Below are 54,751 nucleotides of genomic sequence, written 5' to 3' on the forward strand. Positions count from 1 at the left end.
CTTCGCCAGCACCTTGCGCGTCGCCGGCACCGGCGCGTTCAGCATCAGCGTCGGCGAGTCCCCCATGTTGGCCATCGCGACCACGCGGGCGCGCGGCTTGAGACCATGCGCCTTGGCGTAAGTCGGCGAGGCCAGCAGGATCGCGGCGGCGCCATCGACCACGCCGGACGAGTTACCGGCGTGGTGCATGAAGTCGATATCGAGATCAGGATATTTCTGCAGGATCAGGCCGCGATAGGTCGTGCCCCTGTCGTCGAGCGCATAGTCGGCGATCGCGGGGAATGCGGGCTTCAGGCTGCTGAGCCCTTCCATCGTGGTCTGCGGCCGCGGATATTCTTCATGGTCGAGCGCGAGGCTGCCGTCCTCGCGGTGAACGGGCACGAGGCTCTTGTTGAAATGGCCGCCGGCAATCGCCTGTGCCGCCCGCTTCTGGCTTTCCAGCCCGAGCGCGTCGACGTCCCGGCGCGTGATGCCTTCCAGCGTCGCGATCGCATCGGCGCAGACGCCCTGATGCGACTGCGGGTGCCGTGCACGCAGGCGCAGATTGCCGTTATCCATCATCATCGGACCGCCGCCGCGACGTCCCTCCATTGACATCATCTCGCATCCGCCGGCGATGACGAGATCTTCCGCGCCAGCCATGATCGAGGAGGCCGCCATGTTGACGCTGGTGATGCCGGAGCCACAAAACCGATCGAGCGTCACCGCGCTCGCGCGCACGTCGTAGCCGGCATCGAGTGCCGACATCCGCCCGAGATCGCCGCCTTGGGTTGCGACCTGCGCGCTGCAGCCCCAGACGATATCGTCGACATCGGCGGTGTTGATGCCGGTGCGGTCGGCGAGCGCGCGCAGCACCGTTGCGCCAAGCTGCTGCGGATGAATGCCGGAAAGCGCTCCCTTGCCGGCCTTGCCGACGCCGCGCGGGGTGCGGCAGGCATCGATGATCAGCGCGTCGGTCATGGGCGTTGTCCTCTTGTTATGAGTGTTGAGGCGGTTTTGAATCAGAGGGAGAGCGGAGTCAATGTGCGAGGCTTACGCCCCTCGCCCGGATTTTCCGCTGCGCGTAAAATCCGGGATCACGCCCCCGCTGCGTTGTTCGCGACCACGCTGCGATAGAAGCTCGCGCTCAGTTTCGGCGTACGTACCTGGGTGTCGAAATTGACGTGGTACAGCCCAAAGCGCTTGTTGAGCCCGAACACCCATTCAAAATTGTCCATCAGGCTCCAGAGGAAATAGCCGCGCACCGGGACACCCTCGGTGGTGGCGCGCTGGAGCTGGGCGAGATAATTGCGCAGATACATGATGCGGTCGGTGTCGTAAATCTTGCCGTCCGGAGTCACCTGGTCGTCCCCGGATGTGCCGTTCTCGCTGATATAGATCGCAGTGGTCTTCCAGATTTTTGCAGCGAGCTTCGGCACCCAGTACATCGTCTCGGGTCCGACGCGCAGCCAATCCGAATTCATATGGGGAAAGGCCTTTGGAATCGGCAGCGGCATGAAGCCCGCGCCCTGGTCTGACGCGACGATGTAGTGCTGCGGTGCGTAGATGTTGAGGCCGAGGAAATCCACCGGCGAGGAGATGATCTTCAGTTCGGCGTCGGTGTATTTCGGCGCGTCGGCGCCGGCATATTTCAGAAACGCATCCGTGTACTGGCCGGTCATGATGACGTTGAGATAGCCCGCGTTCAGCTCGCGCAGCGCGATCTCGGTGGCGCGGACGTTCTCGGGCGTATCGATCGCGGGAATGCAGGCATCGATGTTCTCGGCGGGCCCGACGCGCGTGCCGCGGCGGCCATGGGCGCGCACCGCCTGCACGGCGAGCCCGTGCGCCAGCGCGCTGTTGTGCCGGATCTGGTTCACTTCGGCCTGCCGCAGGGTCAAGCCCGGCGCATCGATGCCGATGCCGTAACCGAAATAGACGAAGCGGCCGCTCTCGTTCAGCGTGAAAACGTTCTTGACGCGATCGGTCAGGTGTTCGGCGACATAGGCCGCATAATCGCCGAAGATCTTGCAGGTCTCGGTCGAGCGCCAGCCACCAAAACGGTCCTGCAGCGATTGCGGCAAATCCCAGTGATAGAGCGTCAGCCACGGCTCGATGCCGTTCTTCAGGAGTTCGTCGACCAGGCGATTGTAGAAATCGAGCCCTTTCGGGTTCGGCTTGCCGTCTCCATCCGGGAACACCCGCGGCCAGGCCACCGAAAAGCGATAGGCCTTGCAGCCGAGTTGCTTGATGAGCGCGATATCGTCCTTGTAGCGATGATAGTGCTCGTTGGCGCGGTCGCCGGTGGTGCCGTCCTCGATCTTGCCGGGGATGCGGACGAACTTGTCCCAGATCGAGGCCCCTCGCCCGTCCTCGTCGACCGCGCCCTCGACCTGATAGGACGAGGTCGCCGTGCCCCAGAGGAAATTCTGCGGAAAGCCCCGCGCGCTCCGTGACGCCGCTGCCGGCATGGCGTCGGCGAGATCCAGCGGGGCCGTCATTCCGGCCGCAGACAACCCCGCGATTTTCGCGAATTGGCGACGCGAGACCTTGTCCGACATTGATGCTGCCCCGAGATGATTGATGCGGCGGCACAATGACGGGGCGCAGGCGGTTTGAAAAGCGCCGGCACCGGAGTTTGAGGATGCAGAATGGCGCGCCCCCCGGGGGGCGCGACATGTCGATGCAGGCGAAGCGACGGGCCGGCGATGGCCTCTGCGATCAGCGCGAGCGTTTCGGCAGCTTTGGAAGCTTGTCGGGATTGAACGCCGGGACCTGTCCGGTGACCTGCCCGGTTCGTTCAGGTGCCGCCGCCGGCTGTTCCGTCAGAATGAGCGTACCCTGGAGGACGATTCCCCCCGCCTGTCCGGCCGTCGCCGTGTAGGTCGCGATCTTGCCGGGGCACGTGCCCTCGATGTCCAGCGTCAGTTCATCATAGACGCCGAACACGGTGATGCGTCCCTCGGTATGACGCTTCGTCGACACGGTCGCGGTGAAACGATCGCCATCGACCTCCAGGGAGCCGTGATACGTCATCAGGCTGTCGCGGCCCCAAATCTGGCCGTCCGCGACATGGACGATGCCGGTGCCCTGGTCGAGTGGCGTTTTGTACCAGGCCGCGTAGGTCCCGTCCTTCAGCATGGGGAGCAGTCTCCCTTGGTCTTTTCGCGGCAATCATCCGCACAGTTGGCACTAAGGAACGGTTAATCACGCGGCCCGTGTGAATCCGGCCCCACAAGGCGCGGACACTGGGCGGTGGCCACACCACCACCTCGCTTCAGAACGTCACCCGCATCCCCGCATAGAACGCGCGCGGACGCGCCGGGCTGAGTGAACGCGGATCGGTGAAGCTGTTTCCACCGTTGGTAAAGTTCGGCAACGCGCCGGTGTCGAAGAACTGCCCGTAGGTCGCGTAGCGGTTGTCGAAGATATTGTCGACCTTGCCGTAGAGCTGAACGGTCTTGGTCACCTGATAGGAGGCGTACAGGTTGAAGACCGTGTAGGACGGCAGCTTCGCATATTGGTTGGATTCGTCGCCGACCAGATACTGGCTGGAGACGAACAGTGCGTTGCCGCCAACCTTCCACTCGTCAGTGACGGCGTAATCGACACCGACCTTGACGCGGTGGCGCGGGATCGCGGGAATCTGGTCGCCGGGCAAGACCTGGATATTGCCGTCGGCATCGGCGAAGGGGCTGTTCGAGCCGAGCGTCAATGCGTCGAGGAAGCGGGCATCGACGAAGGTATAGCTCGCCTGGAACTGAAGCGTCGATGATTTGATGTTGACCTCGGCCTCCAGCCCCTGCCGCCGCGTCCTGCCGACGTTGGTGAAGTAGCCAAAGCCGGTCCGGCCGGGAACGGGGACGGCCAGGATGTCATCATAATTGGTGGCGCGGAAGCCGCCGATCTTCCACCCGAGCGTGCCGATGTTCAGCTCCTTGGTGCCGCGCAGGCCCGCTTCCACGGTCTTGGAGACGACCTGTTTCAACGGCGGGTCGGAGACCAGAAACGCCGCGATGAGGCAGGGATTGTTCGGATCGGCACAGCCGAGTTCGAGCGGTGTCGGCGCGCGGTTAGCCTCGGAATAGCCGGCATAGGCGGTCAGCTCCGGCGTGACCTTGTAGGTCCCGCCGATCACCGGGTTGAACCGGGTAAAGGTGTAGTCGCCGTTGAGGGCGGTGCCGAGCTGATCCTCCAGCGAGATGCGCGCCACGTTGAAGCGGCCTCCGCCGGTGATCGCGAAGGCATCCGTGACGTTAAACGTATCCATCGCGTACAGGCCGTTATATTGATTGACGGTTCGCAGCGAGACGGGACCGGCGAAGCCGGTATCGATCGTGCCGGACGGCCCCAGGAAGAGACCGCTGCCGCTCACGACATAGTTCTCGCCTATCGAACCGATCTCGGCGGTGGCATCGTAGCGCGTGACGCTGGCGTCATAGCTTGTGCCGATCACGAAGCGGTTGTCGTGTCCGAGTAGCTGGTCGGTGTTGGTGGCCTGCCCCGATACGCCAAAGGTGGTCGAGCGTATCGAGCTCCGGTCGATCTCGCCGAGGATCGTTCCCGGCGCAAAAGGATTGCCAAGCTGAAGGCCGTTCGCGCCATTCGCGGGCGTCGCACCGTCGCCGAAGCACAGCAGCGCCGCGTCTGCCGTGCACTCGCCGACGTCGGTCGGATTGCCGTCGACCATCTTCTGCTCGTACCTGCGCACATGCGCGGTGCCTTCGAGCGTCCAGGTCGGCGTCGCATCGGCCTTGGCGGTCAGGTTGAGATAACCGACGCGGTTGGAGCTGGTCTGCGGTGTGGTGTATGTGGCGCCCCAATAATTATTGAGGAGCTCGGCGGGAACGGTGGCGTTGGCGCCGAAATCGTTCTTGGCCACTCCCATATTGACGTGAAATTCGCTGTCGCCGGCCTTGTAGCCGACATCGCTGTAGAAGCGCCGCACGTCCGATTGGGAGAAGTTGCGGAAGCCGTTGTCGTGCAGACCTTCGAGCGCGGCATAGATGCCGTAGTTCTGGTCAACCTGCTTGCCCCATTGCGCCGAGCCCTGGATGCGACCGAACGAGCCGCCCATGACGTCAAGCTCTGCGCCTTGATAGGTGAAGCCATCCTTCATTTGCAGATTGATCGCGCCACCCAGCGCGTTGAGGCCGAACGCGGGATTGTTGGTCACCAGCGTCACAGACCTGATCGCGGCGGTCGGGATCAGGTCCCAATTGACGGCATCCGAGAAGGCTTCGTTGATGCGCACGCCGTTCTGATAAACCGTGAGTCCTTGCGGCGTGCCGGTCACGGGCGAGGCGACAAAACCGCGAAATTCGACGTTCGGCTGGAACGGGTTGCCGGTGACCTCGCTGATGCTGACGCCTGCGATGTTGTCGCGTAGCGCATCCGTGACGTTAAGCGAGCCGGTACGCTTGATCTGGTTGGCGTCAACGGCGTTGATCGCCGACGGAACCTTGTCGGCCTCGAGACCCCTGCCGGTGCCGGGTGAAGTTGGATAAACGTAGATCCTGCCAGCCGTGGGCTTGCCGACGCTTGCGGCCGTCCGCGCGACCGGCCGCGACGGCGCGCGCCGTGCAGTTGGCTGCGGCGCCACCACCTCGATCGCCGGCAGGTTCTGTACGTTGGTCTCTTCGTCCTGCGCCGCGCGGGCATTGGTCCCGAAACAGAGTCCGGACACCGGCCCGGCCAAGACCGAGGCCATCAGCAAACGTCGCGTGTGTCCCGGCCTGCGCATTCCCGTTGTCCCACCCGTAACCTTCGGCTGTTTTGGTTTTCGCCGTTCGGTTGAGACGAGTGTATTCGGCGGCGGATCATGCACCAGCCACAAAAGGTCTGGCACTCTCCGTACCCGTTTTCCCGACGAAATCGGGAATTTTTCCCGATCGCGAATTTTCTCCGATCGAACCGGGCGCGATCAGGCCGCCGCGGTCGGAACCAGCGCCTCCACGGTGACGCCGCCTTCGCCGGACGCCACGATGAGCGTGCCGCCCAGCGCCAGAATGCGCTCGCGCATGCCGACGAGGCCGAAGCCGAGTTTTTGGTCCGGCTCCATGCCGCGACCGTTATCGCTGACCCGTACACGGGCACAGAAGCGACCGTCGCGGCCCGGCTGCTCCGCCGGCTCGATCACGACATTGATCGCGGTCGCGTCGGCGTGGCGGAACGCGTTGGTGAGCGCCTCCTGCACGACGCGATAGATGGTGAGGTCGGCGGTCTCGCCGGTAACGCCCAGCGCCGGCGAGATCGTGGTCTCGATCGTCACGTCGGGGTGCGATTCCCGCCACAGCCGCGACAGCGATTCCAGCGCCTTGCCGAGGCCAAGCTCGGCAAGGCCGACGGGCCTCAAGCGCTCCAGCACGCGACGGGTGAACTGCTGCAGCGCGTTGATCTGTTCGAGAAGCGCACCGCCGTGTTTTCGCACGGCATCTGCACTCGGCGCACGTCCGTCGGCCAGCTTCGCCAGCGCGCTGGCATGCGCGCGCAGCGAGAACAGATACGGTCCGAATTCGTCGTGCAGCTCGCGCGCGATCTCCTTGCGCTCGACGTCCTGGAGCGACACCGCGCGCTCGGCAAGCCGCCGCTTGTCCTCGACCGCCTCGCCGAGCGTCGCCGCGAGATGATTGAGCTTGGTGCAGATCGCAGCGAGCTCGGGCGCGCCGCCGGGCGCCGCACGCGCGTCATAACGGCCGTCCTCGAGCTCGCCCATCGTCCGTGTCAGCGACTTGAGCGGCGCGAGCGCCCGGCCGACGACATTCATCATCACCAGGAACAGCACCAGAGCGATCACTGACCCGACCTCAAGCTGCGTGACGATGGCGTCCCAGATTTCGGCGATCTCGTCATTGGGATGCGAGGTGATCACCAGCGAGCCGGGCTTGCCATGCACCGAGACCGGCACGCTGACGGCGGTCTGCTCGGGGTGAACCAGGCTGACGAACCAGGCGGGCGGCCCGGGCGTGTCGTCATCGGTATCGGGCCGCGGCGGCGTCAGCGGGTTCCCGCCGGCGTCCCGGAGCGCAATGCTGACATGGCGGAGCCGATTGAGGTCGCGCGCGATCTGGTTCAGCCTCGCATCGGGATCCGGCGCCTCGTTGAGATCGGCAACGATCATCTCGATGAATTCGCGCGCCAGCCGGATCACGCTCTGGTCCTCGGCCTGCACGCGGGGACCGGCCTCCGCGACCTGGCGGGCGATGTTGACGGCGAGCCCGAGCGCAAGCAGCAGCGCCAACAGGAGGTTGATGCGCCCGCGCAAGGATAGATTTTGCCACATTGCTCTCGCCCGCCTCACGAAGGATCGCTCGCACCCGTCCGACAGCGTTGACAGGGACGAAGCGCCCGATATCTAATCGCAAGCGTACAGCAATCCCGGCCGGGTTGCATGACCCGACATGAGACGCGCGTCTCTCCTCGTTCGGCATCATGCAGCGCGAAAACAGGCAAATTCCAACAGGGGGGGCTCGCTGTCGCGGGGAACGCCTATGCGCATTCTGATCGTCGACGATCATCCCATTGTCGCCTCCGGCTGCCGCGCCGTGCTGGCCGACGAAGGCGAGATCGAGATTTTGGAGGCCGCCGACGCCGAGGACGGCGAATGCGTCTTCATCGTCGAACGCCCCGACCTCTGCGTGATCGACATCAACCTGCCAACCGTCTCCGGCTTCGAGCTTGCGCGCCGCATCCTCGAGCGCGCGGCGGATGCCCGCATCATCATGTTCAGCATGAACGACGACCCGGCCTTCGCCGCGCGTGCGATCGAATGCGGTGCCAAGGGCTACGTCTCCAAGACAGGCGACCCCGATGATCTCGTCGAGGCGATCCGCACTGTCGGCGGCGGCGGCACTTATCTTCCCAGCGCGATCGCACGCAGCATAGCCTTCGCAGGCCCCACGCTGGCGCAAAGCCCGCTGTCGAAGCTGAATCCGCGCGAGATGGAGATCTTGCGGCTGCTCAGCGCGGGAAAAAGCCTGTCCGAGATCGCCTGGCTTGTGCAATCGTCCTACAAGACGGTCGCCAACACCTCCTCGATCATGCGCCAGAAACTCGGGGTGAAGACCTCGGTCGAACTGGTGCGGCTGGCGATCGACAGCGGCGTAGCCTGAAAGCGCGCCACAAATTTCGGTCGTACAAGCATTGCAATCTTGATGTGGTGAGATGCCACGGAGCAAAACGGCATGACGATCCAGACTGTCTCGACCAATACCTCCTTTGGCGGCGTGCAAGGCGTGTATCGCCATGCGAGCCAGGTGACCGGCACCGACATGGTGTTCTCGGTCTATGTTCCGCCGCATGCCGAGGGCGCCAGGCTGCCCGTGGTCTGGTATCTCTCCGGCCTCACCTGCACCCATGCCAACGTCACCGAGAAGGGCGAATTCCGCAAAGCATGCGCCGAACTCGGCCTGATCTTCGTCGCCCCCGACACCAGCCCGCGCGGGCCCGACGTACCCGGCGATGCCAACAACGCCTATGATTTCGGCTTAGGGGCCGGTTTCTACGTCGATGCGACCGAAGCGCCGTTCGCGCGCAATTATCGCATGTGGAGCTATGTCACCGACGAGCTGCCCAAACTCGTGGCGGGAAATTTTCCCGTCGACGCCAAGCGGCAATCGGTGATGGGCCATTCCATGGGCGGCCATGGCGCCCTGACCGTGGCGCTGCGCAACCCGCACCGCTATCGTGCGGCGAGCGCCTTTGCCCCGATCGTGGCGCCGTCGCAGGTGCCCTGGGGCATCAAGGCGCTGACCGGATATCTCGGTCCGAACAAGGATGCCTGGCGTAGCCATGACACGGTTGCGCTGATCGAGGACGGCGCGAAATATTCAGGCTTCCTGGTCGACGTCGGCGAGGCCGACAATTTCCTCAAAGAGCAGCTCAAGCCGGAGCTGTTGCAAGCCGCCTGCACCAAGGCCAACATCCCGCTGACGCTGCGGCGTCAGCCGGGCTACGACCACAGCTATTATTTCATCTCGACATTCATGAGCGACCATCTGCACTGGCATGCGGAGCGGCTGAAGGGGTGAGCTTCCTTACACTTCCCTACTCCGGCTTGCCGTAGTTCGGCGCGAGCAGGCGGTTGCGGATCAGGTAGCTCATCGTGCGCGACCAAGATTCGTCGGTGTTGCCGCGCATGTCGGCGCTCGCCGCCGCGATCATGGTGCCGGTCTTCACGTCGCGCAGATAGATGTTCAGATTGATGATCAGGTTCGAGACCTTCTGCACCATGCCGGTGATCTCGAGGTCCGCTCCCAACTGTCCGGCAAGCTTGAGGTCGCAACCGCCGCAGGCCTGCAGATTGGCGTGACGGGCGGCATCCCTCACCGGCGCGATATCGAGCAGCTGGAACCGGCCTGAATCAGCCAGTTCCTTGCGCAGCTGGTCGCTGATATGCGCGAGCCGCGCCTCTTCCGGCCTGGAGCCATAGAACTCGCCGGGCAGACTGGTGTCGATCAACTCGAAATCGAACACGGCGAGCTTTGGCGGATCGGCGAACGCCTGCGATCCCATCAGCAGCAAAGTCGCGAAACATATCATCGCTCGCATGATCGTGATTCCGCCTGTCGTATCGCGACGACCAAATGCGGGGTTGCAAGCCCGGTCAAATCGGTCATGTTTCAAGAGAGACAATTCTTCACCGGCGGTCAAGCCGGGGAGGACGTCAGGAGGAAGCATGATCCGATGGTTGCTCGGCCCGATCGGCCTGTGTCTGGCAGCGGCGCAAGCGCTCGCGACCGACCCGGTCACGATTGGCGTCGGCTATCTCGGCGTCGCCGGCACCCGATCGACGCTGTCGCTGGTCGAGCAGCCCGCGGACAATGACGGCGTTGCCGGCGCGAAGCTCGCGATCGAGGACAACAACACCACCGGAAAATTCCTCAACCAGCGCTTCACGCTGGAAGAGCGTCGTATCAAGGAAGGCGAGGACGTGGTCCAGGCCGCGACCGCGCTCGCCGAGCACAACGGCTTCATCGTCACCGACCTGCCCGCCGATGCGCTGTTGAAGGTTGCCGACGCCTTGCGCGACCGCGGTACGCTGCTGTTCAACGCCGGCGCGATCGACGAGCGGCTGCGCGAAGCCGATTGCCGCGCCAATGTGATCCACAGCGCGCCGACGCGGTCGATGCTGGCAGATGCGCTCGGCCAGTATCTGGTGTGGAAGCGATGGCCGCGCTGGCTGCTGGTGGTCGGCTCGCACGACGAGGACAAGCTCTATGCCGATGCGCTCCGTCGCGCCGCCACGCGGTTCGGCGCCAAGATCGTGCAGGAGCGCACCTTTGAAGACACCGGCGGCGCGCGCCGCACGGACTCCGGCGTGACGCTGATCCAGCGGCAGATGCCGGTGTTCACGCAACAGGCGCCGGCCTACGACGTGCTGGTCGCCGCCGACGAGAGCGAGGTGTTCGCGGCCTATCTGCCCTACCGCACCTGGGATCCCCGCCCCGTCGCGGGCTCGGCCGGCCTGGTCCCGCGCAGCTGGGACGCCGCGCAGGACCAGTGGGGCGCGACGCAGATGCAGAACCGCTTCATGAAGCTGAATTCGCGACGCATGACCGCGCTCGACATGCAGGCCTGGACGGCAGTGCGCATGATTGGCGAGGCTACCTCGCGCACCAATTCCGGCGACGTCAAGAAGGTCTCGGACTTCATCAAGGGCCCCGATTTCTCCGTCGCCGCCTTCAAGGGCACCAAGCTGACGCTGCGCGACTGGAATCTCCAGCTCCGTCAACCGATCCTGCTGGTCGACGGCCGCATGGTTGTGTCCGTCTCGCCGCAGGAAGGATTTCTGCACCAGGTCTCCGAGCTCGACACGCTCGGCTATGATCGTCCGGAGAGCAAATGCAAGCTGAAATGAGGGCACAGATGTTGCGTGTGGGGTTGCTGTCCGGATTGGTGCTGGTCACAGCACCCGCCCATGCCTTCGTAGCCTATGTCTCGAACGAAAAGAGCAACACGGTGTCGGTGATCGACACCGACAGCTGGACCGTGACCAAGACCATCAAGGTCGGCCAGCGCCCGCGCGGCATCGAGTTCACCCGCGATGGAAAATTCGTGATGGTCGCGGTCGGCGACGACGACACCATCCAGGTGATCGATGCCAAGACGCAAGCAATTGTCGACACCCTGCCCTCCGGTCCCGACCCTGAATTGTTCACGCAGGATGCCGCCGGCAAGACCCTTTATGTCGCCAATGAGAACGACAACACGGTGACCGTGATCGATCTGGAGAAGCGCGCACGCCTCGGCGACATCCAGGTCGGGGTCGAACCCGAGGGCATGACCATCAGCCCGGACGGAAAGATCCTGATCAACACGTCCGAGACGACCAACATGGCGCATTTCATCGACACCGCGTCGCGCCAGATCGTCGCCAACGTGCTGGTCGATGCGCGCCCGCGCTTTGCCGAATTCAAGCACGACGCCTCCGAATTGTGGGTGTCCTCCGAGATCGGCGGGACCGTGTCGATCGTCGACCCCGGGAAGCACGAGGTCATCGGCAAGGTCAATTTCGAGATTCCCGGCTTGAGGAAAGAGGCGGTCCAGCCGGTCGGCATCGGCATGACCAAGGACGATAAAACAGCGTTCGTCGCGCTCGGCCCCGCCAATCGCGTTGCCGTGGTCGATGTCGCAACGCGCAAGGTGACGAAATATCTGCTGGTCGGCCAGCGCGTCTGGCACATGGCGTTCACGCCGGACGAAAAATATCTGCTTACCACCAATGGCGTGTCGAACGACGTTTCCGTCATCGACGTTGCCGCGCAAAAGGTGATCAAGACCATTCAGGTGGGCGAATTGCCCTGGGGCATCACGATCGCGCCATGACCAGCCCTGCTCCCATCGCCGAACCTCGCGAGACGCCACGGTCCGATCCCGCCGCGGTGCAGGCGCTGTCGATCGACGGCGTCAGCCATTCTTACGGCCCGCGCCGGGCGCTGATCGATGTCTCCTTCAACGTTCGGCCCGCGAGCTTCACCGCGCTGCTCGGCCTCAACGGCGCGGGCAAGAGCACGCTGTTCTCGCTGATCACGCGACTGTTCGGCATCCAGACCGGCCGCGTCGGCATTTTCGGCCATGATGTCAGCCGAACGCCCGGCGAGGCGCTGCGGCTGCTCGGCGTCGTGTTTCAGCCGCGCACGCTCGATCTCGATCTGTCGTTGACGCAGAACCTGCTCTATCACGCCGCGCTCCACGGCATCAGTCGCCGCGAGGCCGCTGCGCGCAGCGCCGAGCTGCTCGCGCGCATTGGCCTCTCCGACCGCGCCGCCAGCAAGGTGCGCGATCTCTCCGGCGGCCAGATGCGGCGGCTGGAGATCGCCCGTGCGCTGCTGCACCGACCGCGGCTGTTGCTGCTGGACGAGCCGACCGTCGGGCTCGACGTCAAGGCGCGCGCCGATATCATCAGCCATGTTCGCCAGCTCGTGACCGAGCAAGGCATCGGCGTGCTCTGGGCCACGCACCTGTTCGACGAGATCATGGCCGGCGACGACCTCGTGGTGCTGCACCAGGGCAAGGTCCTGGCGCAGGGGCCGATGAGCAGCGTCATCACTGAAGCCGGCGCACAGGACGTCAACACCGCCTTCATGCGACTCACCGGTGCGCAAACCATCCCGGGAGGCGGCGCATGAGCAGCATCACCACGCGCGACGCCCCGCGCGGCTTCTCGGCGTCCGAGTACATGACCTGCCTGACCGGCATCGTCTGGCGCGAGGGCTTGCGCTTCCTGCATCAGCGCGAGCGCTTCGTCTCGGCGCTGGTGCGACCACTGGTCTGGCTGTTCATCTTCGCCGCCGGCTTCCGTCAGGTGCTCGGCATCTCCATCATCCCGCCTTACGAGACCTACATCCTCTACGAGGTCTTCATCGCGCCGGGGCTGATGGCGATGATCCAGCTCTTCAACGGCATGCAATCCTCGCTCTCGATGGTCTATGACCGCGAGATGGGCAATATGCGCACGCTGCTGGTGAGCCCGTTGCCACGCGGCTTCCTGCTGTTCTGCAAGCTTCTTGCAGGCACCGCGGTGTCGCTGCTCCAGGTCTATGCGTTCCTGATCATCGCCTGGTTCTGGGACATCACGCCTCCGCCGATCGGCTATCTCACGGTGCTGCCGGCGCTGATCCTGTCCGGGCTGATGCTCGGCTCGCTCGGCATGCTGATCTCCTCCGGCATCAAGCAGCTCGAGAACTTTGCCGGTGTCATGAACTTCGTGATCTTCCCGATGTTCTTTGCCTCCTCCGCGCTCTACCCGCTCTGGCGGGTGCAGGAGGGCAGTCCTTATCTCTATTATGTCTGCCAGGCCAATCCGTTCACCCATGCGGTCGAGCTGATCCGTTTTGCGCTGTACGGACAGATCAACTGGGTCTCGCTGGCCGTGGTCGGAGCTTGCACAATCGTCTTCATGATCGCCGCGATCTATGCCTATGATCCCTCGCGCGGGCTGGCACGGCGCGGGCCTGCGGGAGGCGAAGGATGATGGTTCGGACACTTGCTCGGACATTTGCCATGGCAGCCCTTGCGTTCGCCGTCTCGACCGCCACCGCACGCGCAGCCGATCCGCGCTATCCCGACTGGCCCTGTTCGCAGGCCAAGGTTCCCGACATCTCGCTCGCCGCAGTTTGGGCCGGTCCCGCGCTCGACGACGCCGCGAGCAAGTGGAAGGACGACAGCAAGGTCAGCGCACTTGTCTCGAAGCTGGCCGCGCGCAAGACGCCGCTGGACGAGGCTGAAAAGTCGGTGAAGGAATTTTTGAGCGGTTCCTCGGCCGACAAGACCACCAATGCAAAGCTGCTGTTCGCCGGCCTGTTCGACACACTGAATGCCCAGCGCGCACAGGTCATGAGCGGGTTAGAGCGCGTCAGCCGCAAGCAGCGCGAGGCGGCCGACAAGATCCGCGAGGAGACCATCCAGCTCCAGGCGCTGCAGGACGCAACACCGCGCGACGACACCAAGGTCGAAGCCATGAGCAACCAGCTGATCTGGGAGACCCGCATCTTCGAGGATCGCCGCAAGGTGGTGCGCTTCGTCTGCGAGGTTCCGACCACGATCGACCAGCGCCTGTTCGCGCTCAGCCGCGTCATCCAGCAGGAAATGGAATAGCGTCAGTCCTTCTGACAGCTTTCATAAAAGTTCCCGCGATATCAACGCGATCATTCATGTTTGCCGCGCTATCTGCCGGAACCAAATCGATCTAGGATGGCTTGTCCTGTGAATCTCCAAATGCCGGGAGGCCCTCGATGGGAACAGCAAAATTCATCCGCGCAGGCGCTGCAGCCATCACCATGCTCGCATCCCCCGCCTTTGCTGACGACATGACCGGGATGGTCACCAGCATCAATCGGCTCAACAACACGATCTCGATCCAGCAGACGCAGAAGGGCACAGTCGGCGGCAGCGCCGGCGGTGCTGGTGCACTCCAGCAGTACAGGGCCAAGGACGCCGCGATGCTGGATGCCGTCCATGCCGGCGATCGCGTGACATACTCCGCGACCGACGCGGATGGCACGGGCACACTGACCAAGCTGCAGAAGCAGTAGGGCTCGATCGCCGCGCTTTGATCCCGTCGACGTCTGCGATGCTGCTTCCACGCCATCATTGCGAGGAGCCCTTGCGACGAAGCAATCCAGAGTCCCTCCGCGGGGAGATTCTGGATTGCTTCGCTGCGCTCGCAATGACGAGAGGAGGCAGCGAGATTCCAATCGAGGCACCTACTGCTCGGGCCGCGGCTCCGGCTGCGCTTCTTCCGTCGGCAACTTCGCGTGCTCCCAGCCGTCGGTGCCCTCGGGATACCAGGCGACGTTGGAATAGCCATAAGCGAGCGCGCGCTTGGCGGCGTTCCAGGACATCCAGCAATCGGCAAGGCAATAAAACACGAGCAGCGCGGCCTTGTCGCCGTGCGACGCTTGCATGAGACCGCGCTGAAGATAATCGTCCATCCCCGATGGCAGCGCGCCGTAGCCGGTGTCCGGCAGCCAGATGCTGCCGGGAATGTCTTTCCGGGGCGCATCTCGCCACACCGTGCCTGCGGGAAGGTTCTTGGGCTTCGGGGCGCGCGGCAGCACGTCGATGAAAGCACCGCTCTTCGCGCGCCAGATCGCCTCGGTCTCCGCGGTCGTCAGCACGCGCGCGCCTTCCAGCGTCGCCGGCACCGGCGCGCGGTAATTATCTGTGCGATAGCCCTCAGGTTCGAATGGCTCCTGCTGCTGCGCCAAAGCCGGCACCGCCAGCACGGCGGCGACGAGCGCAGCGGCAAGAGGCCGCCTCATGGCGCCTTCTTGGCCGTCTCCGCGCCGAGCGGCCGATCGTTTTCATCCAGCAACGGCACACCGAAATCGAGCAGGATCTTGTTGATCTCGCCCTGGTTCTCCTGAATCAGCTTGTTGAGCTGCCGCTTCCAGTTCTGGTCGGCGGCGCGCACGCCCATGCCGATGCGATAGACCAGTTTTGGACCAGTGGCTTCCTTCACCAGCGGCGTCACATGCAGCGAGCCGGCCTTCTTGGCGTAGTATCCCGCCATCGGTCCCCACAGCACACCGGCGTCGATCTTGCCGGCAGCGAGGTCGTCGATCATGGCCTGCGCCGAATTGTCGTAGCGGGTATCGATCATCAGGGGATAAGGCTTTGCATCGCCCATCAGCCCTGCGATTGCCATGTTGGTCGCCGGTGGCGTGCCGGCGACGATGCCGACATGCTTGCCTTTCAACTTCGGGTCTTCGAGCGTGTCGACGTCCTCCAGCCCGCTGCCCGCCTTCGCAACCAGCGCGTACGACGTGCGATAATACGGATTGGTGCCTTGCACGAGGTCGTCGCCTTGCGGGAACCCCATGATGACGTCGCAGCGATGCGCACCCAGCGTCATGCGCACGAAGCCCGTGGCCTGCGGGAAGAAGACGTAGTCGAGCTTCTTCTGCAGCTTGTCCGCGAACAGCTCGGCGAGCTTGTTCTCGATCCCCTCGCCCTTCTCGTTGGAGAACGGCAGATTGCGCGGGTCGGCGCAGACGCGCAGCACCTTCGGGTCGACCAGCTCGAACGAGAGGTCACCATTATCGGTCGTCTGCGCGCCGGCGACGTCGCCGATCGCGCAAGAGGCCGCTACCACACACAGTGAAAACAACCAGCGACGATGCCGTCCCGCCTCCATCCCGCTTCCTCCTCATTTCATTCGAATGCTATCCATGCAACGCAGGACGCACCATGTTTGCCAAACTTTGCGTTGGCTTGTCGTGCTGCGGTGCAATGCCGCAAGCCCTGAACTGAGGCGGAAAAGTGTCGCATCTCACGTCAAAGATTGCAGCCCTGTCCCTGCTGGGGCTCGCGACGCTAGCACGCGCCGGGGCGGCCGAATTGCCTGTGAGCGAAGTCGCACCGGGAATCTTCGTGCACTCCGGGACCATCGCCCTGATGACCCGCGAGAATGAGGGCGACATTGCCAATGTCGGCTTCATCGTCGGCGAGGACGCGGTGGCGGTGATCGATACCGGCGGAAGCGTTCGTGAAGGCGAGGCCCTGCTGGCCGCGGTGCGGGCCCGCACCAGCAAGCCGATCCGCTACGTCATCAACACCCACGGCCATCCCGACCATGTTTTCGGCAATGCGGCCTTTGTCGCGGACGGAACCAGCTTCGTCGGCCACAGCAAGCTGCCCCCGGCGCTGACCACGCGCGGGCCGTATTATCTCGATAATTTTCGGCGCCTCATGGGCGGCGAACTGATCGATCCCGTGAAGATCGTGCCACCCACTGTGCTGGTTAAGGACACGATGACGCTCGATCTCGGATCTCGCCGGCTGACCTTGCGGGCATGGCCGGCCGCGCACAGCGACAATGATCTGACGGTGTTCGACGAGACGACCAAGACGCTGTTCGCAGGCGATCTGGTCTTTCTCCGCCACATTCCGGTGGTGGATGGCAGCGTCCGCGGCTGGCCCGCATTGCTGAAGGAGCTGGAGGTCGTTCCGGCGGTTCGCGTCGTTCCCGGTCACGGCCCTGTGAGCAACTGGCCTGCCGCGATCGCCGACGAACGGCGTTATCTCTCCACGCTGCTGTCGGACGTCCGTGCCTCGAACAAGAAGGGCGAGCCGATCCGTACCGCGGCCGAGAAAGCAGCCGCCACCGAGCGGCCGCATTGGGAACTGTTCGACGACTACAATGCGCGCAACGCAACCGCAGCATTTTCGGAAATTGAATGGGAGTAGCGGACGCGCTACGTTAAGTCATTGCTTCGCCCGTGCGAGACCACGACCATGATGGGATGCACACGCCGCCTGCCCCTGATCGCCGCGCTGCTCGGCATCGCTTTCGCGCTGCCGGCGAGCGCCGAAGAGGCCTACGATCCCTGGCCTGGCCTGGTGCAGGATATCTTCAACAACCGTCCGATGAACGACGGCAACGACGTCATCGCCATCGACATGCCCTATCGCGCCGAGGACGCGGCTATCGTGCCGGTGACCCTGCGCAGCAAGCTGTCGCCGGCAGATAGCAGGCGCATCCGCTCAATCACGCTGGTGATCGACCGCAACCCGGCGCCGATGGCGGCGAGGTTCGAGCTCGGTGCGGATGCCAATGTCAGCGAGATCTCCACGCGCGTGCGTGTCAATAATTACACCGACGTTCATGCGGTGGCGGAGCTCAGCGACGGCCAGCTCTACGTCTCCAAGACCTATGTGAAGGCGTCAGGCGGCTGCTCGGCCCCGGCGGGGAAGAATGCGGAAGAGGCCCAGAACCACCTCGGCCAGATGCGCTACCGGCAATTCGCGCGCGAGGAGGCCCCGGCGAGCCGCATCCGCGAGGCCCAGATCATGATCGGCCATCCCAACAACTCCGGCCTGCAGATGGATCAGGTCACGCAGCTCTATATTCCCGCCTTCTTCGTCAACCAGCTGAAGCTGACGCAGGACGACAGCCCCGTGCTGTCGATGGAAGGCGGCATCTCGATCTCGGAAGATCCCAACCTGCGCTTCACCTATGTCTCCAACGGTGCGAAGCGATTTCGCGCGGAAGCCAAGGACACGGACGGACATGTGTTCCGGAACGAGTGGGACGTGGAGAAGCCGGGGACTTAAATCGCTCTGCCGTCATGGCCGGGCTTGTCCCGGCCATCCACGAACTTCTTGGCTGCCTCCAAGAACGTGGATGCCCGGGACACCTAGCGCGAAGACGCGCTTCTGCCCGGGCATGACGAATACTGTTGACGCGTTGCAAGCGTCAGAAACACCTCACCTCGGCCTCGGCCTGTGCCCGCCGCAAATCATTCACGGCTGAATTCGCCTGCTCTGATGTCCGGAACTGGGTGCCGAGATTGCCGCGGACCTGGGACATGCTCAGTGCGGTCTCGGCGGTGACATAGCGCTCGTAGTTGACAATCGAGGCGACGACGTCGATCGAGCAGGAACATTGCTCGATCGCCTGCCGCGTCTCGCCATTGGCCTTCATGCAGCCATAGACATATTCCGCGCGCGCCGACGTCGGATAATCATTGGCCTCCTCGGCCCGCACCGCGTAAGCCGTCGCCGCGAGCACGACCACAGCGGCGACAATCGGTCGTACCTGTCCCGCAAAACTCATGAGCGTCCTCCCGCTGGTTGCGATGGAAGCTATGCTATGCCTATTGTCCTGAAAAGCACTCTATCCGAGGAAACGGCTCACAAGGTGATGAGAGTTTTGGCACGAACATTGGCGCTCGCGATGATGCTGGCGCTGACGCTGGGCACGCCGGGTCATGCCGCCGACACCATCCGCCTGGCGGTGCAGAAGACCGGAACGTTCTCCTGGGAACTGGCAACCATTCGCGACGCCGGGCTCGACAAGGAGGCCAATCTGGCGCTGGAAGTCACCGAGCTTGCGAGCCCCGAGGCCGGCAAGATCGCGCTGCGGGCCGGCAATGCCGACATCATGCTCTCGGACTGGCTGTGGGTGTCGCGCGAGCGCGCGCTCGGCGCCAAGCTCACCTTCTATCCCTATTCCAGCGCCCTCGGCGCGGTGATGGTGCCCGCGGCCTCGCCGATCAAGACGCTCGCCGATCTGAAGGGCCGCAAGCTCGCCGTCGGCGGCGGTCCCATCGACAAGAGCTGGCTGCTGCTGCAGGCGCGGATGAAGCAGGACGGTATCGACCTGAAGTCGGCTGCGACGATCGTCTATGGCGCGCCGCCTCTGATCGCCGCCAAGACGCTCGACGGCGAGATGGATGCGAGCCTCAATTTCTGGAATTTCTGCGCCCAGCTCGAGGCCAAAGGCTTTCGACGCCTCGCCGGCATCGAGGAGATTTTGCCGAAACTCGGCGCCAAGGGCGCGGTGTCCGCCGTCGGCTACGTCTTCGACGAGAGCTGGGCCGCGAGCCATCGTGACGCCGTGGCGCGTTTCATCGCCATGACCCGCAAGGCCAAGCAGCTGCTGGTCACGTCGGATGCAGCCTGGGACAAGATCGCCCCGCTCACCGGCGCGAGCGATCCGGCCATGCTCAAGACGTACCGCGACCGCTATCGTGACGGCATTCCGCGCCGGAACATCAACGATGAGGAAGCGGATGCGCGCGTGCTCTATCGCGTGCTGGCCGAGATCGGCGGCCGCGACCTGGTCGGTCCGGCGGCCGAGCTCGATCCCGGCACGTTCTATCACGCCGTCCCCGGAGACTGAGGTGCTGCGCCTTCTCTCGTTCGTCCTGTTTCTCGCGATCTGGTGGACCGCCGCGCTGTTCGTCGGAGGCGCAAAGCTGCCCTCTCCGCCCGCCGTGCTCGACGTCATTATCGCGGAGGCGTCAAGCGGCGCACTGTTCCTGCATCTTGGTGCGACGCTCGCACGCGTCGCGCTGGCTTTCGTACTGGCGATGTCGCTCGGCAGCGCCATCGGCTATCTGATGGGCCGGGTCAAGCTCGCCGACCGGCTCGGCGATCCCTGGCTGATCCTGCTGTTGAACCTGCCGGCGTTGGTGGTGATCGTGCTGGCCTACATCTGGGCCGGGCTCACCGAGGCGGCTGCGATCGCCGCCATCGCCATCAACAAGCTGCCGACCGCAGTCGTCACCTTGCGCGAGGGCACGCGCGCGCTCGACCGTTCGCTGGACGAGATGGCGATGGTGTTCGCGATGCCGCGCTGGCGCGCCTTCCGCCATGTCGTGCTGCCGCAGCTCGCGCCTTATATCGCGGCCTCCGCCCGCTCCGGCCTGTCGCTGGTGTGGAAGATCGTGCTGGTCGCCGAGCTGCTGGGACGGCCGAATGGCGTCGGCTTCGAGATCGGCGTTGCCTTCCAGCTGTTCGATACGCCGCGGCTGCTCGCCTATTCCCTGACATTTGCCGCGGTCGTGCTTGTCATAGAGACGGCACTGGTGCAGCCGTTCGAGGCCCGCGCAACGCGGTGGCGGCCCCGTGCGGCTTGAGGTCGGGATCACAGGCAAGACGTTCAAAAGTGCCGCGGGCGGAACGCACGAGGTCCTGGCGCCCATGAAATTCTCGCTGCAGTCCGGCGAGGTCGGCGTGCTGATCGGCCCGTCCGGCTGCGGCAAGAGCACGATGCTGCGCATCATCCTCGGGCTCGACCGCGATTTCGAGGGCCATGTCGCGCGGCCTCCGGAGGCGCGGATCGGCATGGTGTTCCAGGAGCCGCGGCTGTTGCCGTGGCGCTCGGTCGAGCAGAACGTGCGGTTGGCAGCGCCTGACGTGACCGACGCCAAACTGTCGGAGCTGTTCAAAATCCTGGAGTTGGAGGCGCACCGCAGCCACTTCCCCGGCGAACTGTCGCTGGGCCTCGCCCGGCGCGTCGCGCTCGCCCGCGCCTTCGCAGTCGAGCCCGACCTGCTCGTGCTCGACGAGCCCCTCGCTTCGCTCGACGACGCGCTCGCCGGCCGCCTGCGCGACGAGATTGCCACGCTGGTGGCGAGCCGCTCCGTGATGACGCTGCTCGTCACCCACAGCCTCGACGACGCCATCCGTCTCGGCGACCGCCTGTTCTTCCTGTCGCCGCGCCCGGCGCACATCGTGCAGGCAGTGCCGATCTCGATTCCGCGCGCCGAGCGCAATGAGGCTGAGCTTGCCAGGATCAGGGCGGAGCTCGCAGCCTTGCAGCTTGAATCGAAATGAGAACTCGTGATCAACTGTATCAAACGAGACTGTCGAGGGAGGTCACCATGCGCCGTCAGCTGATTGCGATCGGCATCCTGCTGGTTGCAATGCCGGGCGCCACGCTCGCGCAGACCAAGGGCAAGGGAATCCGGCTCTGGAATTTGACGAGCGAGACGATCTCCGGCTTCCAGCTGGCGCCCGTTGGCAAGACCGACTGGGGCCCGAACCAATGCCTGAATGACAAGGACAAGGAGGTCGACCACGACGAGCGGCTGCGCATCACCGGCGTCGAGCCCGGCCGCTACGACGCCAAGGTCAGCTATCCCAATTCAAGGCAGTGCGTCGTCCGCGACATCGAGATCAAGGCCGACGCGGTGTTCTCGATCGCCGACAAGGATTTAAAGGACTGCACCAAGTAGCTCTCCTGCCCTCATCCTGAGGAGCCTGCGAAGCGGGCGTCTCGAAGGATGGCGACTGGGCGGGAGGTGGGCCTTCATGGTTCGAGACGCGCGTTCCGCGCTCCTCACCATGAGGAGCCAATGCCAGCGCGTCATGCCTTGTCGTTCGGGTGCGGATACTCGCAGCGCCAACGCACGGCCTGCCACTTCGGATGCTCGCCGACCCATTGCGCAATGTAGGGCGGCGCGGCCATGGAGCATTGCGCCGGCGAGCCGCCAAAATTGAACACGAGATGCTGCTCCTCGCAGGTCGCAGGCGAGAGCACCGCACATACAGTCACCACCAGGTCGATCGGATTCATGCCGGGATCCTCGCGCGGAAGCGATTAAGTCTAGCACAACGGGATACGTCCGGAGGAGCCGGAAGTTTCAATCCGGCGTGAGAAGCAGGAGGGGAACCCGCTCTGCTAGAAGTTGATCCCGAACACCAGCCGCGCCTGATGCCGCTCGAAATTGACGAGATCGAGATTGGCGCCCGATCCGGCCGGCCGGCCCCAGGCCTGCATGCTCCAGCTCAAAGTGAGCCGCGATTGCTCGGAGAGCTGGAAATAGGCGGTCGGTCCGACGAACAGGGCCTGGCCCGAGAACTCGCCGAGACCGATGCCTTCATACTGGCGGAAGTAGCGCATCTCTCCGCCGAGCAGCACGTTCGGGCTGACGCGCACCATGCCGGCGAAGGCGGCGCCGACGGTGGAGCTCTTCTCGGACAGCCCGCTCACCTCGAAGCGCGCCCATTCCGGCTGGTAGATCAAATTGATCGCGCCGATCGCAAAGTTCGGGATCAGTTCGCGATCGAAGGCGAGCGTGAAGTCAGTGCCGTACATCCGTCCCTTGGCGCCGCTGACCTCGTCGATGCGATCGCCATGGGCCTCGGCGGCGATCGTCATTCCGAACGGGGCGCTCTCGCGGTCGAGCAGGCGATAACGCAGGTCGAGCGAAAGGCCCTGGAAATTGAACTGGCGGCGGTCGCCGATATCAGGGACGCCGGTGATGTCGTGCAGCGTCGCGGTGCTGCCGACCTCGATGCGAAAATTCGGCAACGGCACGATTTCGATCTCGACCTCCTGGCCGAGGGCGCGATAGGTGCCGCCGCCCTTGCCGAAGCGTCCTGTCGTCTGGGTCTGGAATTCGCGCTCGCCGGGATTACCGACATCGCTGCCGATCATGAAGCCGAAGATATGCTCGGTGTCGAAGCCCTCTTCGGCCCTGGCGCACATTGGCACGAGCGTAAGTGTGCACGCGATCGCCGTCCAGATTGTGTGAGCTCCAATGCGCATTACGAACACTACCACGGCTTCGACGGTATTCGCCATCGAAGCCGCGGCAGGTCGTCAGTCTTACTTGCGCGCAGCGCAGGCGTACATGTTGATTTCCATGCCGACCGGCACTTCCACGATCTTCGGAGCTTTCCAGGCCATTCGGGTCTCCCCAAGGATTGAGCGCGACATCGCGCCGGGCAAAACCTAGGGCTGCCTCATGCGCCGCGCAAGCCTGGAATCGGACCACGAACACAGCGAACTGTCGCTCACACGCATGCAGTTCACTCTCGGGCAAACCGCCTTCGCTCCCAGTCAAGCGCGGCTGCTCTCAACGCAACAGCCGCAGCAATGCGCGACCCGCGCGCGCGTTCAGCTCCTTCGCATCCAGCGTTCCATCCTTGTCGGGATTCGCCGCGTTGAAGCGCTGCTCCACCACCGCAAGATATTCGTCGAGCGTCAGCGTCCCGTCGTGATCAGGATCGGCGGCTGCGAGTTCTTTCGCCGTTAACCGTCCGCGCAATTCACGCACGTCGAGTGTCCCGTCATGATCCGGGTCAAGCTTGGCGAACAGCGCGGCGGCCGCCTTCTTCACCTCGGCCAGATCGAGCGTGCCGTCATTGTCGGTGTCGAACATTTTGACCGCGCCGCCGGATGCCGACCAGGCCGGACCGGAGAGCACGGCGAACGTGAGCGCAAGCGCAATCGAGCGACGCGATATCATTTTGACCTCCCGACCGTGAGCCCCGATTCGCAGGGGCATAGCGACAACATAAGTCCGCAAGCCGACCTCGGTTCAAGCCGAATTGCGATGCTTCGCCCCGACGAACCGGCTCGCGCCAAAATTTCGCGCCGCGCCAATCTTCGCGCCGTGGAAATTGGTGCAGCGCATTCGCGCAAGACGAACAAAATTTCTCGAAGATTGCCGCATCAAGCCTGGCATCTGGCGTCCAAACTATCGGCAAGCCGCGTTCGACTTTCGTATTGACGGGTTTTGCATTCGAGCCGAGTGTTGCTCCCGCAGCGCCAAAAGGCGCGCATATTGGGAGGAACGGATGAAACGCTTTGCGATGGCCGCGAGCCTCGTCATATCCGCATGCTCGGTTGCGAGCGCACAGACGACCGATCAACTGGTCAAAGGCGCAACCGATACGTCGAACGTTCTCAATTACGGGATGGGCTACAATCTCCAGCGCTTCTCGACGCTGAACCAGGTCAACAAGGACAACGTCAAGAACCTCGTCCCGGTCTGGAACTACTCCTTCAACGACGATCGCAGCGAGGAATCGCAGCCGCTGGTGTACCAGGGCGTGATCTACGTGACCTCTCACAATGCGACCATGGCGGTCGACGCCAAGACCGGCAAGCAGATCTGGAAATCCAAGATCGAATATCCGGCCGAGACACCGCGCATCGTCTGCTGCGGCATCATCAACCGCGGCGCCGCTCTCTTTGACGGCAAACTGTTCCGCACCACGCTCGACGCCAACGTGATCGCGATCGACGCCAAGGACGGCAAGGAGCTGTGGCGGCAGAAGGCGGCCGACATCAAGGAAGGCTATTCGATGACGGTGGCGCCGCTGGTCGCTGACGGCGTCGTCATCACCGGCATCTCCGGCGCCGAATTCGGCACCCGCGGTTTCATCGACGGCTGGGATCCGGCAACGGGCAAGCATCTCTGGCGCACCCATTCGGTCCCCTCGCCGGACGAGCCCGGCGGCGACACCTGGAAGGGCGACACCTGGAAGCTCGGCGGCGGCTCGACCTGGATCACGGGCTCCTATGATCCCGAGCTGAACACGGTCTATTGGGGCATCGGCAATCCCGGCCCGTTCAACGCGGCCGTTCGCCCCGGCGACAATCTCTACACCTGTTCCGTGCTGGCGATGGATCCCAAGACCGGCAAGATCAAGTGGCACTACCAGTTCTCGCCGAACAATCCGTTCGACTATGACTCGGTGGCCGAGATGGTCCTCGCCGATATGAACGTCGAGGGCAAGCCGACCAAGGTGCTGATGGATGCCAACCGCAACGGCTTCTTCTACGTGCTCGACCGCACCAACGGAAAGTTGCTCGCGGCCAATCCTTACGTGAAAGTGAATTGGGCCACCGGCGTCGACCTGAAGACCGGCCGTCCGATCGAGACCGACGTCGTCAAGGATGCGCGCGAGGGCAAGAAGGTCACCGTCTATCCGTCGATCCTCGGCGGCAAGAACTGGGAGCCGATGTCGTTCAACCCGCAGACCGGCCTCGCCTACGCCAACACGCTCGCCTTCGGCGGCAGATACAAGTCGGAGCCGGCCACCTTCAAGCAGGGTGAATGGTATCTCGGCATGGACCTGACCGATCCCTGGGAATGGGGTGACGGCGCGCGCGGCCATCTGAAGGCGATCGATCCGATGACCGGCAAGGCGAAGTGGGAGGCGGCAAGCGACATCCCGCGCTTCTCCGGCGTGTTGTCGACCGCGGGCGGCGTGGTGTTCACGGGGGCGCTGACCGGCGAGTTCGAGGCCTTCGACGCCGACACCGGCAAGAAGCTCTGGCAGTTCCAGACCGGCTCCGGCATCGAGGGGCAGCCGGTGACCTGGCAGCAGGACGGCGTGCAGTACATCGCCGTCACGAGCGGCTATGGCGGCGTCTACTCGCTGTTCTCCGGCGACGAGCGACTGGCCAAGGTCCCGCCGGGCGGCTCGCTCTGGGTCTTTGCGGTGAAGCAGTAACGGCAAGACACGTTGAGAGACATAGCTCACAAGACGGTGGCGATCCTCGCCACCGTCGCGGTGCTGACGGTCGCGCTTGCGGCGACCGTTCGTGCCGCGGATGATCCGAACGGCAATCCGCTGCAGGCGCAAATCGACCACGGCAAGTCGACCTATGCCGAAAAATGCTCGCACTGCCACGGCCCCAACATGATGAATTCCGGCACGATCACGCCGGACCTGCGCGCCTTTCCCGACGACAGGACGCGCTTCGTCACCACCGTCAAGAACGGCAAGAACAACAAGATGCCGCCCTGGGGTGACATCCTCAACGATGACGAGATCGGCGATCTCTGGGCCTTCATCTCGAGCCGGAGAAAACCATGAGAGATCGGCTGGCAGCACTCGGCCTCGCGATCATGCTCGCAGCACCGGCGACCGCGACCTGGACGTCAGCTTGGGCGGCAGATCCGTTGAGCATCTGTCTCGACGAGGACCGCCCGCCGCTCTCGGCGCATCACCGGGGCAAGCCGGATTCGGGCTTCGACGTGCTGCTGGCACAGGCGATCGCGGACCGGATGGGGCGCCCTCTCAAAATCCAATGGTTCGAGAGCAAGCTGGACGAGGATTCGAGCCCGCAGCTCGAGGCCAATGCGCTGCTGTCGGACGGCCGTTGCTCACTGGTTGGCGGCTACGCGCTGACGACGGATTCCCTCGTCAAGCCCGGCCTGAAGACGGCGCGCTTGCCGGATTTCGCGGGCGCCACGCGCGATGACCGGCGCCGCCGCGTCGCGCTCGGCGAGCTCGCGCCGAGCGGGCCTTACGTTTATTCGCCGATGACGGTGGTCCTCGGGCCGAAGGCGCGCGATCGCAAGATCGGCGATATCGGCGACCTCGCGGGCCTGCGCCTCGCGATCGAAAGCGGATCGCTCGGCGACGCCATCCTGATGACCTTCGACAAGGGACGGCTGATCGACAACATCACCCATCTCGTGCCCACCCGCGACGACCTCATGGGCGCGCTCGATCGCGGCGATTATGACGCGACCCTGATTGATCTCGCGCGCTACGACGCGCACCGCGCCGCGCATCCCGACACGGCGATAGCAGCCTCCGGCTATTATTACCCGATCGGAGCCAATCGCGGCTATGTCGGGCTTGGCAGCGATCCTGCCTTGATCGAGGCCGTCAACAAGGCGCTGACGGATCTCGCGACCGAGGGCAAGATCGCCGAATTCGGCAAGCAAGCCGGCCTGACCTATCTGCCGCCGCGCGAGCCGGCGATCCTCGGGGACGTCTGGACGAAGATCATCCAGCGGTGAGGTGGGCTCCCGTGTCCCCGACGCGCCGGGGCACGAGGCGAAAATCTTCGCGCAAGGCTGCGTCAGCATCGTCATTGCGAGCGTAGCGAAGCAATCCAGAGTCCTTCCTGAGAGGGACCCTGGATTGCTTCGTCGCAAGAGCTCCTCGCAATGACGGAGTGCGGAGCAGCGGCATCAACTCGCCTGACGGCGCCTCAAACCGTATGATGCGCGCTTCATCCGTCCTTTCGGTGCCCCGTGAATTCCCCCACCGTCTCGCCCCCCTCAACAAGCCTGCGCGATGTCCTTGCCCGCGAAATCAAGCGCGGCGCGCTGATCGTCGTCGGCCCGTTCGTTGCCGCTCTCGCTATATCGTCGGCTTCGGCCTGCGCTGCTTCTTCATTGCGCTCGCTGCATCCTTTGCCGGCGGCGCCAGCGGCATAGCGGAGGAGCGCGTCGCCAATGTGATCACCGGTGGCGCGTTCGGTCTCATCGCGGTGGCACTGACCGACATCGTCTGGCAGCGCGTGATGCGAAAAGGTGGTTCGCCCCCTTCGCGTCCGACCAAAGCCTAGTGTCGCAAGCGCCATGGCCGGCTATGATCATGCGGTGCCGCCGGAAGCCCCTTGCGTTGCCCTCCCGAACGAGAAAGGCCGTTCGCATGAGACCCGATGCCGTCGCCGTGGCCGCCCTGGTCATCCTGCTTTTTCCGATGGGCTATTTCCTGCTGGCGTCGCCCGCTTTCCTGCTGGTGAGGCTCGACATCCCGCCCGTCACCCAGCTATTGCGCGGGATGTTCAACACCCAGTTCAGAATGGTGAGCGTCGCGGGCATCGTCGGGACGGCGGCTTTCATCTTCGCCGGACGACCGCTGTTCGCGGCAGGCATTGGTCTGATTGCAGTCCTCGCGATCCGAGGCCGCCCGTGGTTCATGCGACAGATCGACGACCAGCTCAGTGCCAGAGATGCAGGCGATGCGAACGCGGTGCGCCAGCTGCGTCGTTTGCATTGGAAAGCAATGCTGTGCAACGCGGTGCTGGTCGCCGCTCTCGTGGCCAGCATTCCCTACGTCGCCATATCAGCGTGAGCGGATCGGAAGTGCGACGAGCCGCAGCGTGAGGCCCGCTTAATTCTCGTCCACGGCAACAGCGCCCTGTTGCCCCTTGTGGATCGAGGACGGCACCACGCCGAAATATTTCCGGAACACGCGGCTGAAATGCGATGAGCTGGAGAAGCCCCACGAGAACGCGACGTCGGTGATGGTCTTGCCGCCGTGGGCCTCGAGCTCCTGGCGGCAGTTCTGCAGGCGAGCCTGCCAGATGTAATCGCTCACCGTGGTGCCGCGCTCCGAGAACAGCATGTGCAGATAGCGCTTGGAGCAGCCGAGCTCGGCGGAGATCTGGTCGATGCACAGATCGGGATCGCGCAGGTGCTCGCGGATGAAAAATTGAGCACGCACATACATCGCCTCGGGCCCGACCCGATCGAACATCGTGTCGGCTTCGCGCAGCGGCAGCAGCAACAGGTCGATCAGCGAATCGGCAACACCGACCGCGCTGTTGGCCGACAGCTTCGCCGCCTCGTCGAACGTGGCATGGACGAAATCATGGGCGATCCGTCCCGTCCCCGTCTTCGCCGACAGCTTGCAGGCCGGCATGCGTTGCGACGGGAAACCGCGATCGCGCAGCAACGCCTTCGGAACGATCACCACGTCGTGCCGCGTGAAGGCGGGACTGACGATCAGATGCGGGCATGAGACGTCATAGGCGATGATGTCGCCAGGGTTCAGCTCGATGTGGCGGCCTTCCTGCTCGAAGTAAGACACGCCGTATGTCTGGAAGTGAATTTTGATGTACGGGTGCTCATTCGCCTTGGCGCGCGCCAGCGTGTGCGCGATGCGATGCTGGCTGACCTCGATCTGACAGAGCTTGAGGCGCGACACGCTGGTGTAGTCGATGCGCCCTTCGAGCGAGGATGCTTCCAGCGGATCGACATCGAAGTGCCCGCACAGACTCGTCAGCCCGTCGATCCAACTCTGGATCTGTCGCTTCGGCGTCAGTCCGGTCGTCGAGAGCGTGTGAATTGTGTCGGACATTAATCCAGCCACTGGTGATACCCGGAGATTCGACGCGAATCGCGGCCAGCGCCCGCTGGAGCCCTCAGCCATGATTGCGTGACGTTTACCTCAAATTTGGCGGTCTTTTGAAACGAGCGCCATCGTTCCTTTGCCACCCTTGAACGTTAATCCTCCGCCTTAGTTGCACCGCCGTCAAGGGGAACCTGAGCGCTGCGCGCGGCACCGGGCCGCACGGAAGCCGCTGAATTCGCTACCGCAAAATCAAAAACTTTGCCGCCGTGCGCTGTCGAGCAAAGCGGGTTCACTCTTGGGCAAGTTTCCTGTTGGCGAAGTCGTTAGGGATTGCGGCAGGAACAAAAAGAACGGGCCGCTCCTGCACGTGGACCCGTAGCTCTCATCGGAGGAGGAAACAGCACGCATCGTTTCTGGTCCCCAACGTGACCGCCCTGCACGAGCAGACGCCGGACGAGAAGCCCGGTGATTGAGCAATGCTTCGGAAACAATAAACGAGACCAACGGAGGAATGACTATGCGCAAGGTACTACTGGCGACCTTTCTTGGCTCCGCGGCAGCTCTCGCCGTCGGCAGCGCGTCAGCCAACGACGAGCTGATCAAGATGTCGCAGAACCCGAAAGATTGGGTGATGCCGACCGGCGACTATGCCAACAGCCGCTATTCCAAGCTGAACCAGATCAACGCACAAAATGTCGGCAAGCTCCAGGTTGCCTGGACCTTCTCGACCGGCGTGCTGCGCGGACACGAAGGCGGTCCGCTGATCATCGGCAACATGATGTACGTTCATACGCCGTTCCCGAACAAGGTCTACGCCATTGACCTTTCCAACGAGAACAAGATCGTCTGGAAGTACGAACCGAAGCAGGATCCGAACGTCATCCCGGTGATGTGCTGCGATACGGTTAACCGCGGCCTTGCTTTCGGTGACGGCAAGATCTTCCTGCATCAGGCCGACACGACCCTCGTCGCGCTCGACGCCAAGACCGGTCAGGTTGCATGGACCGCCAAGAATGGCGATCCGAGCAAGGGTGAGACCGGCACCTCGGCACCGATGGTCATCAAGGACAAGGTGCTGATCGGCATCTCCGGCGGCGAGTTCGGTGTTCAGGCCCACATGAGCGCGTACGACATCAAGACCGGCAAGCTGGCCTGGCGCGGCTTCTCGGAAGGTCCGGATGATCAGCTCCTGGTCGACGACAAGACCACCGCACTCGGCAAGCCGATCGGCAAGGACTCCAGCCTGAAGACCTGGCAAGGCGATCAGTGGAAGATCGGCGGCGGCGCGACCTGGGGCTGGATCTCCTACGATCCCGAACTGAACCTCGTCTATTACGGATCGGGCAACCCCTCGACCTGGAATCCGAAGCAGCGTCCCGGAGACAACAAATGGTCGATGACGATCTGGGCACGTAACCCGGACACCGGTGTGGCCAAGTGGGTCTACCAGATGACGCCCCATGACGAATGGGACTATGACGGCGTCAACGAGATGATCCTCTCGGATCAGTCGATCAACGGCCAGCCGCGCAAGCTGCTGACGCATTTCGATCGTAACGGTCTCGGCTACACGCTCGATCGCACCAACGGCGAACTGCTGGTTGCCGAAAAGTACGATCCGAAGGTGAACTGGACCTCCGGCGTCGACATGGACAAGAACTCCGCCACCTATGGCCGTCCGAAGGTGCTCGACGCAGCTTCGACCGACAAGGCCGGCGAAGATCACAACGTGAAGGGCATCTGCCCGGCCGCGCTCGGCACCAAGGACGAGCAACCGGCAGCCTACTCGCCGGACACGCAGCTGTTCTACGTTCCGACCAACCACGTCTGCATGGACTACGAGCCGTTCAAGGTGAGCTACACCGCGGGCCAACCCTATGTGGGTGCGACGCTCTCGATGTATCCGCCGCAGGGCGATACCCATATGGGTAACTTCATCGCCTGGGACGGCAAGACCGGCAAGATCGTCTGGTCGAACAAGGAGCAGTTCTCGGTCTGGTCGGGCGCGCTCGCAACCGCCGGCGGCGTGGTGTTCTACGGCACGCTCGAAGGCTACCTGAAGGCAGTCGACGCCAAGACCGGCAAGGAGCTCTACAAGTTCAAGACTCCTTCCGGCATCATCGGCAACGTCACCACCTATGAGAACGGCGGCAAGCAGTATGTCGCAGTGCTCTCCGGCGTGGGCGGCTGGGCCGGCATTGGTCTGGCAGCTGGCCTGACCGATCCGACCGCAGGTCTCGGTGCAGTCGGCGGCTACGCCGCGCTCAGCAACTACACGGCACTCGGCGGCACGCTGACCGTGTTCTCGCTGCCCGCGAACTAGCCTCACCTTCGTATCGCTCCGGCGCGTGGATCAACTCCACGCGCCGGCTCGTCTCCACCGAACGCCTTCGAGGAACACCTCTTGCATAAAATTTGCTCTATCATTGCTGCGATGATCTTCGTTGCGTCCGGAGGAATTGCTGTCGCGGACGGCTCGGGTGACCCGACCGCCGTCAAGCAGAACGAAACTGGCGAATGGCTCGATAAGGACGGTAACCCGACTTACAAGATCAACGGCGACTCCGTCGACTGGTACACCTATTCCGGATACCGCCGCTATCACTCGGACTGCCATGTGTGTCATGGCCCGGATGGCATGGGCTCGACCTATGCGCCCGCGCTGAAGGATTCGCTCAAGACGATGAACTATGCCGACTTTCTCGGCGTCGTCGCCTCGGGCCGCAAGAACATCTCCACCGCCTCAGAGAACGTGATGCCGGCCTTCGGAGATAACCCGAATGTCGCCTGCTACATGGACGATCTCTACGTCTATCTGCGCGCCCGCTCCAACGAGGCCTGGGGCCGCGCCCGTCCCGGAAAGCATGAGGACAAGAACGACGCCTATACCAAGAACGAAGACTCGTGCATGGGCAAGAAGTGAACGTTTGCAGCCCGGCCGAGACTCACGTCTTGGCATCCTGCGAGAATTTGAGGAGTTACCGATGAAGACACGTGCCGCCGTCGCTTTCGAAGCCAAAAAGCCGCTCGAAATCGTCGAAGTCGATCTGGAAGGGCCGAAGGCCGGCGAAGTCCTGGTCGAGATCAAGGCGACGGGCATCTGCCATACCGATGCCTACACCCTCGACGGTCTCGACAGCGAGGGAATCTTCCCGTCGATCCTCGGCCATGAGGGCGCCGGCATCATCCGCGAGATCGGCGCGGGCGTGACCTCGGTGAAGCCGGGCGATCACGTCATTCCGCTCTACACGCCGGAATGCCGTCAGTGCAAAAGCTGTCTGAGCCAGAAGACCAATCTCTGCACCGCGATCCGCGCGACGCAAGGCAAGGGCGTGATGCCTGACGGCACCAGCCGCTTCTCCTACAAGGGCAAGCCGATCTACCACTATATGGGCTGCTCGACCTTCTCCAACTTCACGGTGCTGCCCGAGATCGCGGTGGCGAAGATCCGCGAGGACGCCCCCTTCGACAAGAGCTGCTATATCGGCTGCGGCGTCACCACCGGCGTCGGCGCCGTCGTCAACACTGCGAAGGTCGAGCCGGGCTCCAACGTCGTCGTGTTCGGCCTCGGCGGAATCGGGTTGAACGTGATCCAGGGCGCCAAGATGGCCGGCGCCGACAAGATCATCGGCGTCGACGTCAACGACTCCAAGGAGGAATGGGGCCGCCGGTTCGGCATGACCGACTTCGTCAATCCGAAGAAGATCACGGGCGACATCGTCCCGCATCTGGTGACCTTGACCGACGGCGGCGCCGACTACACCTTCGACTGCACCGGCAACACCACGGTGATGCGCCAGGCGCTGGAAGCCTGCCATCGCGGCTGGGGCACTTCGATCATCATCGGCGTCGCCGAAGCCGGCAAGGAGATCGCAACCCGTCCGTTCCAGCTCGTCACCGGCCGCAACTGGCGCGGCACCGCCTTCGGCGGCGCCCGTGGCCGCACTGACGTGCCGAAGATCGTCGATTGGTACATGAACGGAAAGATCCAGATCGACCCGATGATCACCCACACGCTCAAGCTCGAAGACATCAACAAGGGCTTCGAACTGATGCACGAAGGTAAATCAATTCGTTCAGTCGTCGTGTTCTAGCTCGCAAGCGTCACACCCAAGGAGGATCGACCCATGACTGCACTCCATCCCTCGATCGACAACGGTCTCAAACAAGGCACCGGCCATTTTGCCGGCGGTACACTCGCCTGCAAATGCAAGGACCATCAGGTCAAGGTCGGCATCAAGGGCGACGTGGCACACAACCACGCCTGCGGCTGCACCAAGTGCTGGAAACCGCAGGGCGCGAACTTCTCTGTGGTCGCCGTGGTGCCGCGCCAGAATCTCACCGTGCTCGAGAACGGCGACAAGCTCCAGATCGTCGACGCCTCGGCAGTGATCCAGCGCCACGCCTGCAAGGCCTGCGGCACGCACATGTATGGCCGCATCGAGAACAAGAACCATCCGTTCTACGGGCTCGACTTCGTCCATCCGGAGCTGTTCCAGGAGCAAGGCTCCCAGGCACCGCAGTTCGCCGCCTTCGTCTCCTCGGTGATCGAATCCGGCGTGAAGCCCGAGCAAATGGCCGGCATCCGGTCGCGGCTGAAGGAAATCGGGCTCGAGCCCTATGACTGCCTGTCACCGGCGTTGATGGATGCGATCGCGACCCACGTGGCGAAGGCCAAAGCCGCCTGACAAGGCCGCCTGAAATTGCCCGTTCCCTCGCCGATCGCCAGCGAGGGAACGGACAGCTCTCTAATGATTTGCGGCGAGTTTGCCGCTGTGCACTTTGCGTATGCGAGCGCGTTCCGCTCCCTCAGTCCTGGTCTCTGAATGACTGCGCAGTGCCGCCCTCTTCCTGCTTGAAGTCAGCGCGCCTTGCGATTCTCCCTCCCTCGACTGGGGAATACTGCTTCGTCCGCCCAGTCCCTCTGGCGGACGAAGCTTTTTTCACCGCCCCTCAGATCTGCAGTTGCCTCATCGCGCGAAGTGCTGCCGCGCCCTGCTTTTGACAAACCTTCGTTGCAATCTTTTCCCGTCGAGAACAGCTCGTTAAGAACACTTGGCTGTGAACGCCGACCCGGCGCGATTTCTGCTACGATCTCGCCGTGATGATGCCGCGCGACATTCAATCAATTAAGAACAAAACGGGAGGTATCGAACACATCCGCACATGACGATTCGCATTTCAGCTTCCCGCCGGGATTTGCCCGAAGAGGATAACAGGCGGAGATGCGGCGGCACGACGTACGGACCATTTCGCCGAGCGACATCGGCAAATCCTGAAATCATCGAGCTTATGAAGAGCGAGGGACGATCATGATCAAGGTGAAGATCAACGGCCAGGAACAGAGCTGGGACGGCGACCCGGATCTCCCGCTACTCTGGTTCCTGCGCGACGAAGCCGGGTTGACCGGCACCAAATTTGGCTGTGGCCAAGCCCTGTGCGGCGCCTGCACCGTCATCGTCGACAAGGAGGCGGTCCGCTCCTGCATTACCTCGATCAACGACGTGGCGGGGCGCGAAATCACCACGATCGAGGGGCTGCATCCTGACGGCGATCATCCCGTCCAGAAGGCCTGGCGACAGGTCAATGTTCCCCAATGCGGCTTCTGCCAGGCCGGCCAGATCATGCAGGCCGCAGCGCTGTTGATGGACAATCCAAAGCCGTCGCATGACCAGATCCGCGAGGCGATGTCCGGTAACATCTGCCGCTGCGGCTGCTACCAGCGCATCGAGAACGCCGTCCACCTCGCATCGACGGGAGTGTGACATGAATTTCATCGACAATCCGCGGAAGCTTCGTGGCTTCGAAAAGAATCTGAAGGTCGAGAAGGTCTCGCGCCGCAGCATCCTGAAGGGGCTCGGCGTCACCGGCGGCTTCGTGCTCGCCGCCCCCGTGATGTCGCGCCAGGCCTTTGCCTATGAGACCGGCGCCGGCAAAATGCCGCATGGCGTCGTGGTCGATCCGCGCGTGTTCGTCGCGGTCGCGTCCGACGGCACCGTCACGATCCTCGCCCACCGCGCCGAGATGGGCACCGGCGTGCGCACCAGCCTGCCGCTGATCGTGGCCGAGGAGATGGAGGCCGACTGGTCCAAGGTCAAGGTGGAGCAGGCCCATGGTGACGAGGTCAAGTTCGGCAACCAGGACACCGACGGCTCGCGCAGCACGCGACACTATTTGATTCCGATGCGCCAGATCGGCGCCTCCGCCCGCACCATGCTGGAACAGGCGGCGGCAAAACGCTGGGGCGTGCCGGCGACCGAGGTCAAGGCGGTCAATCACGAGGTCGTTCACAGCGCCAGCGGACGCAAGCTCGGCTTCGGCGAGCTCGCGGCCGACGCCGCCAAGGAATCGGTGCCAAGCATCGAAGGCCTCAAGCTGAAAGACCCGAAGGACTTCCGCTATCTCGGCAAGGGCCAGGTCAGCATCGTCGATCTCCACGACATCACCACCGGCAAGGCGCGCTATGGCGCCGACGTGCGACTGCCCGGGATGAAATATGCCGTGATCGCCCGCCCGCCGGTGACTGGCGGCAAGCTCACCTCGTTCGATCCGGACGCGGCCCTGAAGGTGCCCGGCGTCGAGAAGGTAATGCAGGTGCGCGGCTGGCCGTGGCCGTCGAAATTCCAACCGCTTGGCGGCGTCGCGGTGATCGCGCGCAACACGGGCGCTGCGATCAAGGGCCGCGACGCGCTGAAGCTCGTCTGGGACGACGGCGCCAACGGCAAATACGACTCGGTCGCCTTTCGCAAGGAGCTCGAGGAGGCCTCGCGCAAGCCGGGCCTCGTGGTGCGCCAGGAGGGCGACGCGGACGCCGCACTGAAGACCGCCGCCAAGGTCGTGATCGGCGAATATTACCTGCCGCACCTCGCTCATGTCAGCATGGAGCCGCCGGTCGCGGTCGCCGACGTCAAGGGTGACAAGGCGGAGATCTGGGCACCGGTGCAGAGCCCAGGCGGCACCCGCGAGGATGTCGCCAAGACACTCGGCATCCCCGAGGGCAACGTCACCGTCAATGTCACGCTGCTCGGCGGCGGTTTCGGCCGCAAGTCGAAATGCGACTTTGCGCTCGAGGCCGCGCTGCTGTCGAAGGAGCTCGGCGTCCCGGTGAAGGTGCAATGGACGCGTGAGGACGACCTCCATCACGACTTCCTGCACACCGTCTCGGCGGAGCGGATCGAGGCGGGTCTGGACAAGGACGGCAAGGTGATCGCCTGGCGCCACCGCAGCGTGGCGCCGACCATCGCCTCGACCTTCGCTGCCGGAGCCAAGCACGCGGCGTCGTTCGAGCTTGGCATGGGTCTCGTCGACATGCCGTTCGAGATCGCCAACATCTCCTGCGAGAACCCGGAGGCCGCCGCGTTCACCCGCATCGGCTGGTTCCGCTCGGTCTCGAACATCCCGCGCGCTTTCGCGGTGCAGTCGATGGTCGGCGAGATCGCGAACGCAACTGGCCGCGACCAGAAGGAGACCTTGCTCGCACTGATCGGCAGTCCCCGCATCGTCAAGCCCGCGGTCAAGGACCTCTGGAACTACGGCGAGCCCTATGACAGCTACCCGATCGACACCGCGCGTCTGCGCAAGGTGGTCGAGCTGGTCGCCGAGAAGGGCGAATGGGGCCGTCAGGTTCCGAAGGGCCACGGCCTCGGCATCGCCGTGCACCGCAGCTTCGTCAGCTACATCGCGACCATCGTCGAGGTGGCCGTCGACGACAAGGGCAAGCTGACGGTGCCACGGGTCGACACCGCGATCGACTGCGGCACCTATGTCAACCCCGAGCGCATCGCCTCGCAGATCGAGGGCGCCGCGATCATGGGCCTGAGCCTCGCCAAATATGGCGCGGTCACCTTCAAGGACGGCAAGGTGGAGCAGAAGAATTTTGACGACTTCCAGGTCGTCAGGATCGACGAGGCTCCGCTGGTGACCAATGTCTACATCGTCCCGCCGGCATCAGACACACCGCCGAGCGGCGTTGGCGAGCCCGGCGTGCCGCCGTTCGCACCTGCGCTGATGAATGCGATCTTCGCGGCCACCGGCAAGCGCATCCGCGCGCTTCCGATCGGCAAGCAATTGGAGGCTTGACGGAACAGACGCGGCCTCGCGCCGTTTCTCTTCGATCTGACAGGAGCAGATCGATGACCAACATTCAAAAGGCGCTCGCAGTCTCGCTGTCGAGCGCCTTTCTTTTGACCACTGCGGCCGCGTTCGCCCAGAGCAGCAACACGACGCCGCCGACCACGGCAACGCGCCCCACGACGCCGGAGCAGAATTCGCTTCCCAACGCCAGCGCCCCGCCCGCCTCGACCACGCAGACGACCGGGCAGAGCTCGACTGATCCGAAGGTTCAGGAGATGAATCAGGCGGAGAAAGACAAGGTGGATAGGCAGGGGAAGTAGTGGCGTTCGCGCACACGCAAGATGCGGCGGACGTTGCCGTCCGCCGCACTCGCCACCCCCCTGCTTGCTCCGCCTACTTCGATCCGCCGCGGAGCTTACTTCTTCAGCGCGAACACCCAGATCACGCCGCCTTGCGGCACATTGGACTCGATGCCGATGTTGTTGGTCGCGAGCGCGTCCTGGATGCGCTGCGCGTCCACGCCCCAGCCCGACTGGATCGCGATGTATTGCGTGCCGTCGATCTCATAGGACATCGGCATGCCCATGATGCCGGAGTTGGTCTTCTGCTCCCATAACACCTCGCCCGTCTTGGCGTTGAAGGCGCGGAAGTTGCGGTCGTTGGTGCCGCCGGCGAAGACGAGATCACCCGCGGTCGCCGTCACCGAGCCGAACAGCTGCGACTTCGGGAAGTTGTGTTGCCAGACCTTCTTGCCCGTGGCGGGATCCCAGGCCTGAAGCTCGCCGAAATGATCCGCGCCGGGCTTCGCCTTCAACCCGATGTCCTCCGGCTTGGTGCCGAGCCAGAGCTCGCCTGGCTTGAGCGCGATTTTCTCGCCGGTAAAGCCGCCGCAGAAGTTCTCGTTCGCGGGCACGTAAACGAGGCCGGTCTTCTGGCTATAGGCCGCCGACGGCCAATCCTTGCCGCCCCACAGTGACGGACAGAACTCGACGCGCTTGCCGACCACCGGCTTATGCGCGGGATCGAGGATCGGCTTGCCGTTCTCGTCGATGCCCTTCCAGACGTCGGTCGAGACGAACGGCCAGCCGGCGATGTAGTTGATCTTGGTCGGCGTGCGCTCGAGCACCCAGAAGATCGCGTCGCGGCCAGGATGGACCAGGCTCTTGATGCTGCGGCCATCACGCTGGAGGTCGATCAACATCGGCGCGTCGACCTCGTCCCAGTCCCATGAATCGTTCTGGTGGTACTGATGATAAGTCTTGATCTTGCCGTTGCCTGGATCGAGCGCGAGCACCGACGACGTGTAGAGATTGTCGCCGGGATGCATCTCACCGGGCCACGGAGCGGCATTGCCGACGCCCCAATAAACCGTCTTGGTATCCTTGTCGTAGGTCCCGGTCATCCAGGCCGAGCCTCCGCCGTTCTTCCAGTCGTCGCCCTGCCAGGTATCGTGACCGGGTTCGCCTTCGCCGGGAATGGTGAAGGTTCGCCACAGCTCCTTGCCGTCCTTGGCATCATAGGCGGCGACATAGCCGCGCACGCCGAACTCGCCGCCGGAGCCGCCGACGATGACCTTGCCGTCGACGATCAACGGCATCAGGGTCATGTACTGGCCCTTCTTGTAATCCTGCACCTTGGTGTCCCACACCACCTTGCCGGTCTTGGCGTCGAGCGCGACGACATGGTCGTCGGTGGTGGCGAGATAGAGCTTGTCCTCCCACAGGCCGACGCCGCGACTGGTCGGATGCAGCTGGAACAGATCGTCGGGGAGCTGCCGCTTGTAGCGCCAGTATTCATCGCCGGTTTTCGCGTTTAGCGCGATCACCTGCCCCATCGGTGTCGCCACAAACATCACGCCATTGTTGACGATCGGCGGCGCCTCGTGGCCTTCGACCACGCCGGTTGCAAACGTCCAGACCGGCGTGAGATCCTTGACGTTGGAGGTGTTGATCTGGTCGAGCGGGCTATAACCCTGCCCGTCATAGGTGCGCCGGTAGAGCATCCAGTTACCCGGTTCCGGATTCTCAAGGCGCTGCTGGGTGACTGGCGCATAGCTCTCGATTGGGCCGGCGATCGCGGCGGTCGATGCGACACACGTGAAGGCGACGAAGCCGGACAACAGTAATTGCTTCCTGGACGTACAGGTTTTCATGGACGTTCCCCTTTTTCATCCGTTTGAATTCTTTTTGAGTTCTTGTCGTTCGTCCCGACGTCCGCCCTTCGGCGGATGCGGCCTCTCGCGACGCGGGCACATACCGCACCGTCATCCCTGCTGCGCGCCACCTACCTTTCCGATGAATCCGCCTGCGACGCTGAGCGAACCGTCAGCGAGCGCCAGCGGCAGCGCGGCAAGGCGCCGCGGCGCCGGCCCAAACACCACCTGCGCGCCTTCGCGTGGATCGTATTCGGAGTTGTGGCACATGCACTTGAGCACCTCCTTGTCGCCGACGTCGCTCTTGACCCAGGCGGTGACAGGACAGCCGGCATGGGAGCAGATCGCCGAATAGGCCAGGATGCCGTCGACGGCACGCGCGCGCGTCTGCTCGTCGAGCTCGGCGGGATCGAGGTTGATGATCAGGATCTCGTTGAGCCGCGAGGCGCTACGCACGACCGATGTCTTGGGATCCTGCGGCCAGGCATGGACAGGCGGCCCGCCGCGCGGAAGATCAGCCGCTTTGATCAGCTTTCCTTCGCTGTCGCCTTCGGAGAAGACGAGAAGATCGCCCTTCTGCGGACGTTCGTCAGAGCCGCGCGGATCTTCGCCGGCACGCGCCTGCGCAGAACAGCCAAGGCAGGCAGTGGTGGCGAGCGCAGCGAGCAGCAGCGTTCGCCGCGTTTGCTCCGCGCCCGCGTCGGCTTGGGACTCCCCAATAATCTCGGAGAATGAAGACGGAGTGTTGAACGATGTGCGCGACATGCACGTTAGCAGGCGCTGCAAGTCAGCCGAAATGAAGGCGCAGATTTGGCGCCGCAGTGCACCAATATGACCTTACTCGCTTTGATTGAACACGATTGCGCGCATTCAAACGCTTTTTTGTGATTTCAACGTCATGCCGCGCGAGCCGCATGATGATTTTGCAGATCAGGCCGATGATGTCGGAATTGGTGCAACGCGCTATCGGCCGCGCAACGCAACCGCAAGGCGATTCAACTGCACGTTTTGCAAGCAGGCCTGTCGTGTTCAGGATCGCAGCACGTGACGCGGCGCGGCGATGCGGCCGGCAATGGTGGCCGACGCCATCTCAAAGCTGTCGGCGATGCGACGCGCCCTGTCGATAATGAGTGCGGCGGCCGGCGGCGGACAGACTTCGCGCGCCGTCTGTTCGAACAGATCGAGCCAACGGTCGAAATGATCGCCGACCAGGCTGAGCGGCATATGTGCCCGCATCGGCGAGCCGTGGTACCGCCCGCTCATCAGCACCACCGACGACCAGAAGCCCCTGAGCTTGGCGAGGTGCTCGTCCCAATCCTGCACGATCGCGAACACCGGTCCGAGCAGCGCATCCTCGCGGACGCGTCCGTAGAAACGGGTGACAAGTTCCCCGATCATCTCCTCGGTGATCCCGGTGCGCTCGATCGCATCCTGGGTCAGCAGGTTCCGCCGTTCGGCCGCAGCTTCCCGCTCGGCCTTCAGTCGATCAGACATATCCTTCGTTTTCCGTTCAATTGTTCCCGCGGAGCCGCCCGTTCGACATCGTCGGGCCAATTGCGCTCGGCGTCTTTGTCGCAGCGCAAATTGCGGGATCGAACGGCGGGTGTCGGAGCACCCGCCGCCCGCGCCGAGATCAGGCGCCGTATGTATAAAAGCCCTGCCCGGTCTTGCGGCCGAGATGGCCGGCATCGACCATTTCCTTGAGCAAGGGGGCCGGACGGTATTTGGGGTCGTTGAAGCCTTTATAAAAGACCTCCATCACCGAGAGCATGGTGTCGAGGCCGACCAGATCGGCCAGCGCCAGCGGCCCGATCGGATGGTTGCAGCCGAGCTTCATGCCGGCGTCGATTTCTTCCGCGGTCGCGATCCCCTCCTGGAGCGCGAAGATCGCCTCGTTGATCATCGGGCACAGGATGCGGTTGACGGCGAAGCCGGGGCTGTTCTTGGCGGTGATTGCCACCTTGCCGACGCGCTGGGCGAAATCGAGCGCCTTGGCGTGGGTGTCGTCCGAGGTCTGCAAGCCACGGATGAGCTCCAGCAGCGCCATCACCGGAACCGGGTTGAAGAAGTGCATGCCGATGAAGCGATCGGGACGATCGGTCGCCGCGGCAAGCTTGGTGATCGAGATCGACGAGGTGTTGGTGGCAAGCAGCGTGCGCGGCGATAGCGTGGCGCAGAGATCTTTCAGGATCTTGACCTTGAGCTCCTCGTTCTCGGTGGCGGCCTCGATGACGAGATCGCAATCGGCAAGCTTGGCACGGTCCGTTGTGCCGGTGATGCGCTTGAGCGTCGCCTCGCGATCGGCCGCCGACATCTTCTCCTTCTTGACCAGGCGCTCGAGGCTGCCGCCGACGGTCGAGATGCCGCGGTTCACCGCGGCATCGGAGATGTCGACCATCACAACCGAAAGCCCGGCTGCGGCGCAGATCTGGGCGATGCCGTTGCCCATGGTCCCTGCTCCGATGATGCCAACGATATTGATCATAGAATGACGTCCTTCTCGTTGAGCGAGCCCGGCCTCTGCGGCGACGCGCCCGGTTTGACCTGAATTTCGAGCCGCGGCGCCTGAGTGCTGCGCCGCATCCAGGCTCTTCCTTAAAGCATCCGTGGCGAGAATAAAGTCGCCTTTCCGCTCGCAATAGGCATGATTTCGCGGTCTCGCGACCTTTTCGGCCCGAGTCTTGCGGCTCGTTCCGCCCCCGGGAATGCCGAGGGCGCAGGGAAGGCCGGGCGCCGGCTGGCACCCGCGGTTCGCTGTGCGTGTGTAGCGCAAAAGGACGCTGCACAGCGACGTACAGGGCAGCCAGGACATCCCGACCTTCCCTGCGCGAGTGGTTTGACGGCTTATGCCGTGCCCTCCCCGGAGCCGAATTCCCTTGGCCTCCGTCGCCTTGCGAAAAGTTGACGGCGAGGGGCCGGTTGGCCCGCTGCCGCCTTCCGCAAGGCTTGACTGTAGCGACGACAGTCAGGACCACACGGTTTTGCCGTACGCAACGCGCGTCGTTCGTCACACGCAGCCAGGTGCTCACGAGGTTCGGCTCAATCCTCCGCTCGCCCTGCTCCCGACCCTTACGTGTCGACGCGCCCGCGTCCACCGCAACTCACCCACGTACCGGACGACTCGCGATCCGTCCCTCGTGCCGGGTGAGGTGACACGACACATACGCTAATTCCGAATTTCGGTAAAGCGAAATATTTTTGCGATATCGGATTGACAATCGAGTCCTCGCTGTCGGCAGACGTGTTTCGCCCGTCGTCGGACGAAATGCCGCATTTGCGGGAGGGCGGCCAGCTCGCAGCCGAATTGCTCGCCACACTTTGCGCCGGGGGCAATTCTCCACTGTTCGACGACTTTGCGATCGATAGGGAGGCTTGAGCCACCACGGCGTCCGCATTTGGAACTTCACGCCGCATTGCTCGGTTGTAGCGCACGGGTGGAGCTGAGGAATAGCAATGGACATGTCGGCGCTCGAGCCAAAGGCGCAAAAGCGCGGCGCTTTTCGCTTGCGGAATTTCTTTTCCACGCTCGGGCCGGGGCTGATCACCGGCGCTTCGGACGATGACCCTTCGGGGATCGGCACCTACAGTCAGGCCGGCGCGCAACTCGGCTTCGGCATCGGCTGGACGATGCTGCTCACCTATCCGCTCATGACGGCTATCCAGGAGATCTCGGCTCGGATCGGGCGCGTCACGGGCCACGGCATTGCCGGCAATGTCTGCCGCAATTTCGGCCCTGTCTATATCTGGAGCCTCGTCCTCCTGCTGTTCGTCGCCAACACCATCAATATCGCCGCCGACCTCGGCGCGATGGCGGATGCCCTCAAGCTCCTGATCGGCGGCCCTGGCATCGCCTATGTCGTGATTTTCGGTGGCGTCTCGGTGCTTGCCCAGATTTTCTTCAACTACGACCGCTACGTCGCCGTGCTGAAATGGCTGACACTCAGCCTGTTTGCCTATGTCATAGCGCTGGCCGTCGTGAGGGTCCCCTGGACCGAGGCACTGAAGGGCCTCCTCATTCCGCAAGTGAGCTGGAACGCCGCGTTCCTCACCACGCTCGTCGCCATTCTCGGCACAACGATCTCGCCATATCTCTTCATCTGGCAGTCCTCGCAGGAAGCCGAAGAACAGCGGATCGACGACGAGAAGGCTCCGCTGAAGAAGGACAGTTCGACGGCACGCGCGGAATTCCGCCGGATCCAGCTCGATACCCTGATCGGCATGGCGTTCTCAAACCTGATCGCAATCTCGATCATCATCACCACGGCCACCACCCTGCATGCGCAAGGAAAGACCGACATCCAAAGCTCGGCGCAGGCCGCGGAGGCGCTGAAGCCGATCGCCGGTCCCTTCGCCGAGCTCATTTTCGCGCTCGGCATCATCGGCACCGGTCTGCTCGCAATTCCCGTGCTCGCGGGCTCGACGGCCTACGCCATCGGCGAAGGCCGCCGCTGGAAGGTCGGCCTTTCGCGCAAGCCCAAGGAGGCGATCGCCTTCTATACGGTGCTTGGTCTCTCCGGCCTTTGCGGCATCGGATTGAATTTTACGCCGATCGATCCGATCAAGGCGCTATATTGGAGCGCGGTCGTCAATGGCGTGCTTGCAGCACCGGTCATGGTGATCCTGATGCTGCTGGTCCGGCGGCCGAAGGTGATGGGCAAACTCGTAGTCACCGGTCCGCTCTATTGGCTGGGCTGGGTCTCGACGATCGCCATGGCCTTCTGCATCGTCGGGATGGTCGCCACCATGTTCATGGGCGCGTCCTGAAACCTCAGCGTCGTTCGCAGCCCGAACACCGATGCATTCCCGAGCGCGTTGCCGGCGAGCGGACCGGACGGGGGCGTGAGACTTTCTTCTCACCTACTGCTTCTCGAAATAGGCGAGACTAACGATACGATCACCCGGAACCGGGTTGACACGCGGCCAACATTTCAATAATCGTTGAAATATGGAAAAGACAGATGCCGTCACGGCGCTTGCGGCGCTGGCGCAGGACAGTCGTCTCGACGTGTTCCGCCTGCTGGTGCAGGCAGGCCCCGAAGGCATGGCTGCAGGTGCGATCGCGGAAACGCTGGATCTCGCACCAAACACGCTGACGTTTCACTTCGACCGGCTACGGATGGCCGGTCTTGCCACGGTCCGACGCGAAGGCCGCTCGATGATCTATGCGGCGCGGTTCGAGACCATGAATGCGCTCGTCGGCTTCCTCACCGAAAACTGCTGTGCCGGCGTATCGTGCGCGCCCACCCCGTCTTCGAAACCTGCGCGAAAGCGCGGCAAAATTTTGGCCTGAAAGGACAGAGCATGAAACGCCTGCACGTTCACGTGTCCGTCGACGATCTCTCCCGCTCCATCGGATTCTATTCGGCCCTGTTCGCAAGCGAGCCTTCGGTGGTGAAATCCGACTACGCCAAATGGATGCTCGAAGACCCCCGCGTCAATTTCGCGATCTCGACGCGCGGACGCACGCCAGGCCTTGATCATCTCGGCATTCAGGTCGAGACCGGCGACGAGTTGCAAGAGGTCTACGCGCGACTGCGCCAGGCCGGCGGCGATATCATTGAACAGGGGCAGACAGCCTGCTGCTACGCCAAGTCGGAAAAGTCCTGGATCGACGATCCCGCCGGCATCGCCTGGGAGACCTTTCACACCACCGGCGAGAGCACCGATTACGGCGACGGCAGCGGCGAGAACCGCGCGCGGGTTGCGCATGAGCAGGCGTCCGCCTGCTGCGCGCCGCAGGCCGCGCCAAAACCGTCACAAGCCTGCTGCTGAAGATGTCGGCGATGGATGCGATCATCTACCACAATCCCGCCTGTGGCACCTCGCGCAACACGCTCGCCATGATCCGGCACGCCGGTATCGAGCCGCACGTGATCGAATATCTCAAGACGCCGCCGTCGCGGGCGTTGTTGCAGCAGCTTGCCGTACGCATGGGCCGTTCCGTGCGTGAGCTGCTGCGCGAGAAGGGCACGCCCTATGCCGAGCTTGGGCTCGACAACGCGGCCCAGACCGACGACCAGCTGCTGAACGCCATGATGGCGCATCCGATCCTGATCAACCGGCCGATCGTGGTCACGCCGAAGGGCGTAAAGCTCTGCCGGCCCTCCGAGCTGGTGCTGGACCTGCTGCCCGCGCAGCAGGGCGAGTTCGTCAAGGAAGACGGTGAGCACGTCCGGCTCGACCGCGGCGCCTGATGCCGAGCCTTGCACAGCGCGCATTTGCGGAATGCCTCGGAACGGCATTCCTGCTCGCCGCCGTGGTCGGCTCGGGGATCATGGCCGAAAGGCTCGCGGGCGGAAACGTCGCGCTTGCGCTCCTGTGCAACACGATCGCCACCGGCGCCATCCTCGTCGTGCTGATCCTGATGTTCGCTTCCGTATCGGGGGCCCATTTCAATCCGGCGGTAACGCTGGCCCTCGCGTCGCGCGGCGAGACGGCCTGGACCGATGCTGCGATCTACATCGCCATGCAGATTGCGGGCGCCATCATCGGCGTATGGATCGCACATCTGATGTTCGGGCTTCCCGTCCTCCAGATCTCGCTGACGGCGCGCAGCGGAGCGGGCCAATGGCTCGCCGAAGCGGTGGCGACCTTCGGCCTGCTGTTGACGATCTTTGGCGTCGCGTCGCGAGCCTCGGCAGCCGTTCCCTACGCGGTCGGCCTGTACATCACATCGGCCTATTGGTTCACGGCCTCGACGTCGTTTGCCAATCCCGCCGTCACCATAGCCCGATCCCTGTCCGACACCTTTGCAGGCATCGCCCCGCAGAACGTGCCGGCCTTCATTGCCGCGCAACTCGTCGGGGCGATCCTCGCCCTTCCGCTCGCGAGCTGGCTGTGGGGCGGAGCCCGCGGGAAGCGGGGTGCACAGCCAATTGCGTCCCAGCAGCCGGGCTGACGCAGACGCGGCAATTGCTCGCGAATGAATAGAGTTTCCAAACCGCTCGTCCCTTGTATTCTCTGGCTGTCAGCACGAGCGGCAGGGACCAGTGTGAAACAACTTCGCAGCGACGACATCGACTATTCCAGGACATGCGGCCCTGCAATGGGGCGCCGGGCCGGATGAACGACTTCGCGCGATCTGTCGTTGCTGCCTTCACGCTGATCGGCGAAGCCGATCCCGAGCTGATCGGCATCGTCGCCCTGTCCGTGCGCGTCAGCCTGACAGCCGGCATCGTGGCACTGCTGATCGGCGCGCCGTTCGGAGCCTTTCTCGCGATCACCCGTTTCCGCGGGCGGCAAGTGGTCATCGTGCTGACAAATGCGCTGCTTGGCCTGCCGCCGGTCGTGGTCGGGCTGGCGCTCTATCTTCTGCTGTCGCGCTCCGGCCCGCTCGGGATCGCCGGCCTGTTGTTCACGCCGGCGGCCATGGTGATCGCACAGACGCTGCTGGCGACCCCCATCGTGGTCGCGCTGGTGCACAGGCCGGCGAGCCTGCTGTGGGTGGAATATGGCGACCTCGCGCGGATCGACGGGCTATCGACGCTGCGCAGCATCGGGCTGCTGTTCGCGCTCGGCCGGACCTCGCTGCTGACGGCCTTTCTCGCGGCGTTCGGACGCGCCATCGCCGAGGTCGGCGCCATCATCATCGTCGGTGGCAACATTCGCGGCTTCACCCGCACGATGACCACCGCGATCGCGCTGGAGACCAGCAAGGGTGACCTGCCGCTGGCGCTCGGACTCGGGCTGATCCTGCTCGCGCTCAGCGTGGCGGTGTCGACCGTCGCCTTCCTGCTAATGGGACGCGTTGGGGAAAAATAGCTGCTCGCCGCCGACCTTGTAGCCGGCGATCGCGCCCTGCCCCCTGGGCGAGACCAGCCAGTCGACGAAGGCCTGCCCGTCCTTCGCCTTCACGTTCGGATGCTTTTCCGGATTGACCAGCATGACGCCGTACTGATTGAACAGACGCTTGTCGCCCTCGGTCAGGATCGCAAGCTCGCCCCGGTTGTTGAACGACAGCCAGGTACCGCGGTCTGACAGAAGGTAGGCGTTCGACGACGACGCCATGTTCAGCGCCGGTCCCATGCCCTGGCCGATCTCGCGATACCAGCTGTCCTTGGCCGTCGCGATGTCGATGCCGGCTTCTTTCCACAATCTCAGCTCGGCCGCATGCGTGCCGGACTTGTCGCCGCGTGAGATGAACGGCGCTTTGGCCGTCGCAATCTTGCGCAGGGCATCAGCGACGTCCTTGTCGCCGGCGATTTTCGCGGGGTCGCTTTTCGGGCCGACGATGATGAAATCATTGTACATCACGTCAAAACGCTTCACGCCCTGCCCTTCGGACATGAACTTGTCCTCGGCCGGCCTGTCATGGACAAACACCACGTCGGCGTCGCCGCGCCGTCCGATGTCCAGCGCCTGGCCGGTGCCGACGGCAACGACCTTCACCTCGATGCCTTCGGCCTTCGAGAACAGCGGCAGCAAATAGCCAAACAGGCCCGACTGCTCCGTCGACGTCGTCGAGGCCACGGTGATGCTGCGGTCCTGCGTGTAGGCGCATGTCGACCAGACCAGAACCGCTGCGATGGCGGCAAGCTTCTTCATTGCGTTTTTCTCACTCCCCAGACGGTTCAAATTAGGCGGGAAGGATAACGCAGGAAAGCCCGACGTGAGCCGATCAGAACGATCCTGTCTTCCGGGGGATCGGGTTCCCGGACCGGTTTGCGAAGCGAACGCCCTCACGCCTGCCTCACGGCCGTTGAACCTCGCGTGAATTGCCGCCCGATCGTGTGGCAGCGCGGAATATCGTCCGGTTCGCCTGATCCATTCGATAGAATGGTTTGGAGCGTCTCATGACCAAGACAAGCATCGTCGCCGCCTTGCGGATCATTTTGTCGCTTGCGATCGCCAGTCCGGCGCAGGCCTGGCCCGGACAGTCATCAAGCATCGACTGCGCGTGGGGCGGCGAACCCACGGCATGCGAAGCGCTCACCATGGCGTTGGTCCACAAGCACGCCGTCGCGCGTCCGCACGTCCGCAAAACCGAGCACGCGCTCATCCCGCATGCGCCAACGCAAGGGCCCGGTCGCGACGAAGATCCGCTCGCATCGATGCATTTCGAATGAACGCCGTGGCAGGCGGGGCTGTGCCGATGTTCTGCAATTGGTCCCGCCTAGATTGACAGGGGTGTGACGGCCGGGGCAGTTTTTCACATTGCTGGCGAATCAGCGATTGCCCTTACGGCCCGAGTACCTCTTGGACAACTCCCAGTGCTTTCGAGACTGATATCGTTGCTGAGCCGCATTCCTGCGGTGAAATGGGCGTTCAACCGGCTTCGGCCCCTGCCGCATAGCGGCAGTCTCGAGGTGGCGCCGATCGCTGCGGATGCAGCGCCCGCCGTCATCGCGGAAGCTGAGAGCGAGACGGTCGATGCGCCCGAACTCGTCAACAGCAACCCGCCTGCGGAACTCCTGACGGCTGTCGAACCCGACGTCATCGAACAGGTCCCGGTCTCGACCGTCGAAGTCGAAGCAGTCGATGCTCCTGAGCCCGTCATCAGCAGCGACGCAGCTCCGGAACATCCGGCCGATGTCGAGCCGGAAGTCGAGGAGTTGGTCTTCATCGCCCCTGTCGAGACGGAGACGGTTTCGGTCGAGCCCTCCGAGCTCGTCACCGAAGACGACCCCCCATCCGTCGCTTGCGTGGAGCTCGAACCGGTTGCCGCTACGGATATCGAGCCCGCGCCGGTGTCGCCCGCCCCGAAGACCGCCAGCGCGCCGAAGGCTCGTGCAAAGGCCGTGGAGCCCGCCGATCGGGTTGCGCTGATCCGGCAACGCTGGGCTGAGACCGGGATCAGGATGTGGAATCCACGGCTGCACGGCACCGGCGATGCCACGCTGAACATCCAGGGGCGCATCGGACTGCTGCCGCCCGAGCCCGGTGAGACGATGCCGCGCTACGACAAGCTCGAATTCAAGATGCTCGGCGGCCAGATCGTCTGCGAAGGCGTGATCGTCGAGGCACCCGTGCATGCGGGCCAGCGCAGCTTCACCCGGCTCGCCGAGCCGCGTGGCACCGATCGCGCGCGCGAGCCGGTACGGGAACGCCAGGCCGCCCTCGCCTGATCCTTTTCCTCTGCGATGACCCCCCATATGCTAAGCTGACGTCCTGGATATGGGAGATCGGATGTCCGCAAAACTGCAAAGCCTGATCGTGATCGTCGCCCTCTGCGTTTCGCAAGGCGCACTTGCCGCCTCCGGAAAACGGCCGCGCCACGTGCATGCGGCGCCGCCCGCCACCGATCCGACCGCGCCCTATAAGGCCAACCGGCTGTCCTCCTCGCGCGGCGAGACCATCCTCGACACGCCCGGCCAGACCACCGTGTTGACGCGGCAGGTGCTCGACGACATGAATGCGACGAGCCTGCGCGACGCCATGCGCTCGACCGCCGGAGTGACGATCGGGCGCTAGGCTGCGCTTCGCGCTCAAGGGATCGGATAACCCTTCCAGACCCACTCCAGCGCTGACGGCAGCGTTTGCGCGATCGTGGGACGATCGACGTGCTTGGCGTTGCGCACGAACAGGAACTGGTAGTGGTAGCCCTTCTCCGCCAGCACCTTTGCCGTCAGCGCGTTGGACAAGGTCCAGTCGTGCATGCCGTCGGGAATGGTCGGATTGGGATAGAACAAATCCTGGTCGCCGCCGAAGAACCAGAAGCGGATCGGCTTGGTCGGCGCGGCGACGATCAGCGGTACGCCGGGCGGCTCGGCCGGCGTCAGCACGCCCGCCTTGGAGATGAGATTGGGCGTGGCCGGTCCCGTCCATGCGCTGTGATATTCCCAGGCGCCGCCGCGCAATGACGGATCGTGCGGCCATTGCTGATTGACCATGGTCGGCGAGAACGCCAGCACGCGGTGATAGAGATCGGGATAAAACCACGCCATGGTGAAGGCTGCCACGCCGCTCGAGCTCAGCCCCATGGTCGCGCGTCCTTCGGGGTTCCTGGTGAGCTTGACGCCGGCGTTCTGCTCGACCAGCGGCAGCACCTCACGCTCGACGAACTGCGCATAGGCGCCCGACACCGCGTCATATTCACGGCCCCGTTGGCTGCCCTGCGCATCCTGCCCGCCATTGCCGATCTGGATCGCGATCATCGGCGGCACGCGGCGCTGCGCGATCAGATTGTCGAGCGTGGTCGGGAGATCCTTGTAGGCAGCGGAGCCGCCGTCGCCGATCACGACGAAGGGCGCCTCGGTGCCGGGTACGTATTGCGCCGGCACATAGACGTCGATCGTGCGCGACCAGATGCCGGGATGGCTGGTGGTGACGATCATGTTCGACTTGTCGTCCGGGGTGGTCACGGTCGTCATGATCGAGGAATTGGTGCAGCCGGCGACGTCGTCGCGGATCAGGCCGGGATTGTAGATCGTGCTCTCCTTCGACGACAGCGTGAACGATTTTGTCGTCCCGCGCGGAACGCCCTCCTTCGCAATGGTCTCGGGCGCAGGATTGTGGGTGGGACCGATGATGAAATTGCCTTCGGCTCCCGGCGGCGGCAAGGTGCCGTCAGGCAGCTCGGTCGCGCGCGGATAGTTCGGATTGGAGGGATCGCGCGTCGGCGGCGTGGTCTTGAAATCGAGGCCGGTGGTGTCGATGAAGAACGGCGCTGCCTTGTCGGTGGTGTTGGCGCCCGGTGGCACGGCCATGTTCTGGGTCACGCAGGCCGGCTGCGCGAAGGCGATCGAAGCGAAGGAGACGAGGGACATCAGCGCCCCTGCGAGGACGGACAATGATTTGGTCATTTCAGCTCCCGATGTTGACGGGTCTTTCTGGCCCGTCTTGACGCAAAGTATGGCGGCCGGCTCGTACGTGGTCAAACGCGGTGGGCGCAGTGCAGCAATCGCCGCCATGCTCAAACCGGACAGCGACCGTTATTCCGCGCATGACGCGGAATTTTTCGAGCATCAGGCCGTTGCTGCTTCACCGCGCAGCATCTAGCGTGCGCCCCGTCGACCAGCGGCCTCGGCCTGCGGTCGCAACGACAACAACAAATCGGGAGGACAATCCATGAGGAAGCTTGCAGCCACGCTATGTGCGCTGGCGCTCTTCGCACCTGTTGCGCAGGCGCAGACCATCAAGGACTTCCTGGCGGCGGTCATGGTGAAGTGGACCGCGCCGTTCGAGCCGTTCCAGCTCATCGACAACATCTACTATGTCGGCACCGACGGCATTGCCGTCTACATCATCAAGACGTCCCAGGGCCTGATCCTGATGGACACGGCGATGCCGCAGTCGACCGGCATGATCAAGGACAACATCGCCAAGCTCGGCTTCAAGGTCGCCGACATCAAATACATCCTCAACACCCACGCCCATCTCGACCACACCGGCGGTTTCGCCGAGATCAAGAAGGAAACCGGCGCACAGCTCGTCGCCGGCGAGCGCGACAAGGCGCTGCTCGAAGGCGGCTATTATCCGGGCGACGAGAAGAACGCGGACCTCGGCTTTCCCCCGGCGAAGGTCGATCGCGCGGTGAAGGAAGGCGACAAGGTCACGCTCGGCGACACCACGCTGACGGCGCATGCGACGCCCGGCCATTCGCCGGGCTGCACCAGCTGGGAAATGACGGTGAAGGACGGCGGCCAGGACCGCGAGGTGCTGTTCTTCTGCAGCGGCACCGTGGCGCTGAACCGGCTGGTCGGCCAACCGACATATCCCGGCATCGTCGACGACTATCGCGCAACCTTCGCCAAGGCCAAGGCGATGAAGATCGACGTGCTGCTCGGGCCCCACCCCGAGGTCTATGGCATGCAAGACAAGCGCGCGCAGCAGATCAAGAACGCCACGCCGAATCCATTCGTCAAGCCGGGCGAGCTTCCGACCTACGCCGCAGGCCTGTCGGAGGATTTCGACAAGGCGCTCGCCAAGCAGACAGCCGCGCTTCAACCGGCAAAGTGATGGCCGGCCAAGGTCGTGGCCCGAGGGCTCACACCGCGCAATAGCGCTCCTGGATGTCCTTGTCCGCGAGCAGTGCCGCGGCACTGCTTTCATGCACGACCTCGCCCTGATCGATGATCACGGCGCGGTCGGCCAGGCGTAAGGCCCACTCGACATTCTGCTCGACCAGCAGCAGCGTCTTGCCTGCGTCGCGCAGGCGGCGGAACAGCACGCCCATCTCCTCGACCAGAACAGGCATGATGCCTTCCGAGGGCTCGTCCAGCAGGATCATCTTGGGGTCGGCAATCAGCGCACGCGCGATCGCCAGCATCTGCTGCTCGCCGCCGGAAAGCGTCACGCCCTCCTGGTCGAGCCGCTCCTTCAGCCGCGGAAACGTCTCGGCGATCTCGTCGATCGCGGCGCGCTCCTCGATCCCGCGTCCGGCCGCGACGAGGCCGAGCCGCAGATTTTCGCGCACAGACAGGCCGGGAACGATGCGGCGCTCCTCGGGCACGTAGGCCAGGCCAAGATGAAAGCGTTGGTGGGCGCGCAGCGGCAAGAGCTCCTTGCCCGCAAAGCGGACGCGGCCCGTCGCCTTGGGCATCAGGCCCATCATCGCGCGCAAGGTCGTGGTCTTGCCGGCGCCGTTGCGACCGACGAGCGCGACCACCTCGCCCTCATTCACGTGCAGGGAGATGCCGTGGAGGATGTGACTCGCATCATACCAGGCATGAAGATCGTTGATTTCGAGCAGCGCAGTCTCAGCCATAGCCTTCACTCTGTCCGAGATAGACCCGGCGGACTTCCGGATTGCTCCTGATGTCGTCGGGCGCGCCGTCCGCCAGCAGCCGGCCGTGATGCAGCACCACGACGCGCTTGGACAGGCCGAGCACCATCTTCATCTTGTGCTCGACCAGCAGCACGGTGCGCTTGTCGGCCAGCCGCTCCAGTAGCGCGACCATGTCCTTGGTCTCTTCAGGACCCATGCCGGCGGTCGGCTCGTCCAGCAGCAGAAGCTCCGGCTCCGAGACCAGCGCAATCGCGATCTCCAGCGCGCGCTGCTGGCCGTGCGAGAGGAATTTGGCAAGCTCGCCAAGCTTGCCGAGCAGGCCGACGGCGTCGAGTGCGGCGTCGGCCTTGGCATTGAGCTCCGGCAACCGCGCGCGGTTGCGCCAGATGTCGTAACTCACCGTGAGCGCCTGCGCCGCCACGCGCACGTTCTCGTGCACGGTGAGGTCCGGGAAGATGTTGGTAATTTGGTACGAGCGCGAGATGCCCTGATGCACGAAACGGTGTTGCGGCAGGCCGTTCAGCTCGCGGCCCCGGAAGTGCAGCCTGCCGGAGCTCGGCCTCAGTGCGCCGGAGAGGATGTTGAAGAACGTGCTCTTGCCTGCGCCGTTCGGCCCGATGATCGAGGTCAACTGTCCCGCAGCAAAGGACACGGTGATGTCCTCGAGCGCGGTGAAGCCACCAAAGCGCTTGCCGATGCCGTCGGCGCGAAGCAGCTCGCCACTCATCGCCGCGCCTTTCCGATGCCAAGCGTGTCGAGCAGCGTGCCCCAGATCCCCTTGGGCAGGAACAGCACGAACAGCACGAAGATCGCGCCGACAAAGATCTGCCAGTGCGGCGTCCAGACCGAGATGACGTCCTCCAGGATCAGGAACGTGGCGGCGCCGACGAAGGGCCCGAAGAAGCTGCGGGCGCCGCCAAGCAGTACCATCATCACGATCATGCCTGACGTCTGGTAGTGCAGAATATCCAGCGGCACGATCGACAGATGCAACGCCAGCATGCAGCCGCCGAGCGAGGAGATCGCGCCCGACAACATGAACACGATCAGCTTGCTACGCTCGACATTGTAGCCACAGGCCCGCGCCCGCTGCTCGTTCTCCCGGATCGCCTCGATCACCGCGCCGAACGGCGAGTTCAGGATTCGTGACTGGAACCACATGGCCAAAGCGGCGAGTGCCATCAGCACGTAATATTTGTTGACGGGATCGAGGAAGTTGACCGAGAGGCCGAACAGGCTGATGCGGTCGACGGTGAAGCCGCGCAGGCCGTTCTCGCCGCCGGTGAAGGACGAGGCCTGCAGCGCTACGTAATAGACGAGCTGCGCCAGCGCGAGCGTGACCATAGCGAAATAGATGCCACGGGTGCGCGTCGAGACGATTCCGATTGCGGCGGCAAGGCAAGTGCTGAGCAGCACCGCAATCGCGACCGCCAGGAACCAGGGCACGCCATAGCGGCCGATCGCGATCCCCGTGAAATAGGCACCGGCGCCGAAAAAAGCGGCCTGGCCGAACGACAACAGCCCCGTGTAGCCGAACAGCAGATTATAGCCCATCACCACGACGCCGTAGATCAGGACGTTCACAGCCAGCGCCTGCGACGGCAGCAGCCATGGCAGCACCGCCAGCACCGCGACCGACATCAGCACGCGCTGCTCGAGAAGCCAGCTGAGGCTGCCGGACGCAGGTTTGGCGACCGCCTCGCCGCTCGATGGTGAAGTCACGCGGTCCTCCCTCTCACGCCGAACAGGCCTTGCGGGCGGATCAGCAGAACCACGGCCATCAGAGCGAACATGACGATGGTCGCCATTTCCGGCGCGAACAGCGCGACCAGGCTGATGGAAACGCCCACCATGAGACCGGCGACGACGGCACCTACGATCGAGCCGAGGCCACCGATCACGGTCACCACAAAGGCCTCCGCCAGCACCAGCGAGCCCATTTCCGGATTGACGCTGCGCATGGGACCCGCGAGCACGCCGCCGAGCGCGGCGAGCCCGACGCCGAGGCCGAAGATCGCAAGCCAGACCCT

61 protein-coding genes (2 of these 61 running past the window's edge) are annotated in these 54,751 nt (G+C 63.8%); 37 read left to right on the plus strand and 24 right to left on the minus strand.

The genetic code is table 11. The features are described 5' to 3' along the window. From K3F49_RS04700 to K3F49_RS04720, 5 genes are all read right to left on the minus strand, one after another. On the minus strand, positions 1-960 hold the 5' portion of the coding sequence (locus K3F49_RS04700; protein WP_234679723.1) for an acetyl-CoA C-acetyltransferase. Its footprint begins 273 nt before the window's first position; 960 of the gene's 1,233 nt are visible here — the first part of the coding sequence; its start codon is at positions 958-960; its stop codon lies beyond the left edge, outside the window. Positions 961-1,076: 116 nt separating this feature from the next. Then, positions 1,077-2,540 carry a GH1 family beta-glucosidase gene (locus tag K3F49_RS04705; RefSeq protein ID WP_234679724.1) on the minus strand — a complete coding sequence of 488 codons (1,464 nt, stop codon included), beginning with the start codon at positions 2,538-2,540 and terminating at the stop codon, positions 1,077-1,079. A 160-nt stretch (positions 2,541-2,700) separates the two neighbouring features. After that, positions 2,701-3,120 carry a hypothetical protein gene (locus tag K3F49_RS04710; protein WP_234679725.1) on the minus strand — a complete coding sequence of 140 codons (420 nt, stop codon included), beginning with the start codon at positions 3,118-3,120 and terminating at the stop codon, positions 2,701-2,703. A 136-nt stretch (positions 3,121-3,256) separates the two neighbouring features. Further along, complete coding sequence (locus tag K3F49_RS04715; RefSeq protein WP_452100424.1) at positions 3,257-5,689, minus strand: TonB-dependent receptor; 2,433 nt, start codon at positions 5,687-5,689, stop codon at positions 3,257-3,259. 213 nt (positions 5,690-5,902) lie between these two features. Continuing rightward, a complete protein-coding gene (locus tag K3F49_RS04720) occupies positions 5,903-7,261 on the minus strand; it encodes a histidine kinase (protein WP_234679727.1) in 1,359 nt (452 codons plus the stop codon). Positions 7,262-7,469: 208 nt separating this feature from the next. Here K3F49_RS04720 and K3F49_RS04725 point away from each other — a divergent pair, with 208 nt between their 5' ends. Together K3F49_RS04725 and fghA are read left to right on the plus strand one after the other, a co-directional pair. Next, complete coding sequence (locus tag K3F49_RS04725) at positions 7,470-8,090, plus strand: response regulator (RefSeq protein WP_234679728.1); 621 nt, start codon at positions 7,470-7,472, stop codon at positions 8,088-8,090. A 72-nt stretch (positions 8,091-8,162) separates the two neighbouring features. After that, positions 8,163-9,008: an S-formylglutathione hydrolase gene (gene fghA, locus K3F49_RS04730; protein ID WP_234679729.1), complete on the plus strand. Its 846-nt coding sequence runs from the start codon at positions 8,163-8,165 to the stop codon at positions 9,006-9,008. A 16-nt stretch (positions 9,009-9,024) separates the two neighbouring features. Here fghA and K3F49_RS04735 read toward each other — a convergent pair whose 3' ends face one another. Next, a complete protein-coding gene (locus K3F49_RS04735; RefSeq protein ID WP_234679730.1) occupies positions 9,025-9,528 on the minus strand; it encodes a DUF3280 domain-containing protein in 504 nt (167 codons plus the stop codon). Between the two features lie 127 nt (positions 9,529-9,655). Here K3F49_RS04735 and K3F49_RS04740 point away from each other — a divergent pair, with 127 nt between their 5' ends. The 6 genes from K3F49_RS04740 to K3F49_RS04765 all read left to right on the plus strand — a co-directional run bounded on the left by K3F49_RS04740 (position 9,656) and on the right by K3F49_RS04765 (position 14,513). Further along, positions 9,656-10,837 (plus strand): ABC transporter substrate-binding protein, encoded by a 1,182-nt coding sequence (locus tag K3F49_RS04740; protein WP_234679731.1) that lies wholly within the window; start codon positions 9,656-9,658, stop codon positions 10,835-10,837. Then, positions 10,822-11,805: a YVTN family beta-propeller repeat protein gene (locus K3F49_RS04745; protein ID WP_452100428.1), complete on the plus strand. Its 984-nt coding sequence runs from the start codon at positions 10,822-10,824 to the stop codon at positions 11,803-11,805. Before K3F49_RS04740 ends, K3F49_RS04745 begins: the two co-directional genes overlap by 16 nt. Beyond that, complete coding sequence (locus tag K3F49_RS04750; RefSeq protein WP_234679733.1) at positions 11,802-12,608, plus strand: ABC transporter ATP-binding protein; 807 nt, start codon at positions 11,802-11,804, stop codon at positions 12,606-12,608. The genes K3F49_RS04745 and K3F49_RS04750 overlap by 4 nt, the downstream gene beginning before the upstream one ends. Then, entirely contained in the window at positions 12,605-13,453 is an 849-nt protein-coding gene (locus tag K3F49_RS04755; RefSeq protein WP_234679734.1) for an ABC transporter permease, read from the plus strand. The genes K3F49_RS04750 and K3F49_RS04755 overlap by 4 nt, the downstream gene beginning before the upstream one ends. A 29-nt stretch (positions 13,454-13,482) precedes the next feature. Next, positions 13,483-14,076, plus strand: a complete 594-nt coding sequence (locus tag K3F49_RS04760) for a hypothetical protein (protein ID WP_234679735.1) — start codon at positions 13,483-13,485, stop codon at positions 14,074-14,076. 137 nt (positions 14,077-14,213) lie between these two features. Next, positions 14,214-14,513: a copper-binding protein gene (locus K3F49_RS04765; RefSeq protein ID WP_234679736.1), complete on the plus strand. Its 300-nt coding sequence runs from the start codon at positions 14,214-14,216 to the stop codon at positions 14,511-14,513. A gap of 171 nt (positions 14,514-14,684) precedes the next feature. Here the strand turns inward: K3F49_RS04765 and K3F49_RS04770 are convergent, their stop codons facing one another. Beyond that, complete coding sequence (locus tag K3F49_RS04770; RefSeq protein ID WP_234679737.1) at positions 14,685-15,242, minus strand: PQQ-dependent catabolism-associated CXXCW motif protein; 558 nt, start codon at positions 15,240-15,242, stop codon at positions 14,685-14,687. After that, positions 15,239-16,117, minus strand: a complete 879-nt coding sequence (locus tag K3F49_RS04775; protein WP_234679738.1) for a substrate-binding domain-containing protein — start codon at positions 16,115-16,117, stop codon at positions 15,239-15,241. The genes K3F49_RS04770 and K3F49_RS04775 overlap by 4 nt, the downstream gene beginning before the upstream one ends. A gap of 260 nt (positions 16,118-16,377) precedes the next feature. On the opposite strand from K3F49_RS04775, the gene K3F49_RS04780 reads away from it, so the two are divergent. Beyond that, positions 16,378-17,169 (plus strand): quinoprotein relay system zinc metallohydrolase 2, encoded by a 792-nt coding sequence (locus tag K3F49_RS04780; protein WP_452100720.1) that lies wholly within the window; start codon positions 16,378-16,380, stop codon positions 17,167-17,169. A gap of 48 nt (positions 17,170-17,217) precedes the next feature. Continuing rightward, positions 17,218-18,036, plus strand: coding sequence for a quinoprotein dehydrogenase-associated SoxYZ-like carrier (locus K3F49_RS04785; protein WP_234679740.1), 819 nt, complete (start codon positions 17,218-17,220; stop codon positions 18,034-18,036). A 142-nt stretch (positions 18,037-18,178) separates the two neighbouring features. Here the strand turns inward: K3F49_RS04785 and K3F49_RS04790 are convergent, their stop codons facing one another. Next, on the minus strand, positions 18,179-18,538 hold the full coding sequence (locus tag K3F49_RS04790) for a hypothetical protein (RefSeq protein WP_234679741.1): 360 nt from the start codon (positions 18,536-18,538) through the stop codon (positions 18,179-18,181). An 87-nt stretch (positions 18,539-18,625) separates the two neighbouring features. Here K3F49_RS04790 and K3F49_RS04795 point away from each other — a divergent pair, with 87 nt between their 5' ends. From K3F49_RS04795 to K3F49_RS04810, 4 genes are read left to right on the plus strand one after another with little or no spacing between them, the layout of a single operon-like run. Then, positions 18,626-19,606 carry an ABC transporter substrate-binding protein gene (locus K3F49_RS04795; protein WP_234679742.1) on the plus strand — a complete coding sequence of 327 codons (981 nt, stop codon included), beginning with the start codon at positions 18,626-18,628 and terminating at the stop codon, positions 19,604-19,606. 1 nt (position 19,607) lies between these two features. Continuing rightward, positions 19,608-20,345, plus strand: a complete 738-nt coding sequence (locus K3F49_RS04800) for an ABC transporter permease (protein WP_234679743.1) — start codon at positions 19,608-19,610, stop codon at positions 20,343-20,345. Further along, entirely contained in the window at positions 20,335-21,045 is a 711-nt protein-coding gene (locus K3F49_RS04805; protein ID WP_234679744.1) for an ABC transporter ATP-binding protein, read from the plus strand. The genes K3F49_RS04800 and K3F49_RS04805 overlap by 11 nt, the downstream gene beginning before the upstream one ends. Positions 21,046-21,092: 47 nt before the next feature. Then, entirely contained in the window at positions 21,093-21,446 is a 354-nt protein-coding gene (locus K3F49_RS04810) for a hypothetical protein (RefSeq protein ID WP_234679745.1), read from the plus strand. A gap of 131 nt (positions 21,447-21,577) precedes the next feature. On the opposite strand, the gene K3F49_RS04815 is transcribed toward K3F49_RS04810, so the two are convergent. The 4 genes from K3F49_RS04815 to K3F49_RS04830 form a co-directional block, all read right to left on the minus strand. Then, the gene (locus K3F49_RS04815; RefSeq protein ID WP_188104815.1) at positions 21,578-21,787 is read right to left on the minus strand and encodes a hypothetical protein; all 210 of its coding nucleotides are present in this window, start codon (positions 21,785-21,787) and stop codon (positions 21,578-21,580) included. A gap of 105 nt (positions 21,788-21,892) precedes the next feature. After that, on the minus strand, positions 21,893-22,798 hold the full coding sequence (locus tag K3F49_RS04820; protein WP_234679746.1) for a hypothetical protein: 906 nt from the start codon (positions 22,796-22,798) through the stop codon (positions 21,893-21,895). 24 nt (positions 22,799-22,822) lie between these two features. Then, on the minus strand, positions 22,823-22,903 hold the full coding sequence (gene pqqA, locus K3F49_RS04825; RefSeq protein WP_012029362.1) for a pyrroloquinoline quinone precursor peptide PqqA: 81 nt from the start codon (positions 22,901-22,903) through the stop codon (positions 22,823-22,825). A 169-nt stretch (positions 22,904-23,072) separates the two neighbouring features. Then, positions 23,073-23,465 (minus strand): EF-hand domain-containing protein, encoded by a 393-nt coding sequence (locus tag K3F49_RS04830; RefSeq protein ID WP_234679747.1) that lies wholly within the window; start codon positions 23,463-23,465, stop codon positions 23,073-23,075. Between the two features lie 331 nt (positions 23,466-23,796). Here K3F49_RS04830 and K3F49_RS04835 point away from each other — a divergent pair, with 331 nt between their 5' ends. The 4 genes from K3F49_RS04835 to K3F49_RS04850 all read left to right on the plus strand — a co-directional run bounded on the left by K3F49_RS04835 (position 23,797) and on the right by K3F49_RS04850 (position 27,828). Continuing rightward, positions 23,797-25,461 carry a methanol/ethanol family PQQ-dependent dehydrogenase gene (locus tag K3F49_RS04835; RefSeq protein WP_234679748.1) on the plus strand — a complete coding sequence of 555 codons (1,665 nt, stop codon included), beginning with the start codon at positions 23,797-23,799 and terminating at the stop codon, positions 25,459-25,461. A gap of 12 nt (positions 25,462-25,473) precedes the next feature. Continuing rightward, positions 25,474-25,827: a c-type cytochrome gene (locus K3F49_RS04840; RefSeq protein ID WP_234679749.1), complete on the plus strand. Its 354-nt coding sequence runs from the start codon at positions 25,474-25,476 to the stop codon at positions 25,825-25,827. Then, entirely contained in the window at positions 25,824-26,762 is a 939-nt protein-coding gene (locus K3F49_RS04845; protein ID WP_234679750.1) for a substrate-binding periplasmic protein, read from the plus strand. Before K3F49_RS04840 ends, K3F49_RS04845 begins: the two co-directional genes overlap by 4 nt. A 640-nt stretch (positions 26,763-27,402) precedes the next feature. Next, positions 27,403-27,828 (plus strand): hypothetical protein, encoded by a 426-nt coding sequence (locus tag K3F49_RS04850; protein ID WP_234679751.1) that lies wholly within the window; start codon positions 27,403-27,405, stop codon positions 27,826-27,828. A 39-nt stretch (positions 27,829-27,867) separates the two neighbouring features. Here the strand turns inward: K3F49_RS04850 and K3F49_RS04855 are convergent, their stop codons facing one another. Then, entirely contained in the window at positions 27,868-28,836 is a 969-nt protein-coding gene (locus K3F49_RS04855; RefSeq protein ID WP_148771114.1) for a helix-turn-helix domain-containing protein, read from the minus strand. Positions 28,837-29,347: 511 nt separating this feature from the next. Between K3F49_RS04855 and xoxF5 the strand changes: the two genes are divergently transcribed. From xoxF5 to K3F49_RS04890, 7 genes are all read left to right on the plus strand, one after another. Next, positions 29,348-31,153, plus strand: coding sequence for a lanthanide-dependent methanol dehydrogenase XoxF5 (gene xoxF5, locus K3F49_RS04860; protein WP_234679752.1), 1,806 nt, complete (start codon positions 29,348-29,350; stop codon positions 31,151-31,153). Positions 31,154-31,264: 111 nt separating this feature from the next. Continuing rightward, positions 31,265-31,753 carry a c-type cytochrome, methanol metabolism-related gene (locus K3F49_RS04865; RefSeq protein ID WP_234679753.1) on the plus strand — a complete coding sequence of 163 codons (489 nt, stop codon included), beginning with the start codon at positions 31,265-31,267 and terminating at the stop codon, positions 31,751-31,753. A 61-nt stretch (positions 31,754-31,814) separates the two neighbouring features. Next, positions 31,815-32,924, plus strand: coding sequence for an S-(hydroxymethyl)glutathione dehydrogenase/class III alcohol dehydrogenase (locus tag K3F49_RS04870; protein ID WP_234679754.1), 1,110 nt, complete (start codon positions 31,815-31,817; stop codon positions 32,922-32,924). Between the two features lie 33 nt (positions 32,925-32,957). Continuing rightward, positions 32,958-33,518, plus strand: a complete 561-nt coding sequence (gene gfa / locus K3F49_RS04875; RefSeq protein ID WP_234679755.1) for an S-(hydroxymethyl)glutathione synthase — start codon at positions 32,958-32,960, stop codon at positions 33,516-33,518. A 624-nt stretch (positions 33,519-34,142) separates the two neighbouring features. Beyond that, a complete protein-coding gene (locus K3F49_RS04880; RefSeq protein ID WP_234679756.1) occupies positions 34,143-34,595 on the plus strand; it encodes a (2Fe-2S)-binding protein in 453 nt (150 codons plus the stop codon). Between the two features lies 1 nt (position 34,596). After that, a complete protein-coding gene (locus tag K3F49_RS04885; RefSeq protein WP_234679757.1) occupies positions 34,597-36,909 on the plus strand; it encodes a xanthine dehydrogenase family protein molybdopterin-binding subunit in 2,313 nt (770 codons plus the stop codon). 53 nt (positions 36,910-36,962) lie between these two features. Further along, positions 36,963-37,223: a hypothetical protein gene (locus K3F49_RS04890; protein WP_234679758.1), complete on the plus strand. Its 261-nt coding sequence runs from the start codon at positions 36,963-36,965 to the stop codon at positions 37,221-37,223. 95 nt (positions 37,224-37,318) lie between these two features. On the opposite strand, the gene K3F49_RS04895 is transcribed toward K3F49_RS04890, so the two are convergent. The 4 genes from K3F49_RS04895 to K3F49_RS04910 all read right to left on the minus strand — a co-directional run bounded on the left by K3F49_RS04895 (position 37,319) and on the right by K3F49_RS04910 (position 41,540). After that, positions 37,319-39,055: a methanol/ethanol family PQQ-dependent dehydrogenase gene (locus K3F49_RS04895; protein ID WP_234679759.1), complete on the minus strand. Its 1,737-nt coding sequence runs from the start codon at positions 39,053-39,055 to the stop codon at positions 37,319-37,321. Between the two features lie 111 nt (positions 39,056-39,166). Then, entirely contained in the window at positions 39,167-39,820 is a 654-nt protein-coding gene (locus K3F49_RS04900; RefSeq protein ID WP_234679760.1) for a QcrA and Rieske domain-containing protein, read from the minus strand. Positions 39,821-40,084: 264 nt separating this feature from the next. Continuing rightward, on the minus strand, positions 40,085-40,549 hold the full coding sequence (locus tag K3F49_RS04905; RefSeq protein ID WP_234679761.1) for a group III truncated hemoglobin: 465 nt from the start codon (positions 40,547-40,549) through the stop codon (positions 40,085-40,087). Positions 40,550-40,688: 139 nt separating this feature from the next. After that, positions 40,689-41,540, minus strand: a complete 852-nt coding sequence (locus K3F49_RS04910) for a 3-hydroxybutyryl-CoA dehydrogenase (protein ID WP_234679762.1) — start codon at positions 41,538-41,540, stop codon at positions 40,689-40,691. A 726-nt stretch (positions 41,541-42,266) separates the two neighbouring features. Here K3F49_RS04910 and K3F49_RS04915 point away from each other — a divergent pair. The 7 genes from K3F49_RS04915 to K3F49_RS04945 all read left to right on the plus strand — a co-directional run bounded on the left by K3F49_RS04915 (position 42,267) and on the right by K3F49_RS04945 (position 46,816). Beyond that, positions 42,267-42,431, plus strand: a complete 165-nt coding sequence (locus K3F49_RS04915; protein ID WP_234679763.1) for a hypothetical protein — start codon at positions 42,267-42,269, stop codon at positions 42,429-42,431. 77 nt (positions 42,432-42,508) lie between these two features. Next, complete coding sequence (locus K3F49_RS04920) at positions 42,509-43,819, plus strand: Nramp family divalent metal transporter (RefSeq protein ID WP_234679764.1); 1,311 nt, start codon at positions 42,509-42,511, stop codon at positions 43,817-43,819. A gap of 181 nt (positions 43,820-44,000) precedes the next feature. After that, positions 44,001-44,345 (plus strand): ArsR/SmtB family transcription factor, encoded by a 345-nt coding sequence (locus K3F49_RS04925; RefSeq protein ID WP_234679765.1) that lies wholly within the window; start codon positions 44,001-44,003, stop codon positions 44,343-44,345. Positions 44,346-44,356: 11 nt separating this feature from the next. Then, positions 44,357-44,827, plus strand: a complete 471-nt coding sequence (locus tag K3F49_RS04930; RefSeq protein WP_234679766.1) for an ArsI/CadI family heavy metal resistance metalloenzyme — start codon at positions 44,357-44,359, stop codon at positions 44,825-44,827. An 11-nt stretch (positions 44,828-44,838) separates the two neighbouring features. Then, positions 44,839-45,249, plus strand: coding sequence for an arsenate reductase (glutaredoxin) (arsC, locus tag K3F49_RS04935; RefSeq protein ID WP_234679767.1), 411 nt, complete (start codon positions 44,839-44,841; stop codon positions 45,247-45,249). After that, entirely contained in the window at positions 45,249-45,953 is a 705-nt protein-coding gene (locus K3F49_RS04940; protein ID WP_234679768.1) for an aquaporin, read from the plus strand. The genes arsC and K3F49_RS04940 overlap by 1 nt, the downstream gene beginning before the upstream one ends. Positions 45,954-46,117: 164 nt before the next feature. Beyond that, positions 46,118-46,816 (plus strand): ABC transporter permease, encoded by a 699-nt coding sequence (locus K3F49_RS04945; protein ID WP_234679769.1) that lies wholly within the window; start codon positions 46,118-46,120, stop codon positions 46,814-46,816. On the opposite strand, the gene K3F49_RS04950 is transcribed toward K3F49_RS04945, so the two are convergent. Then, positions 46,790-47,599: a substrate-binding domain-containing protein gene (locus K3F49_RS04950; protein ID WP_234679770.1), complete on the minus strand. Its 810-nt coding sequence runs from the start codon at positions 47,597-47,599 to the stop codon at positions 46,790-46,792. The two genes, K3F49_RS04945 and K3F49_RS04950, sit on opposite strands and share 27 nt — an antisense overlap. 248 nt (positions 47,600-47,847) lie before the next feature. Between K3F49_RS04950 and K3F49_RS04955 the strand changes: the two genes are divergently transcribed. From K3F49_RS04955 to K3F49_RS04965, 3 genes are all read left to right on the plus strand, one after another. Continuing rightward, positions 47,848-48,120 (plus strand): hypothetical protein, encoded by a 273-nt coding sequence (locus K3F49_RS04955; RefSeq protein ID WP_234679771.1) that lies wholly within the window; start codon positions 47,848-47,850, stop codon positions 48,118-48,120. 144 nt (positions 48,121-48,264) lie between these two features. Continuing rightward, complete coding sequence (locus K3F49_RS04960) at positions 48,265-49,119, plus strand: hypothetical protein (protein WP_234679772.1); 855 nt, start codon at positions 48,265-48,267, stop codon at positions 49,117-49,119. A gap of 61 nt (positions 49,120-49,180) precedes the next feature. Then, positions 49,181-49,465 (plus strand): TonB-dependent receptor plug domain-containing protein, encoded by a 285-nt coding sequence (locus K3F49_RS04965; protein WP_234679773.1) that lies wholly within the window; start codon positions 49,181-49,183, stop codon positions 49,463-49,465. A 14-nt stretch (positions 49,466-49,479) separates the two neighbouring features. On the opposite strand, the gene K3F49_RS04970 is transcribed toward K3F49_RS04965, so the two are convergent. Further along, positions 49,480-50,796 (minus strand): alpha/beta hydrolase, encoded by a 1,317-nt coding sequence (locus K3F49_RS04970; protein ID WP_234679774.1) that lies wholly within the window; start codon positions 50,794-50,796, stop codon positions 49,480-49,482. On the opposite strand from K3F49_RS04970, the gene K3F49_RS04975 reads away from it, so the two are divergent. Both K3F49_RS04975 and blaBJP read left to right on the plus strand, forming a co-directional pair. Beyond that, positions 50,789-50,992, plus strand: a complete 204-nt coding sequence (locus K3F49_RS04975) for a hypothetical protein (RefSeq protein WP_234679775.1) — start codon at positions 50,789-50,791, stop codon at positions 50,990-50,992. The two genes, K3F49_RS04970 and K3F49_RS04975, sit on opposite strands and share 8 nt — an antisense overlap. A gap of 69 nt (positions 50,993-51,061) precedes the next feature. Further along, positions 51,062-51,952 carry a BJP family subclass B3 metallo-beta-lactamase gene (blaBJP, locus tag K3F49_RS04980; protein WP_234679776.1) on the plus strand — a complete coding sequence of 297 codons (891 nt, stop codon included), beginning with the start codon at positions 51,062-51,064 and terminating at the stop codon, positions 51,950-51,952. A gap of 28 nt (positions 51,953-51,980) precedes the next feature. Here blaBJP and K3F49_RS04985 read toward each other — a convergent pair whose 3' ends face one another. The 4 genes in view from K3F49_RS04985 to K3F49_RS05000 are tightly spaced (each overlapping or abutting the next) and all read right to left on the minus strand, a layout consistent with a single transcriptional unit that may run on beyond the window. Further along, positions 51,981-52,700: an ABC transporter ATP-binding protein gene (locus tag K3F49_RS04985; RefSeq protein WP_234679777.1), complete on the minus strand. Its 720-nt coding sequence runs from the start codon at positions 52,698-52,700 to the stop codon at positions 51,981-51,983. After that, positions 52,693-53,448, minus strand: a complete 756-nt coding sequence (locus tag K3F49_RS04990; RefSeq protein WP_234679778.1) for an ABC transporter ATP-binding protein — start codon at positions 53,446-53,448, stop codon at positions 52,693-52,695. The genes K3F49_RS04985 and K3F49_RS04990 overlap by 8 nt, the downstream gene beginning before the upstream one ends. Then, complete coding sequence (locus K3F49_RS04995; RefSeq protein WP_234679779.1) at positions 53,445-54,443, minus strand: branched-chain amino acid ABC transporter permease; 999 nt, start codon at positions 54,441-54,443, stop codon at positions 53,445-53,447. The genes K3F49_RS04990 and K3F49_RS04995 overlap by 4 nt, the downstream gene beginning before the upstream one ends. Beyond that, positions 54,440-54,751 carry the 3' end of a branched-chain amino acid ABC transporter permease gene (locus K3F49_RS05000; RefSeq protein WP_234679780.1) on the minus strand. 564 nt of this gene lie beyond the right edge of the window, so 312 of the gene's 876 nt are visible here — the last part of the coding sequence; the start codon falls outside the window, past its right edge; its stop codon occupies positions 54,440-54,442. Before K3F49_RS05000 ends, K3F49_RS04995 begins: the two co-directional genes overlap by 4 nt.

This window comes from Bradyrhizobium monzae, from assembly GCF_021458635.1.
Classification (GTDB): Bacteria; Pseudomonadota; Alphaproteobacteria; order Rhizobiales; family Xanthobacteraceae; genus Bradyrhizobium.

Bases quoted from the DNA above. Each gene is read 5' to 3' on its own strand.
- xoxF5 (WP_234679752.1), top strand. From the start codon at position 29,348: ATGCGCAAGGTACTACTGGCGACCTTTCTTGGCTCCGCGGCAGCTCTC.
- K3F49_RS04835 (WP_234679748.1), top strand. From the start codon at position 23,797: ATGAAACGCTTTGCGATGGCCGCGAGCCTCGTCATATCCGCATGCTCG.
- K3F49_RS04810 (WP_234679745.1), top strand. From the start codon at position 21,093: ATGCGCCGTCAGCTGATTGCGATCGGCATCCTGCTGGTTGCAATGCCG.
- K3F49_RS04925 (WP_234679765.1), top strand. From the start codon at position 44,001: ATGGAAAAGACAGATGCCGTCACGGCGCTTGCGGCGCTGGCGCAGGAC.
- K3F49_RS04750 (WP_234679733.1), top strand. From the start codon at position 11,802: ATGACCAGCCCTGCTCCCATCGCCGAACCTCGCGAGACGCCACGGTCC.
- K3F49_RS04705 (WP_234679724.1), bottom strand. From the start codon at position 2,540: ATGTCGGACAAGGTCTCGCGTCGCCAATTCGCGAAAATCGCGGGGTTG.
- K3F49_RS04990 (WP_234679778.1), bottom strand. From the start codon at position 53,448: ATGAGTGGCGAGCTGCTTCGCGCCGACGGCATCGGCAAGCGCTTTGGT.
- K3F49_RS04895 (WP_234679759.1), bottom strand. From the start codon at position 39,055: ATGAAAACCTGTACGTCCAGGAAGCAATTACTGTTGTCCGGCTTCGTC.
- K3F49_RS04955 (WP_234679771.1), top strand. From the start codon at position 47,848: ATGACCAAGACAAGCATCGTCGCCGCCTTGCGGATCATTTTGTCGCTT.
- K3F49_RS04970 (WP_234679774.1), bottom strand. From the start codon at position 50,796: ATGACCAAATCATTGTCCGTCCTCGCAGGGGCGCTGATGTCCCTCGTC.
- K3F49_RS04765 (WP_234679736.1), top strand. From the start codon at position 14,214: ATGGGAACAGCAAAATTCATCCGCGCAGGCGCTGCAGCCATCACCATG.
- K3F49_RS04945 (WP_234679769.1), top strand. From the start codon at position 46,118: ATGAACGACTTCGCGCGATCTGTCGTTGCTGCCTTCACGCTGATCGGC.
- K3F49_RS04890 (WP_234679758.1), top strand. From the start codon at position 36,963: ATGACCAACATTCAAAAGGCGCTCGCAGTCTCGCTGTCGAGCGCCTTT.
- K3F49_RS04755 (WP_234679734.1), top strand. From the start codon at position 12,605: ATGAGCAGCATCACCACGCGCGACGCCCCGCGCGGCTTCTCGGCGTCC.
- K3F49_RS04790 (WP_234679741.1), bottom strand. From the start codon at position 18,538: ATGAGTTTTGCGGGACAGGTACGACCGATTGTCGCCGCTGTGGTCGTG.
- K3F49_RS04775 (WP_234679738.1), bottom strand. From the start codon at position 16,117: ATGGAGGCGGGACGGCATCGTCGCTGGTTGTTTTCACTGTGTGTGGTA.
- K3F49_RS04885 (WP_234679757.1), top strand. From the start codon at position 34,597: ATGAATTTCATCGACAATCCGCGGAAGCTTCGTGGCTTCGAAAAGAAT.
- arsC (WP_234679767.1), top strand. From the start codon at position 44,839: ATGGATGCGATCATCTACCACAATCCCGCCTGTGGCACCTCGCGCAAC.
- blaBJP (WP_234679776.1), top strand. From the start codon at position 51,062: ATGAGGAAGCTTGCAGCCACGCTATGTGCGCTGGCGCTCTTCGCACCT.
- K3F49_RS04745 (WP_452100428.1), top strand. From the start codon at position 10,822: ATGCAAGCTGAAATGAGGGCACAGATGTTGCGTGTGGGGTTGCTGTCC.
- K3F49_RS04900 (WP_234679760.1), bottom strand. From the start codon at position 39,820: ATGTCGCGCACATCGTTCAACACTCCGTCTTCATTCTCCGAGATTATT.
- K3F49_RS04715 (WP_452100424.1), bottom strand. From the start codon at position 5,689: ATGGCCTCGGTCTTGGCCGGGCCGGTGTCCGGACTCTGTTTCGGGACC.
- K3F49_RS04865 (WP_234679753.1), top strand. From the start codon at position 31,265: ATGATCTTCGTTGCGTCCGGAGGAATTGCTGTCGCGGACGGCTCGGGT.
- K3F49_RS04830 (WP_234679747.1), bottom strand. From the start codon at position 23,465: ATGATATCGCGTCGCTCGATTGCGCTTGCGCTCACGTTCGCCGTGCTC.
- K3F49_RS04735 (WP_234679730.1), bottom strand. From the start codon at position 9,528: ATGCGAGCGATGATATGTTTCGCGACTTTGCTGCTGATGGGATCGCAG.
- K3F49_RS04910 (WP_234679762.1), bottom strand. From the start codon at position 41,540: ATGATCAATATCGTTGGCATCATCGGAGCAGGGACCATGGGCAACGGC.
- K3F49_RS04820 (WP_234679746.1), bottom strand. From the start codon at position 22,798: ATGGCGAATACCGTCGAAGCCGTGGTAGTGTTCGTAATGCGCATTGGA.
- K3F49_RS04740 (WP_234679731.1), top strand. From the start codon at position 9,656: ATGATCCGATGGTTGCTCGGCCCGATCGGCCTGTGTCTGGCAGCGGCG.
- gfa (WP_234679755.1), top strand. From the start codon at position 32,958: ATGACTGCACTCCATCCCTCGATCGACAACGGTCTCAAACAAGGCACC.
- K3F49_RS04985 (WP_234679777.1), bottom strand. From the start codon at position 52,700: ATGGCTGAGACTGCGCTGCTCGAAATCAACGATCTTCATGCCTGGTAT.
- K3F49_RS04720 (WP_234679727.1), bottom strand. From the start codon at position 7,261: ATGTGGCAAAATCTATCCTTGCGCGGGCGCATCAACCTCCTGTTGGCG.
- pqqA (WP_012029362.1), bottom strand. From the start codon at position 22,903: ATGGCCTGGAAAGCTCCGAAGATCGTGGAAGTGCCGGTCGGCATGGAA.
- K3F49_RS04815 (WP_188104815.1), bottom strand. From the start codon at position 21,787: ATGAATCCGATCGACCTGGTGGTGACTGTATGTGCGGTGCTCTCGCCT.
- K3F49_RS04850 (WP_234679751.1), top strand. From the start codon at position 27,403: ATGAGACCCGATGCCGTCGCCGTGGCCGCCCTGGTCATCCTGCTTTTT.
- K3F49_RS04710 (WP_234679725.1), bottom strand. From the start codon at position 3,120: ATGCTGAAGGACGGGACCTACGCGGCCTGGTACAAAACGCCACTCGAC.
- K3F49_RS04780 (WP_452100720.1), top strand. From the start codon at position 16,378: ATGACCCGCGAGAATGAGGGCGACATTGCCAATGTCGGCTTCATCGTC.
- fghA (WP_234679729.1), top strand. From the start codon at position 8,163: ATGACGATCCAGACTGTCTCGACCAATACCTCCTTTGGCGGCGTGCAA.
- K3F49_RS04795 (WP_234679742.1), top strand. From the start codon at position 18,626: ATGAGAGTTTTGGCACGAACATTGGCGCTCGCGATGATGCTGGCGCTG.
- K3F49_RS04880 (WP_234679756.1), top strand. From the start codon at position 34,143: ATGATCAAGGTGAAGATCAACGGCCAGGAACAGAGCTGGGACGGCGAC.
- K3F49_RS04965 (WP_234679773.1), top strand. From the start codon at position 49,181: ATGTCCGCAAAACTGCAAAGCCTGATCGTGATCGTCGCCCTCTGCGTT.
- K3F49_RS04950 (WP_234679770.1), bottom strand. From the start codon at position 47,599: ATGAAGAAGCTTGCCGCCATCGCAGCGGTTCTGGTCTGGTCGACATGC.
- K3F49_RS04855 (WP_148771114.1), bottom strand. From the start codon at position 28,836: ATGTCCGACACAATTCACACGCTCTCGACGACCGGACTGACGCCGAAG.
- K3F49_RS04845 (WP_234679750.1), top strand. From the start codon at position 25,824: ATGAGAGATCGGCTGGCAGCACTCGGCCTCGCGATCATGCTCGCAGCA.
- K3F49_RS04905 (WP_234679761.1), bottom strand. From the start codon at position 40,549: ATGTCTGATCGACTGAAGGCCGAGCGGGAAGCTGCGGCCGAACGGCGG.
- K3F49_RS04870 (WP_234679754.1), top strand. From the start codon at position 31,815: ATGAAGACACGTGCCGCCGTCGCTTTCGAAGCCAAAAAGCCGCTCGAA.
- K3F49_RS04785 (WP_234679740.1), top strand. From the start codon at position 17,218: ATGATGGGATGCACACGCCGCCTGCCCCTGATCGCCGCGCTGCTCGGC.
- K3F49_RS04760 (WP_234679735.1), top strand. From the start codon at position 13,483: ATGGCAGCCCTTGCGTTCGCCGTCTCGACCGCCACCGCACGCGCAGCC.
- K3F49_RS04920 (WP_234679764.1), top strand. From the start codon at position 42,509: ATGGACATGTCGGCGCTCGAGCCAAAGGCGCAAAAGCGCGGCGCTTTT.
- K3F49_RS04770 (WP_234679737.1), bottom strand. From the start codon at position 15,242: ATGAGGCGGCCTCTTGCCGCTGCGCTCGTCGCCGCCGTGCTGGCGGTG.
- K3F49_RS04725 (WP_234679728.1), top strand. From the start codon at position 7,470: ATGCGCATTCTGATCGTCGACGATCATCCCATTGTCGCCTCCGGCTGC.
- K3F49_RS04940 (WP_234679768.1), top strand. From the start codon at position 45,249: ATGCCGAGCCTTGCACAGCGCGCATTTGCGGAATGCCTCGGAACGGCA.
- K3F49_RS04930 (WP_234679766.1), top strand. From the start codon at position 44,357: ATGAAACGCCTGCACGTTCACGTGTCCGTCGACGATCTCTCCCGCTCC.